This is a genomic window from Microbacterium binotii, from assembly GCF_021398715.1.
Lineage (GTDB): Bacteria > Actinomycetota > Actinomycetes > Actinomycetales > Microbacteriaceae > Microbacterium > Microbacterium binotii_A.
Map to the genome: position 1 here is coordinate 614,411 of NZ_CP090347.1, position 54,473 is coordinate 668,883.

At 70.3% G+C, this 54,473-nt stretch carries 58 protein-coding genes and 3 tRNA genes (1 of these 61 cut by a window edge); 37 read left to right on the top strand and 24 right to left on the bottom strand.

Features of this window, described 5'->3' with window-relative positions:
• The first annotated feature begins 63 nt into the window (after window positions 1-63).
• Window positions 64-495: a tRNA adenosine(34) deaminase TadA gene (tadA, locus tag LXM64_RS03165; RefSeq protein WP_234075524.1), complete on the top strand. Its 432-nt coding sequence runs from the start codon at window positions 64-66 to the stop codon at window positions 493-495.
• Between the two features lie 166 nt (window positions 496-661).
• Window positions 662-1,675 (top strand): alpha/beta hydrolase family esterase, encoded by a 1,014-nt coding sequence (locus LXM64_RS03170; RefSeq protein WP_234074587.1) that lies wholly within the window; start codon window positions 662-664, stop codon window positions 1,673-1,675.
• Between the two features lie 36 nt (window positions 1,676-1,711).
• Here LXM64_RS03170 and LXM64_RS03175 read toward each other — a convergent pair whose 3' ends face one another.
• Entirely contained in the window at window positions 1,712-2,641 is a 930-nt protein-coding gene (locus LXM64_RS03175) for an LLM class F420-dependent oxidoreductase (protein ID WP_234074588.1), read from the bottom strand.
• 26 nt (window positions 2,642-2,667) lie between these two features.
• Entirely contained in the window at window positions 2,668-3,798 is a 1,131-nt protein-coding gene (locus LXM64_RS03180; protein WP_234074589.1) for an alpha/beta hydrolase, read from the bottom strand.
• A gap of 90 nt (window positions 3,799-3,888) precedes the next feature.
• Between LXM64_RS03180 and proC the strand changes: the two genes are divergently transcribed.
• Window positions 3,889-4,716 (top strand): pyrroline-5-carboxylate reductase, encoded by an 828-nt coding sequence (gene proC, locus LXM64_RS03185; RefSeq protein ID WP_234074590.1) that lies wholly within the window; start codon window positions 3,889-3,891, stop codon window positions 4,714-4,716.
• Between the two features lie 3 nt (window positions 4,717-4,719).
• On the opposite strand, the gene LXM64_RS03190 is transcribed toward proC, so the two are convergent.
• Window positions 4,720-5,391: a potassium channel family protein gene (locus LXM64_RS03190; protein WP_234074591.1), complete on the bottom strand. Its 672-nt coding sequence runs from the start codon at window positions 5,389-5,391 to the stop codon at window positions 4,720-4,722.
• 64 nt (window positions 5,392-5,455) lie between these two features.
• Window positions 5,456-6,898: a TrkH family potassium uptake protein gene (locus tag LXM64_RS03195; RefSeq protein WP_234074592.1), complete on the bottom strand. Its 1,443-nt coding sequence runs from the start codon at window positions 6,896-6,898 to the stop codon at window positions 5,456-5,458.
• A gap of 87 nt (window positions 6,899-6,985) precedes the next feature.
• Here LXM64_RS03195 and LXM64_RS03200 point away from each other — a divergent pair, with 87 nt between their 5' ends.
• Window positions 6,986-7,390 carry an ArsR/SmtB family transcription factor gene (locus LXM64_RS03200; protein ID WP_137417933.1) on the top strand — a complete coding sequence of 135 codons (405 nt, stop codon included), beginning with the start codon at window positions 6,986-6,988 and terminating at the stop codon, window positions 7,388-7,390.
• A gap of 2 nt (window positions 7,391-7,392) precedes the next feature.
• On the opposite strand, the gene LXM64_RS03205 is transcribed toward LXM64_RS03200, so the two are convergent.
• On the bottom strand, window positions 7,393-7,824 hold the full coding sequence (locus tag LXM64_RS03205; protein ID WP_234074593.1) for a hypothetical protein: 432 nt from the start codon (window positions 7,822-7,824) through the stop codon (window positions 7,393-7,395).
• A gap of 138 nt (window positions 7,825-7,962) precedes the next feature.
• Here LXM64_RS03205 and LXM64_RS03210 point away from each other — a divergent pair, with 138 nt between their 5' ends.
• The 5 genes from LXM64_RS03210 to LXM64_RS03230 all read left to right on the top strand — a co-directional run bounded on the left by LXM64_RS03210 (window position 7,963) and on the right by LXM64_RS03230 (window position 9,300).
• The gene (locus LXM64_RS03210) at window positions 7,963-8,154 is read left to right on the top strand and encodes a helix-turn-helix domain-containing protein (protein ID WP_137417931.1); all 192 of its coding nucleotides are present in this window, start codon (window positions 7,963-7,965) and stop codon (window positions 8,152-8,154) included.
• An 82-nt stretch (window positions 8,155-8,236) separates the two neighbouring features.
• Entirely contained in the window at window positions 8,237-8,335 is a 99-nt protein-coding gene (locus LXM64_RS03215) for a 30S ribosomal protein bS22 (RefSeq protein WP_003792170.1), read from the top strand.
• A 65-nt stretch (window positions 8,336-8,400) separates the two neighbouring features.
• Window positions 8,401-8,694, top strand: coding sequence for a rhodanese-like domain-containing protein (locus LXM64_RS03220; protein ID WP_137417930.1), 294 nt, complete (start codon window positions 8,401-8,403; stop codon window positions 8,692-8,694).
• Between the two features lie 22 nt (window positions 8,695-8,716).
• Window positions 8,717-9,004: a glutaredoxin family protein gene (locus tag LXM64_RS03225; RefSeq protein WP_419144848.1), complete on the top strand. Its 288-nt coding sequence runs from the start codon at window positions 8,717-8,719 to the stop codon at window positions 9,002-9,004.
• Window positions 9,001-9,300 carry a Dabb family protein gene (locus LXM64_RS03230; protein ID WP_137417928.1) on the top strand — a complete coding sequence of 100 codons (300 nt, stop codon included), beginning with the start codon at window positions 9,001-9,003 and terminating at the stop codon, window positions 9,298-9,300. The genes LXM64_RS03225 and LXM64_RS03230 overlap by 4 nt, the downstream gene beginning before the upstream one ends.
• On the opposite strand, the gene LXM64_RS03235 is transcribed toward LXM64_RS03230, so the two are convergent.
• From LXM64_RS03235 to aspS, 6 genes are all read right to left on the bottom strand, one after another.
• Entirely contained in the window at window positions 9,249-10,463 is a 1,215-nt protein-coding gene (locus LXM64_RS03235; RefSeq protein WP_234074595.1) for a mechanosensitive ion channel family protein, read from the bottom strand. The two genes, LXM64_RS03230 and LXM64_RS03235, sit on opposite strands and share 52 nt — an antisense overlap.
• A 287-nt stretch (window positions 10,464-10,750) precedes the next feature.
• Window positions 10,751-11,857 carry an ABC transporter ATP-binding protein gene (locus LXM64_RS03240; protein WP_234074596.1) on the bottom strand — a complete coding sequence of 369 codons (1,107 nt, stop codon included), beginning with the start codon at window positions 11,855-11,857 and terminating at the stop codon, window positions 10,751-10,753.
• Window positions 11,854-12,657 (bottom strand): ABC transporter permease, encoded by an 804-nt coding sequence (locus LXM64_RS03245; RefSeq protein ID WP_234074597.1) that lies wholly within the window; start codon window positions 12,655-12,657, stop codon window positions 11,854-11,856. Before LXM64_RS03245 ends, LXM64_RS03240 begins: the two co-directional genes overlap by 4 nt.
• Complete coding sequence (locus tag LXM64_RS03250) at window positions 12,654-13,586, bottom strand: ABC transporter permease (RefSeq protein WP_419144849.1); 933 nt, start codon at window positions 13,584-13,586, stop codon at window positions 12,654-12,656. The genes LXM64_RS03245 and LXM64_RS03250 overlap by 4 nt, the downstream gene beginning before the upstream one ends.
• Complete coding sequence (locus LXM64_RS03255) at window positions 13,583-14,719, bottom strand: ABC transporter substrate-binding protein (RefSeq protein ID WP_234074598.1); 1,137 nt, start codon at window positions 14,717-14,719, stop codon at window positions 13,583-13,585. Before LXM64_RS03255 ends, LXM64_RS03250 begins: the two co-directional genes overlap by 4 nt.
• Before the next feature lie 347 nt (window positions 14,720-15,066).
• On the bottom strand, window positions 15,067-16,410 hold the full coding sequence (aspS, locus tag LXM64_RS03260) for an aspartate--tRNA(Asn) ligase (RefSeq protein WP_234074599.1): 1,344 nt from the start codon (window positions 16,408-16,410) through the stop codon (window positions 15,067-15,069).
• A 46-nt stretch (window positions 16,411-16,456) separates the two neighbouring features.
• Between aspS and LXM64_RS03265 the strand changes: the two genes are divergently transcribed.
• The 7 genes from LXM64_RS03265 (at window position 16,457) to ccsB (ending at window position 22,566) form a co-directional block, all read left to right on the top strand.
• Entirely contained in the window at window positions 16,457-16,954 is a 498-nt protein-coding gene (locus tag LXM64_RS03265; protein WP_234074600.1) for a DUF6264 family protein, read from the top strand.
• A 114-nt stretch (window positions 16,955-17,068) separates the two neighbouring features.
• Window positions 17,069-17,749 carry a DedA family protein gene (locus LXM64_RS03270; RefSeq protein ID WP_234074601.1) on the top strand — a complete coding sequence of 227 codons (681 nt, stop codon included), beginning with the start codon at window positions 17,069-17,071 and terminating at the stop codon, window positions 17,747-17,749.
• Window positions 17,750-17,805: 56 nt separating this feature from the next.
• Window positions 17,806-18,435: a histidine phosphatase family protein gene (locus LXM64_RS03275; protein ID WP_234074602.1), complete on the top strand. Its 630-nt coding sequence runs from the start codon at window positions 17,806-17,808 to the stop codon at window positions 18,433-18,435.
• Window positions 18,432-19,040 carry a TlpA family protein disulfide reductase gene (locus LXM64_RS03280; RefSeq protein WP_234074603.1) on the top strand — a complete coding sequence of 203 codons (609 nt, stop codon included), beginning with the start codon at window positions 18,432-18,434 and terminating at the stop codon, window positions 19,038-19,040. Before LXM64_RS03275 ends, LXM64_RS03280 begins: the two co-directional genes overlap by 4 nt.
• On the top strand, window positions 19,037-19,771 hold the full coding sequence (locus tag LXM64_RS03285) for a cytochrome c biogenesis CcdA family protein (RefSeq protein ID WP_234074604.1): 735 nt from the start codon (window positions 19,037-19,039) through the stop codon (window positions 19,769-19,771). The genes LXM64_RS03280 and LXM64_RS03285 overlap by 4 nt, the downstream gene beginning before the upstream one ends.
• The gene (gene resB / locus LXM64_RS03290; protein ID WP_234074605.1) at window positions 19,752-21,551 is read left to right on the top strand and encodes a cytochrome c biogenesis protein ResB; all 1,800 of its coding nucleotides are present in this window, start codon (window positions 19,752-19,754) and stop codon (window positions 21,549-21,551) included. The genes LXM64_RS03285 and resB overlap by 20 nt, the downstream gene beginning before the upstream one ends.
• A gap of 4 nt (window positions 21,552-21,555) precedes the next feature.
• Window positions 21,556-22,566 (top strand): c-type cytochrome biogenesis protein CcsB, encoded by a 1,011-nt coding sequence (gene ccsB, locus LXM64_RS03295; protein WP_234074606.1) that lies wholly within the window; start codon window positions 21,556-21,558, stop codon window positions 22,564-22,566.
• Window positions 22,567-22,823: 257 nt separating this feature from the next.
• Here ccsB and LXM64_RS03300 read toward each other — a convergent pair whose 3' ends face one another.
• Window positions 22,824-24,827: a YhgE/Pip domain-containing protein gene (locus LXM64_RS03300; RefSeq protein ID WP_234074607.1), complete on the bottom strand. Its 2,004-nt coding sequence runs from the start codon at window positions 24,825-24,827 to the stop codon at window positions 22,824-22,826.
• Window positions 24,824-27,592 (bottom strand): efflux RND transporter permease subunit, encoded by a 2,769-nt coding sequence (locus LXM64_RS03305; RefSeq protein WP_234074608.1) that lies wholly within the window; start codon window positions 27,590-27,592, stop codon window positions 24,824-24,826. Before LXM64_RS03305 ends, LXM64_RS03300 begins: the two co-directional genes overlap by 4 nt.
• 138 nt (window positions 27,593-27,730) lie before the next feature.
• Here LXM64_RS03305 and LXM64_RS03310 point away from each other — a divergent pair, with 138 nt between their 5' ends.
• Window positions 27,731-28,354 carry a TetR/AcrR family transcriptional regulator gene (locus LXM64_RS03310; RefSeq protein WP_234074609.1) on the top strand — a complete coding sequence of 208 codons (624 nt, stop codon included), beginning with the start codon at window positions 27,731-27,733 and terminating at the stop codon, window positions 28,352-28,354.
• On the opposite strand, the gene LXM64_RS03315 is transcribed toward LXM64_RS03310, so the two are convergent.
• Complete coding sequence (locus LXM64_RS03315) at window positions 28,338-29,339, bottom strand: o-succinylbenzoate synthase (RefSeq protein WP_234074610.1); 1,002 nt, start codon at window positions 29,337-29,339, stop codon at window positions 28,338-28,340. The genes LXM64_RS03310 and LXM64_RS03315 overlap by 17 nt on opposite strands.
• Before the next feature lie 34 nt (window positions 29,340-29,373).
• On the opposite strand from LXM64_RS03315, the gene LXM64_RS03320 reads away from it, so the two are divergent.
• The 5 genes from LXM64_RS03320 to LXM64_RS03340 are packed head-to-tail and all read left to right on the top strand — an operon-like array spanning window position 29,374 to window position 33,627.
• Complete coding sequence (locus LXM64_RS03320; RefSeq protein ID WP_234074611.1) at window positions 29,374-30,171, top strand: LLM class F420-dependent oxidoreductase; 798 nt, start codon at window positions 29,374-29,376, stop codon at window positions 30,169-30,171.
• 2 nt (window positions 30,172-30,173) lie between these two features.
• Window positions 30,174-31,076 carry a 1,4-dihydroxy-2-naphthoyl-CoA synthase gene (locus tag LXM64_RS03325; protein WP_234074612.1) on the top strand — a complete coding sequence of 301 codons (903 nt, stop codon included), beginning with the start codon at window positions 30,174-30,176 and terminating at the stop codon, window positions 31,074-31,076.
• Entirely contained in the window at window positions 31,073-32,203 is a 1,131-nt protein-coding gene (locus LXM64_RS03330; RefSeq protein WP_234075526.1) for an AMP-binding protein, read from the top strand. Before LXM64_RS03325 ends, LXM64_RS03330 begins: the two co-directional genes overlap by 4 nt.
• Before the next feature lie 25 nt (window positions 32,204-32,228).
• On the top strand, window positions 32,229-33,188 hold the full coding sequence (locus LXM64_RS03335) for a 1,4-dihydroxy-2-naphthoate polyprenyltransferase (protein ID WP_419144850.1): 960 nt from the start codon (window positions 32,229-32,231) through the stop codon (window positions 33,186-33,188).
• Window positions 33,189-33,201: 13 nt separating this feature from the next.
• On the top strand, window positions 33,202-33,627 hold the full coding sequence (locus tag LXM64_RS03340; protein WP_234075528.1) for a GNAT family N-acetyltransferase: 426 nt from the start codon (window positions 33,202-33,204) through the stop codon (window positions 33,625-33,627).
• A 4-nt stretch (window positions 33,628-33,631) separates the two neighbouring features.
• On the opposite strand, the gene LXM64_RS03345 is transcribed toward LXM64_RS03340, so the two are convergent.
• Window positions 33,632-33,898 carry a DUF4229 domain-containing protein gene (locus tag LXM64_RS03345; protein WP_234074613.1) on the bottom strand — a complete coding sequence of 89 codons (267 nt, stop codon included), beginning with the start codon at window positions 33,896-33,898 and terminating at the stop codon, window positions 33,632-33,634.
• A 70-nt stretch (window positions 33,899-33,968) separates the two neighbouring features.
• On the opposite strand from LXM64_RS03345, the gene LXM64_RS03350 reads away from it, so the two are divergent.
• Both LXM64_RS03350 and menD read left to right on the top strand, forming a co-directional pair.
• On the top strand, window positions 33,969-34,355 hold the full coding sequence (locus LXM64_RS03350) for a PLDc N-terminal domain-containing protein (protein ID WP_234074614.1): 387 nt from the start codon (window positions 33,969-33,971) through the stop codon (window positions 34,353-34,355).
• Window position 34,356: 1 nt separating this feature from the next.
• Window positions 34,357-36,135, top strand: coding sequence for a 2-succinyl-5-enolpyruvyl-6-hydroxy-3-cyclohexene-1-carboxylic-acid synthase (gene menD, locus LXM64_RS03355; protein WP_234074615.1), 1,779 nt, complete (start codon window positions 34,357-34,359; stop codon window positions 36,133-36,135).
• A gap of 4 nt (window positions 36,136-36,139) precedes the next feature.
• Here menD and LXM64_RS03360 read toward each other — a convergent pair whose 3' ends face one another.
• On the bottom strand, window positions 36,140-37,381 hold the full coding sequence (locus tag LXM64_RS03360) for an isochorismate synthase (RefSeq protein WP_234075529.1): 1,242 nt from the start codon (window positions 37,379-37,381) through the stop codon (window positions 36,140-36,142).
• A gap of 141 nt (window positions 37,382-37,522) precedes the next feature.
• Here LXM64_RS03360 and LXM64_RS03365 point away from each other — a divergent pair, with 141 nt between their 5' ends.
• From LXM64_RS03365 to LXM64_RS03385, 5 genes are all read left to right on the top strand, one after another.
• Entirely contained in the window at window positions 37,523-38,200 is a 678-nt protein-coding gene (locus tag LXM64_RS03365) for a class I SAM-dependent methyltransferase (protein WP_234075530.1), read from the top strand.
• A 48-nt stretch (window positions 38,201-38,248) separates the two neighbouring features.
• Window positions 38,249-39,310: a polyprenyl synthetase family protein gene (locus tag LXM64_RS03370; protein ID WP_234074616.1), complete on the top strand. Its 1,062-nt coding sequence runs from the start codon at window positions 38,249-38,251 to the stop codon at window positions 39,308-39,310.
• A 71-nt stretch (window positions 39,311-39,381) separates the two neighbouring features.
• Window positions 39,382-40,755, top strand: coding sequence for an FAD-dependent oxidoreductase (locus LXM64_RS03375; RefSeq protein ID WP_234074617.1), 1,374 nt, complete (start codon window positions 39,382-39,384; stop codon window positions 40,753-40,755).
• A gap of 50 nt (window positions 40,756-40,805) precedes the next feature.
• Entirely contained in the window at window positions 40,806-41,777 is a 972-nt protein-coding gene (locus tag LXM64_RS03380) for an alpha/beta hydrolase (protein WP_234074618.1), read from the top strand.
• A 120-nt stretch (window positions 41,778-41,897) separates the two neighbouring features.
• Window positions 41,898-42,464 carry a manganese efflux pump MntP family protein gene (locus LXM64_RS03385; protein ID WP_234074619.1) on the top strand — a complete coding sequence of 189 codons (567 nt, stop codon included), beginning with the start codon at window positions 41,898-41,900 and terminating at the stop codon, window positions 42,462-42,464.
• Between the two features lie 197 nt (window positions 42,465-42,661).
• On the opposite strand, the gene LXM64_RS03390 is transcribed toward LXM64_RS03385, so the two are convergent.
• The 3 genes from LXM64_RS03390 to LXM64_RS03400 all read right to left on the bottom strand — a co-directional run bounded on the left by LXM64_RS03390 (window position 42,662) and on the right by LXM64_RS03400 (window position 44,254).
• Window positions 42,662-43,198: a sigma-70 family RNA polymerase sigma factor gene (locus LXM64_RS03390; protein ID WP_234074620.1), complete on the bottom strand. Its 537-nt coding sequence runs from the start codon at window positions 43,196-43,198 to the stop codon at window positions 42,662-42,664.
• 96 nt (window positions 43,199-43,294) lie between these two features.
• The gene (locus LXM64_RS03395; RefSeq protein ID WP_234074621.1) at window positions 43,295-43,675 is read right to left on the bottom strand and encodes a YybH family protein; all 381 of its coding nucleotides are present in this window, start codon (window positions 43,673-43,675) and stop codon (window positions 43,295-43,297) included.
• Window positions 43,676-43,765: 90 nt separating this feature from the next.
• Window positions 43,766-44,254 (bottom strand): YajQ family cyclic di-GMP-binding protein, encoded by a 489-nt coding sequence (locus tag LXM64_RS03400; RefSeq protein WP_137417904.1) that lies wholly within the window; start codon window positions 44,252-44,254, stop codon window positions 43,766-43,768.
• A 67-nt stretch (window positions 44,255-44,321) separates the two neighbouring features.
• On the opposite strand from LXM64_RS03400, the gene LXM64_RS03405 reads away from it, so the two are divergent.
• The 4 genes from LXM64_RS03405 to LXM64_RS03420 all read left to right on the top strand — a co-directional run bounded on the left by LXM64_RS03405 (window position 44,322) and on the right by LXM64_RS03420 (window position 47,127).
• Entirely contained in the window at window positions 44,322-44,813 is a 492-nt protein-coding gene (locus LXM64_RS03405) for an FBP domain-containing protein (protein WP_234074622.1), read from the top strand.
• Window positions 44,810-45,724, top strand: a complete 915-nt coding sequence (locus LXM64_RS03410) for a PfkB family carbohydrate kinase (RefSeq protein ID WP_234074623.1) — start codon at window positions 44,810-44,812, stop codon at window positions 45,722-45,724. The genes LXM64_RS03405 and LXM64_RS03410 overlap by 4 nt, the downstream gene beginning before the upstream one ends.
• A gap of 105 nt (window positions 45,725-45,829) precedes the next feature.
• A tRNA-Tyr gene (locus tag LXM64_RS03415) sits at window positions 45,830-45,914 on the top strand.
• 241 nt (window positions 45,915-46,155) lie between these two features.
• Entirely contained in the window at window positions 46,156-47,127 is a 972-nt protein-coding gene (locus tag LXM64_RS03420; RefSeq protein WP_234074624.1) for a hypothetical protein, read from the top strand.
• A 36-nt stretch (window positions 47,128-47,163) separates the two neighbouring features.
• On the opposite strand, the gene LXM64_RS03425 is transcribed toward LXM64_RS03420, so the two are convergent.
• Window positions 47,164-48,750 carry a phytoene desaturase family protein gene (locus LXM64_RS03425; protein ID WP_234074625.1) on the bottom strand — a complete coding sequence of 529 codons (1,587 nt, stop codon included), beginning with the start codon at window positions 48,748-48,750 and terminating at the stop codon, window positions 47,164-47,166.
• Window positions 48,751-48,801: 51 nt separating this feature from the next.
• Here LXM64_RS03425 and LXM64_RS03430 point away from each other — a divergent pair, with 51 nt between their 5' ends.
• The 4 genes from LXM64_RS03430 to LXM64_RS03445 all read left to right on the top strand — a co-directional run bounded on the left by LXM64_RS03430 (window position 48,802) and on the right by LXM64_RS03445 (window position 51,416).
• The gene (locus LXM64_RS03430) at window positions 48,802-49,608 is read left to right on the top strand and encodes an inositol monophosphatase family protein (RefSeq protein WP_234074626.1); all 807 of its coding nucleotides are present in this window, start codon (window positions 48,802-48,804) and stop codon (window positions 49,606-49,608) included.
• 272 nt (window positions 49,609-49,880) lie between these two features.
• Window positions 49,881-51,164, top strand: a complete 1,284-nt coding sequence (locus LXM64_RS03435; RefSeq protein WP_234074627.1) for a M23 family metallopeptidase — start codon at window positions 49,881-49,883, stop codon at window positions 51,162-51,164.
• A gap of 69 nt (window positions 51,165-51,233) precedes the next feature.
• Window positions 51,234-51,305: transfer RNA gene (locus tag LXM64_RS03440), tRNA-Thr, on the top strand.
• A gap of 34 nt (window positions 51,306-51,339) precedes the next feature.
• Window positions 51,340-51,416: transfer RNA gene (locus tag LXM64_RS03445), tRNA-Met, on the top strand.
• On the opposite strand, the gene LXM64_RS16140 is transcribed toward LXM64_RS03445, so the two are convergent.
• The 4 genes from LXM64_RS16140 to LXM64_RS03465 form a co-directional block, all read right to left on the bottom strand.
• Window positions 51,373-53,178 (bottom strand): recombinase family protein, encoded by a 1,806-nt coding sequence (locus LXM64_RS16140; protein ID WP_419144873.1) that lies wholly within the window; start codon window positions 53,176-53,178, stop codon window positions 51,373-51,375. The two genes, LXM64_RS03445 and LXM64_RS16140, sit on opposite strands and share 44 nt — an antisense overlap.
• Entirely contained in the window at window positions 53,175-53,456 is a 282-nt protein-coding gene (locus tag LXM64_RS03455) for a hypothetical protein (RefSeq protein WP_234074629.1), read from the bottom strand. Before LXM64_RS03455 ends, LXM64_RS16140 begins: the two co-directional genes overlap by 4 nt.
• 161 nt (window positions 53,457-53,617) lie before the next feature.
• Entirely contained in the window at window positions 53,618-54,064 is a 447-nt protein-coding gene (locus tag LXM64_RS03460) for a hypothetical protein (RefSeq protein ID WP_234074630.1), read from the bottom strand.
• On the bottom strand, window positions 54,061-54,473 hold the final stretch of the coding sequence (locus LXM64_RS03465) for a replication-relaxation family protein (RefSeq protein ID WP_234074631.1). It continues 463 nt past the right edge of the window; the window shows 413 of its 876 coding nt (coding positions 464-876); the start codon falls outside the window, past its right edge; the stop codon is at window positions 54,061-54,063. The genes LXM64_RS03460 and LXM64_RS03465 overlap by 4 nt, the downstream gene beginning before the upstream one ends.

The following is a 54,473-nucleotide window of genomic DNA, read 5'->3' on the forward strand; positions in this document are numbered from 1 at the left end:
TGCGGGCCGCGGAGCTAGTCTGGCCGGGTGAATCTGCCCACCCGACCCGCGGACGACGCTGCCATGGCGCGTGCGTTGGAGTTGGCGCAGCACGCCTCGGCGGACGGTGACGTCCCCGTCGGTGCGGTCGTACTCGATGCCGGCGGTCGGACGATCGCGGAGGGGCGCAACGAGCGCGAGCTCACGGCGGATCCCACCGCTCACGCGGAGGTCGTGGCACTGAGGCGCGCGGCCGCATCCACCGGATCCTGGAACCTCAGCGGCTGTACCCTCGTGGTCACGCTCGAGCCGTGCGTCATGTGCGCGGGCGCGATCCTGCAGGCACGCATCGACCGCGTCGTGTTCGGCGCGTGGGACGACAAGGCCGGAGCTGCGGGATCGATGTACGACCTGCTGCGCGATCGCCGCCTGCCCTATCGCGTCGAGGTCATCGGCGGAGTGGCGGAGCAGGCCGCTTCCGCGCAGCTCCAGGAGTTCTTCACAGCCCGTCGCTGACGCGATCTCGCAGCGCGCTACGCTCGAGTGGCCTCGCCGCAGAGGCACGGGTACGGGGTTGTTACCGCAAGGGCAAGACCTGGAGACCGACGATATGCATCGTCGTGCTCCGGGTCTTTTTTGTTGTCGCCCCGGCCTCCGTCATCACTGAAGAGAGGGAGACTCCATGACCGAGTTCCGCACGACACGGCGCCGTGGTGCTGCACTGGCCGCCGTGGCGGTGGCCGCGCTCGCCGCCGCCGGCTGCGCGGCCGACGCCCCGTCCGAAGCCGCACCGACCCCGTCGACTGCCTGTTCGCCGGCGTGGGAGCCCGGCCGCACCGACGTGGACTACACGTTCGAGGGCGCCGAGCGCCACGTCTCGGTGTTCATGCCGGAGGGTGCGGACCCGACCGCCGCGGTGTTCGCGCTGCACGGCTCCAACAACAACGTCGATCTGATCCTGGGCGTCAGCGAGCTGGAACGGACCGCGGCCGAGGAGGACTTCGTCCTGGTCGTGCCTCAGGGGTCGGTGCCGGGCAACGCCGATGGCCTCTGGGCGTGGAACGTGCCGGGCGTGGTGACGACGGCCGAGGTCGGCGCGCCGACCGAGAGCGCCGACGACGTGAGCTTCCTCGCCGATCTGGTCGACCGAGTGAAGACGGAGGGATGCGTGGACACCGTGTTCGCGACGGGCTACTCGGGCGGCGGTCGCATGATCTCGGCGACCGCATGCGAACGGCCGGGCCTGTTCGACGCGATCGCTCCCGTCGATGGGCTGCGCGCAGGAGTGCCGCAGCAGCAGAGCGATGGCAGCTGGGCGCCGGATCCCGTGACGTGCGATCCCGCCGCGGGCACTCCGGTGCTGAGCTTCGCCGGTACTGCCGACCCCATCAACCCTTACGACGGCGGCGGTGCGGGCTATTGGCAGTACGGCGTGCAGACAGCTGTCGAACGGTGGGCGGCGATCGATGGATGCGGCGAGCCGAGCGTCGACTCACCGACCGCGGGCGTGAGAGTCACGACCTTCACCGAGTGCGTAGACGGGCCCGTGGTGGCCTACGTGGTGGACGGCATGGGACACACCTGGCCCGGTCGCGCGCTCGAGACGCAGGCCGGCTACGCGTCGGTGCTCGGCGCCACCACCGACCTCGTCGACGCGAACGCGGTCATGTGGGACTTCTTCTCACAACTGAGCTGAGCCGGTTGAGGGTGGCGACGCGCGCGGCCGCCACCCTCAGTGCGGCAGGTGGGGGAGCGCTTCGGCGCCGAGCAGGTCGAGGTGCTCGAGGTCGCGCATGTCCATGAGCTGGAAGTAGACGCGATCCGCGCCCAGTGCGCGCAGTCGCTCGACCCGATCGAGCACGGCGGCCGGATCGCCGATGATGTTCGCTCCGTTGTCGAAGCTCGCCGCATCCGTCCCGATCGAGGCCGCGCGTCCCTCGCGTTCGGCGGGGGTGCGCCCGACGATGGTCGGCAGCGCGACCGAGAGCTTCAGGCTTCCCGGGTCGCGTCCGATGCTCTCGCAGGCGGCGCGCACGGTGCGGAACTTCTCTGCGATCACCTCGTCGGTCGCGAAGCCGATGTTGAACTCGCTCGCGTAGCGCGCGGCGATGGCGGGCGTGCGCCGCGGTCCGCCGCCGCCCACGATGACCGGCACGCGTTCCTGCACCGGCTTCGGGAGTGCCGGGCTCTCGTCGAGCCGGTAGTGCTCGCCGTGGAAGGAGAACGTCTCGCCGACAGGGGTCCGCCACATCCCGGTGAGGATCTCGAGCTGCTCCTCGAGCAGCCCGAACCGCTTCTCGGGGAACGGGATGCCGTACGCGGCATGCTCCTCGGCGAACCAGCCGGTGCCGAGGCCGAGTTCCACCCGGCCGTCGCTCATGTCGTCGACCTGCGCCACCTGGACCGCGAGGATGCCCGGCACGCGGTAGGTGACGGAGGAGACGAGCGTGCCGAGGCGGATGCGGGAGGTCTCCCGCGCGAGACCCGCGAGGGTCGTCCAGGCGTCGGTCGGCCCGGGCAGCGGATCGCCGGGGGCCATCCGCATGTAGTGGTCGGAGCGGAAGAACCCGTCGAAGCCGAGCTCCTCCGCGCGCTGGGCGAAGGCCAGCTGGTCCCGGTAGCCGAACCCCTCTTGCGGTTCCGTGAAGACGCAGTACTCCATGTAGTCAGTCTGTCCCCTCGCGGCGCTCAGTCCGAGGACTTGAGCACGATCGTCTCGGTGGGAGGTGCCGGGTTCGGGGCGTGCCCGATGTAGCCGATGACCTCCAGCAGCGCCTGCCGTACGGCGGCGGGACGCTCGAGATGCACGAGGTGGCCGACCCCCTCGACGATGAGTTCGCGCACGTCTGCTCCGGTCGCGGCGTCCGCATCCAGCACGGCACGCGTCTGCGACACCATGGGCTGGCTCGGCGCCTCATCCGTGCCCGGCCAGTCCGGCAGGATGCCGAGCGAGCCGAGGTGGGCCGGGTCCAGGAAAGAGGCGTCCGAGACGATCGCATCGAGCTCGCCGTGGATCCACAGCACCGGCGTGCGCGCTCCGAGGTGTGCGAGCGCGGACTGGTCGAAGTGGGTGGGGGCGAGTGCGTTGAGCACTCCGAGATTCCCGGATGCCGCGCCCGGCCAGTTCGGGCTCGACACCGTGTCTCCCGGGTAGTTGCCGCCGGCGGTGGAGGTGGAGAGCATCGCGTCGACCCAGACGTCCTCGCGAGCCGTCCGGTACGACTCCGAGACGAACTCGGCGCGGAAGACGCTCCGGGGTGATGCGGGTGACTCGTCGCTCTTGTCGCGGGCGGTCAGCCGGCGCACGAACTCCGCGTTCGCCGTGGCGGCACCGGTTCCCGCGCCGTCGTCGCTGAGGGGGCTGCCGTCGAGGCGGGTGCCGCCCAGACCGTAAGGGGAGATGGGCGCCTGCAGCGTCAGCGACAGGGCGCCGTGGCCGTCGAGCGCGTACTGCGCCGCGACGGATGCGCCGAGATCGGTGCCGACGAGGTGCGCCGCGCGGATCTCGAGGGCGTCGAGCACGGCGTGCAGGTCGTCCGCGAAGTCGCGGACCCCGCGGGTGGCGTCGACCGGCAGCGACTCCGTGCCCCCGAACCCGCGCAGGTCGATCGCCACGACGCGCAGGTCGCTCGGGAGATCCTCCATGAACTCCTGCCAGATCAGCGACGACGACAGCAGGCCGTGCAGAAGCACCACCGTGCGCTCGGCGGGGGTGTCGCTGCGATCGCCGTCGCGCAGCAGAACGCGCGCGGAGATACGTGCGGTGTCCACCTGTCGGGCGGTGATGCCGTCGAACAGGGGGCTGGTGGGTTCGATCATGGACGCCTCCAGGAGGGGGCACATCGCGGCCCCGGCCGTTCCGATGATAGCCGGGGCACCTGGAGCGCCCCCGGGTCGTAGGGTGGAAAAATGAGCCAGCTCCCCCCTCTTGCGATCCTCGGCGCCGGCTCCATGGGCGGCGCCATCGCCCAGGGAGTCGCAGCCTCCGGGCTCGCCGGCCAGGTCGTCGTCACCAACCGCAGCCGTGCCAAGGCCGAGCTCCTGACCGACCCCGGTATCCGCTCTCTCGCGCTCGACGACGATGCGGCCGCGAATGCCGGAGCGGCCGCGTCCGCCGAGGTCGTGCTGATCGGTGTCAAGCCCGGAATGGTCCCGGATCTGCTCGCCGAGATCGGCCCGCACCTGCGTCCGGGAACGATCGTGGTGAGCCTCGCCGCGGGCGTGACGATCGCCACGTTCGAGCGGATCCTGGGTCCGGACGCGATCGTGGTCCGCTCCATGCCGAACACGCCGGCCGTGGTCGGCAAGGCCGTGACGGGGATCGCTGCGGGCTCGCGCGCCGACGAGCGCGCGATGGGCGTCGTGCGGGCGGTGTTCGAGACCGTGGGCGCCGTCGTCGAGGTGGCGGAGGAGCAGATCGACGCCCTGTCGACCATCTCGGGATCCGGCCCCGCCTACGTCTTCCTGCTCATCGAGAAGCTCACCGAGGCGGCGATCGGGAAGGGATTCGACTCCGCCACCGCACGGTTGATGGCGGAGCAGACCTTCATCGGGGCCGCGGCGCTGCTCGATGCCACGGGCGAGGACCCCGCCGAGCTGCGCCGACGCGTTACGAGCCCGAAGGGTACGACGGAGCGTGCTGTCGCCGTGCTGCAGGATGCGCACCTCGAGCGCGTGTTCGCCGAGGCGACGGACGCCGCCCTCGCCCGCGCGAAGGAGCTCGCCGCCGGCGGCTGAGCCTCAGCGGTCGAGGGAGGCGAAGCGCTCGATGTCGCTGTTCGTCCCGGAGACGATGATGAGGTCGTGGTTGGTGACGACCGTGTCGGCCTCGGCGTAGCGGAACGGCTTGCCGGGGCTCTTCACGCCGACGACCGTCACCTTGTACTTGGTGCGCACTCCGGACTCGTTGAGGCCGACGCCGCGGATGAAGCGCGGCGGGTACATCTTCGCGAGCACGAAGTCGTCGTCGAAGCGGATGAAGTCCAGCATCCGGCCGCTCACCAGGTGCGCGACGCGCTCGCCGGCCTCGCGCTCCGGGTAGATGACGTGGTTCGCGCCGACGCGGGCCAGGATCTTGCCGTGCGACTGCGAGACCGCCTTCGCCCAGATCTGCGGGACCTTCAGGTCGACGAGGTTCGCGGTGATGAGCACGGATGCCTCGATCGACGAACCCACGGCGACGACCGCCACCTGGAAGTCAGCGGCGCCCACCTGCGTGAGCGCCTCGATGTTGCGTGCATCCGCCTGCACCGTGTGGGTGACCCGCTCCGACCACTTCTGCACCAGATCGAGGTTGTCGTCGATCGCCAGCACCTCGCGATCCAGGCGGTCGAGCTCGCCCGCACAGGCGGCGCCGAAGCGACCGAGGCCGATCACGAGCACGGGGGCGTCGTTGCGGAGCTTCTCAACCATGGGCAACAGATTACGGCGATCGCTCAGTCCGCATCGACCGTGATGCCGATCCAGATCGCGCCGTTCAGCCGACGATGGGGCGCTCGACCGGGAGCGAGTACAGCTGGGAGCGGGAGGATGCGGCCACCGCCGCCGCCAGGGTCACGGTGCCCACGCGGCCCATGAACATCGTGGCGGCCAGCACGTACACCGCCGGATCCGGCAGGTCGCTGGTGAGTCCCGTCGACAGGCCGACCGTGGCGAAGCCCGACACGACGTCGAACAGCACCTTGTCGACATCCGCCTTGGTGATCTGGGCGATGGTGATCGTGGAGATCGCGACGATCGTCGCGCCCCAGGCCACGACCGACAGTGCGACGCGCTGTACGTCGCTCGGGATGCGGCGGCCGAACGCCTGCACCGAGGGACGGCCCTTGGCCTCCGACCACACGCTGAGGGCGAGCACCGCGAGGGTGGTGACCTTGATGCCGCCCGCCGTCGACGCCGACCCGCCGCCGACGAACATGAGCATGGAGCCCACCAGCAGCGAGGAGCCGTGCAGGTCGCCGATCTCGACGACGGAGAAGCCGCCCGAGCGTGTCATCGCCGACAGGAAGAACGACTGGAAGGTCGTGTCCCAGGCATCCATCCCGCCGAAGGTCAGCGGGTTGTCGTACTCCAGGCTCACAAACACGACGGCGCCGGCGAAGAACAGGATGACGGTCGTGATGAGGGTGAGCTTGGTGTGCAGCGACCAGTGGCGTACGTGCCACTGATGCCGCCACAGGGTGAAGATCACCGGGAAGCCGATGGACCCCAGGAACACGCCGATCATCAGGACCGTCATGAACAGGTAGTCGTGCGAGAACGGTGCGAGACCGTCGGCGTTGGGCGTGAAGCCGGTGTTCGTGAACGACATCGCGGCGAAGTACGGCGCCTCCCAGAGAGCGGTGATCGGATCCACTCCGCCGGCGAGCAGCGACGGATAGAGCAGGATGGCGAGCCCCGCCTCGATGACGAGTGTGGAGAGGGCGACGGTGCGAAGCAGCGCACCGACCTCGCCGAGGCGCACGGTCTGCCCCTCGTTCACGGGGCCGCCGTGCACGCGCATCGGATTGCTGTCGCCGGCGGCGATGAGCTTCGCGCGCAGCCCCAGCCTGCGGGAGATGATGAGGCCGAGGATCGAGGCGAGGGTCAGGACGCCGAGTGCGCCGACGTTGACGCCGATGTAGATCACGACCTGCCCGAGCGGCGACCAGTGCGAGCCCATGTTGACCGTCGACAGACCCGTGACGCAGATGGTGGACACAGCGGTGAACAGGGCGTCCGCGAGTGGGGTGACCCGGCCGTCCGCCGCCATCGCGGGCAGCGACAGGAGCGCCGTGAACAGCAGGATCAGGCCCGAGAAGATCAGGACCGCGAAGCGCGCCGGCGACGAGGTCGTGAAGGTCTTGGCGGCATCGCTGATGCGTTCCCACGCGGCGCTGAGCCGACGCCGCGTCGCCGAGCTCGCGGAGTCGGACGTCATCCGTGGGACCCTTCGGAGATGCGGAGCGGTCTGCGACCGGAACGCGTGTCATGGTACTCCGCTCGGAGCCCGACTAACCTAAGGCGCATGGCGGACATCTTCGGCGTGATCGCGGACGCGACCCGGCGCGACATCCTGCGCCTTCTGCTGGATCGTTCGGCATCCGGACAAGACGGCACGAGCGTCTCGCACATCGTGAGCGAGCTGGGCGTGAGCCAGCCGACGGTCTCGAAGCACCTCAAGGTGCTCCGCGAGAGCGACCTCGTGTCGGTGCGCGAAGAGGGGCAGCACCGCTACTACAGCCTCTCCCGCGAGCCGCTCGACGAGATCGATGCGTGGCTCATGCCCTTCCTCACAGAGGACGAGGATGCGGCTGCCGCGTTCGTCTCGACGCTGCCGGAACCGGCGGCGAATGCGGCTGCAGCCGTCGGTCGCGCGGCCGCATCCGTCAACCGCGCGGTGGCGGCGGCGTTCGGCAAGCGCGGGCGCTGAGCTCAGGACCCGCTGCCGGAATCCTCGTCCGGGGTCGTCGAATCCTCGTCCGGTCGGGTAGGCATCGTGCCGTCCTGCTGAGGACCACCCGGACCGCCTTGACCGAACTCCGGGCGCTCGCCGTCGCCCGCCGATCCGCCCGGACCGAACCCGCCGTCCTGGAACTGAGAGGTCGAAGCGGTTCCGGACAGCGCCCAACCGGTCGCGATCCCACCGCCGAAGCTGGCGCCGAGGGCGAGCACGGCGCCGGCGGCGATGGCGCCGATCACGAGACCGCGCGGCCGCCGGGACTGCGCCCGTGCGGGCGTTGCCTCCGGCGCCGTGGGGGGTGCGTAGGAGGCCGCGGCATCGGCGGCGGCCACCGTGGGAGGCGCGGGTGCGGGGGACGGTGCGGCCGGGGAAGGGGTCGTGGGGGTGGGGTCGTCCGTGGTCATGAGAAGAGGTTCGCTTGGACGATGAGGCGTTCCATCGGTGCCGACTATGTCGTCGCTATGCGCGTCACACGCGTCACTCCGGTTTACACGCGTCTATGCATCCCCCTAGAGTGTGCTGGACCCCGGGGAGGATGGGACATGGCCGAGTTGCCCGACGTGCGCTTTCTCACCGTCGCCGAAGTCGCGCAGATCATGCGCGTGTCGAAGATGACGGTGTACCGTCTCGTGCACGCGGGTGAACTGCCCGCCGTGCGCTTCGGGCGCAGCTATCGGGTGCCCGAATCCGCCGTCACAGAGGCCGTGCAGCGGCCGATCGCCGACGTCGGCTAGACTTATCCGAGGCATTTTTTCGGTGCCTCGTTCCCGGGAGCAGGTCATCCTGCGCCCAGACCGCCAACCAGTGAGGTTTTCCGTGGGTTCTGTCATCAAGAAGCGCCGCAAGCGCATGGCGAAGAAGAAGCACCGCAAGCTGCTTCGCAAGACTCGCCACCAGCGCCGCAACAAGAAGTAAGCGGCATCGACACAAGCGCCTGTCCCCTGGACGGGCGCTTCGTGTCTGCGGTCTAGCCTGGTGACATGAATTCGATCACGGTGCAGCAGCTGCGCGAGCGCGAGGGCGTTCCTCTCATCGACGTGCGAGAGGTGGAGGAGTTCGCCTCCGGCCACGTCCCCGGTGCGGTCAACGTTCCGATGTCGACGATCGGCGACAACCTCGACCGCCTGCCCGAGGGGCCTTTCGACGTCATCTGCCAGATGGGCGGCCGCTCGGCGCGCGTCGTGCAGGCGCTGGAAGCCCGTGGATACGAGGCCACGAACGTCGACGGGGGCACGGGCGAGTGGATCGCCGCGGGCTACCCGGTCGAGTCCTGAGGTCGTATACCCGATCTAGGATGTGAGCGTGAGAACCATCACGCTCATCGGCAAAGAAGGCTGCCACCTCTGCGACGTCGCGCGCGGGGTGATCGAGCATGTCCTGGCCGAACTCCCCGACGACGCGGCCGACCGCATCCAGCTCGAGGAGAGGTCCATCCTCGATGACGCGGCGTTGCACGAGCAGTGGGCTGAGAAGATCCCCGTCGTCATGATCGATGACGACCTGCACGCGTACTGGCGGGTGAACCCCGAGCGGCTGCGCGCCGCCGTCGAGGACGCCACCCGCCCCGAAGGAGCATCACTGTGACCATCCGCCACATCGTCGCCTGGAAGCTCGCCGCCACCGATGCCGATCAGCGCATCGAGCATGCCACGGGCATCACCACGCGCCTCCTCGCCCTGGACGGCGTCGTGCCCAGCATCCGCGCCATCTCCTCGGGTGCCGACGTCCTCGGCGGCGAGAACTGGGACGTGGCGATCGTCGCCGACTTCGACGACGTCGACGGCCTGCACGAGTACATCGAGCACCCCGCCCACCAAGAGGTCGTCACCTACGTGCGCTCGGTGGTCTCGTCGCGCGTCGCGGTGGACTTCGAGCTCTGAGCCTGTTCCTCCCCGCCTGAGACGACGGGGATCGCCTGCGTGAAGGTGTCGGCACGTGCCTCTGCCTCGGCGCTGCCGGTGAACAGTCCCGCATCCTGCGGCGTCGGCTCGTACGTCTGCGGAGCCGCACCGTCGGGCTCCGTCATGAGCACGCGCTGGACCGGCAGGGCGGCCGGCATGGCGGCCTGGGTCCAGGTGACCATCGCCTCCCGCACGAGGCAGCGGAGGTCGAACAGCGTCGGGGCGTCCCGTGCGGTGACCAGGATGCGCACGCGTACGTAGCCGCCGGTGGCCTCCGTCACCTGGAGGACGCTGGCGCGACCGTCCCAGAGGTCGGTGTGCGCGAGCACCTCGTCGAGGTGTTCCCGCATCCGCGCGGGGGAGACGCGCCAGTCCAGGTCGAGTTCGACGGCGCCGAGCAGCTCGGAGCCACGACGGGTCCAGTTCTGGAACGGCGTGGTCGTGAAGTACGTGCAGGGCAGCACCAGCCTGCGCTCGTCCCACAGATCCAGCACGACGTAGCTGAGGGTGATCTCGCCCACTCGGCCCCACTCGCCCTCGACGACGACCACGTCATCGACGCGCAGGGCGTCGCTGAAGACGATCTGCAGGCCGGCGAAGATGTTGGCCAGGACCGACTGCGCCGCGAGTCCGGCGACGATAGAGGCGATGCCCGCAGAGGCCAGCACACTCGCGCCCACCGCGCGGACGGCGGGGAAGGTGAGCAGCGCCGCGCCGATGGCGAGCACGACGATCAGCACGATCGCGAGGCGCTTCACGATGAGCGTCTGGGTGCGGATGCGGCGAGCGAGCCGGTTGTCGGGCACGTCGATGCGGTAGCGGCCCAGGGTGAGATCCGTGCCGAACGCGACGAGAGCACCCAACAGCCACGCCGTCGCGCCGATGACGAGGATCGTGAACGCCTGATCGAGCATCGGACGCCAGTCGCGGAGCGGGAAGGCCACCGTCACGGCGATCCACGTCGCGACGAGGAAGGCGAGCGTGCGAAACGGTGCACGCGCTCGGCGCACGAGTCCGTTCGGCCAGGACTTGCGTCGCCCGGTCAGTCGGGTGGAGACGGTCGCCGCGACCGTCACCAGGGCGGCGGCGACGAGGGCGATGGCCAGGATCAGGGCGAACTGCGCCCAGGGGTTGTCGAGCATGGTCCTCCTTCGGGTCCGACCACGCTACGTGCAGCGCCCGAACCGGCCGCTCGACTCGACAGCCGGTGCCGGCTCGGGTGATACTTCGTGCCCTCGGCGGGGTGCGTCAGGTGCCGGCATCCCCTCGGTGCGGCGGTCTCCCCATGCGGCCCGCCGCTGATGCCACACTTCTCCGCATCCGCCACAGAGGTTTCCTGTCGCGGATGCGGAGAAGTGTCGCGATTGCGCAACTGTGACGCAACTCGGGCAGGCGGGGGAGGCGGCCGAGCCAGGGGACGGCGGCGGGGTCAGTCGCGGGGACGCGTGGCGACCGGCACCGGATCGAGGGCGATCCGCACAGTATCGCCGTACTGCACGCGCTCACCGGCGTCGTGCTGCATGTTCAGCAGCGTGCCGTCCGCCGTGCGCACGACCGATCGTCGGAAGCTGCCCAGGAAGGTGCTCTCCTGCACGGTCGCGTCGATCCCCGGCGCATCGGATGCGGTGAAGCGCACGTTCTCGGGCCGCGCGAACACGTCGACCGGGCCCGCATCCACCGGCGACTGCAGCGGCAGGCGCTGACCCCAGACGTCGACGAACCCGCCGACGACGGTGCCCGGGACCAGGCTCGAGACGCCGACGAATGCCGCGACCTGGGCCGTGGCGGGCTTCAGATACAGATCCTCCGGCGTACCGATCTGCTCGATGCGGCCCGCGTTCATCACCGCGATGCGGTCGGATACCGCGAGAGCCTCCTCCTGGTCGTGCGTCACGAAAACGGTGGTGATTCCGAGGCGCAGCTGGATGCGGCGGATCTCGTCGCGCAGTTGCACGCGCACCTTCGCGTCGAGCGCCGAGAGCGGCTCATCGAGCAGCAGCACCCTGGGCTCGGTCACGAGCGCGCGCGCGAGCGCCACACGCTGCTGCTGGCCGCCCGACAGCTGGTGCGGGAACCGGTCGGCGAGGTGACCGAGGCCGACGAGGTCGAGCGCGTCTCCCGAGCGCCGAGCAGCCTCGGTCTTGCCGACGCCGCGACGCCGCAGGCCGAAGGCGGTGTTCTCGAGCACCCGCAGATGCGGGAAGAGCGAGTACGACTGGAACACCATGCCGATGTCGCGCTTGTTCGTGGGGACGCCCGAGACATCGTGCCCCGCGAGGAGGACGGCACCGTCGGTGGCACGTTCGAGGCCGGCGAGGACGCGCAGTGCGGTGGTCTTGCCGCATCCCGACGGGCCCAGCAGCGACACGAACTCGCCGGGGGCGATGTCGAGGTCGACGCCGTGCAGCACCCGCGTCGCGCCGTAGTCCTTCACGACGCCGCGGAACTGCACGCGGGTTCCCGAGCCGGCCTCCGCGAGCAGCATGTTGTCGGAGGTCGAGGGGAGCCCCCGCAGGGGGGTGTCTGCCGTGGTCATGAGTTCTTCCTTCCGGCGCCCAGGCGTCCGGCCCGGCCGATGATGAGCAGCAGCACGAACGCGAAGGCGAGTGCGAGCAGGGTGAAGATGGCGGCGGCCCACGCATCCTGTCGGTTGATGAGGACGAGCGCCGTCTGCAGCACCTGACGATTCAGCAGAGAGGCGATCGTGAACTCGCCGAGCACGACGGCGACCGAGATGAGCGATGCGGCGAGCAGCCCCTGTCGGAGATTGGGGACGATCACCCGCACGAGCACGCCGAACCAGCCCGCGCCGAGGGTGCGTGCGGCCTCCGACAGCGTCTTGATGTCGATCGCGTCGATCGAGGCCTGGATCGAGCGGTACGTGAACGGCAGCACGAGCACGCCGTACGCGAAGGCGAGCGTCCACGCACCGGTGCCGAGGCTCCGACCGATCTGCAGGTAGATCGGGGCGAGTCCGACGACGAGCACGATCGCGGGGATCGAGATCGGCAGCAGGGCCAGGAACTCGAAGCCGCGACGCAGCTGCGGGAACTTCAGGGCGACCAGCACCATCGTGGGCGTGAACAGGAAGAGCACGAGGGCGACCGTCACGGCCGCGAGGGAGAGCGAGTTGCCCAGCCCGGTCCAGATCGGGGCGTACTTCGCGGCGTTCGCGGGGTCGAAGACGGCCAGCCACCGCGCCGGGGTGAGAGCGTCGGTGCCGGGCAGCGGCGCGAGCGTGAAGAGGACCGTTGCGACGAACGGGACGGCGAAGACGGCGCCGACGACGATGCCGATGATCCAGCGGGTGAGGGGGGAGGGGGCGAAGGTCTTCACGCCTGCCACCTCGCTGCCCGACGCTGGATGAGCGCGTACACACCCATCACGACGGCGACGACCACGATCATGCCGAAGGCAAGGGCGCCGGCGAGGTTCTCGCGTCCGAGCAGCGTCTCGCTCGTGAGCGCCGTGCGGATCTGCAGCGGGACGATCTGCGAGCCCTGGCTCGCGAGCGCCGCCGCCGTCGCGTACGAGGAGAACGCGTTCGCGAACAGGAGCAGAAGGCTCGCGAGGAAGGACGGCGCGAGCACCGGGAAGCCGATGTGCAGCCAGAAGGTGCGCGGCGTGCCGCCGAGGGTCTGATGAGCCTCGGCCCACTGGGGCTTCAGAGCCGCGAGGGCCGGCATGAAGGTGATGATCATGAGCGGCACCTGGAACACGATGTATGCGGGGATGAGACCGGGAAGGGAGTAGATCCAGGCGCCGTCGGCGTACGGGTCGATGCCGAGAACGTTCTTCAGCAGCAGCGTGACGACCCCCTGCGTCCCGATGGCGGCCACCATGACGAAGGCGAGCATCACGCCGCCGAACTGCGCCAGGACGCCGGATGCTGCATCCACCGTGCTGCGGACGAAGCCGGTCTCGGGAAGCCCCAGCATCGCGTAGCAGACGACCGCACCCACGACCGCGCCCAGCAGCGCCGTGAGCAGCGACACCCAGGTCGAGTTCCAGAAGGTCATGAGGATGACCGGGTCGCCCAGCGCCGCGATGTTGTCGAGCGTGAACGCGCCGTGAGCGTCGAAGAGCCCGGACCCGACGGCGAGCACGGTCGGCAGGGCGAGGAAGAGGGCGATGTACGCCGCGAACGGAGCAAGGCCGAGCCAGGACAGGTCACGCCCAGCGCCCCGCCGCCGGGGAGCCTGGGGCTCCCTGGCGACGGGGCGCGCGTCCTGCGTGTCGCGGTCGGCCACGACGGATGCGGTCACGAGACGGCCGCGGCCCACTTCTCGCCGAGCAGGGTGCCGGCGTCGGTGCTCTGCTGCTCGGTCGGCACGACGGTCTTGTCGGGCGTCGCGGGCAGGGCTGCAGCCAGCTTCTCGTCGAGCGTTCCTGCGGCCTGCATGGCGTCCATGCGGGCCGGGCGGGCGCCGCCGGCGAGCCACAGGTTCTGCACCTCGTCGCTGTAGAGGAACTCCTGCCACAGGCGTGCCGCTGCCGGGTGCGGCGCGCTCTTGTTGATCGCCTGGTTGTAGTACCCGGCGTACCCGGTGCCGTCGAAGACGACGACCTTCCAGTTGGGGTTGCTCTGGGTGTGGGTCGCGTTGAGGTAGTCCCAGTCGAAGACCACCGGCGTCTCCCCGCTGGCCACGGTCGCGCTGGTCACGTCGAGCTTCAGCATGTTGCCGGCGTCGTTCAGCTTGCTGAAGAAGTCGATGCCGGGCTGGTAGTCGTCCAGCGTTCCGCCGGACTGCACCGTGGCCATGCCGACCGCGGCGAACGCCGCGCCCGCCTGCGTCGGGTCGCCGTTGATGGCGACCGCGCCGCGGTAGTCGTCGCCGAGCAGATCATCGAGGCTCTGGGGTGCGGGGAAGCGCGACGAGTCGTAGCCGACCGACATGTACCCGCCGTAGTCTCCGACGAACAGGCCGGTCGGCTCCTTGAGCGCGTCGGGGATGTCATCCCAGGTCTGCACCTTGTACGGAGCGAACGACGCCGTGTTCTGCAGGGCGACGGTGAGTCCCAGATCGAAGACGTCGGGGGCGGTGTCCAGGCCCTCGTTGGTCTTCGCGGCCTGGATCTCCTCGGCGCTGGAGATGTCGGGCGACTGCTCCTCGACGGAGATCTCCGGGTAGCGCTGGGTGAACAGGTCGATGATCTCGCCGTAGTTGGCCCAGTCTCGCGGCAGGGCGATGACGTTGAGCTTGCCCTCGGCCTTCGCCGCGGCCTCGAGGTCGGCGAAGGTGCCGAAGTCGGCGACGCTCGTGGCGGACTGGGCCTTCGAGGAGTCGTCGGAGGACGCCTCGGCGGTCCCCGCGCAGCCGGCGAGGGCGACGGCGGCGATCGCCGTCAGAGCGATCCCGGCGGCGGCGCGGCCGCGACGGGTGGAGCGGATGGTCATGCGGATTCCTCTCGGGTAGTTCGATGCGGCCGCGCGCGATGGGCGCGACACATCGGGACGAGAGGAAGTTATGAGGGGGCGGTGACGGGGGTCGGCAGCAGCGGTGAACGGGTCGTGTACGCAGCGTGGCGAGTGCGTTGGGCCCCTCCGGAGCGCCCGTCGTGTGGGCCCGCCGCATCCGCCGCATCCGCGTCCGGCCACCGCATCCGCGCCTGCCGCAACGCAAGAGCGCCACTTCTGCGCACCTGCCACAGGATCAACCTGTCGCGGCTGCGCAGAAGTGGCGCATCTGCTCACATGCGTCGCAACTCGGGCACCCGGGGAGGGGGCACGAGAGCGGCGACGGGTCAGGGGGCGAGGCGCGTGGGCCCGCGGAACAGGAAGGTCACCTCGCGGATCGAGTCCTGGCCGAGCATGAGCATCAGCACACGGGCGAGACCCATGCCGAAGCCGCCGTGGGGCGGGATGCCGTAGCGGAAGAAGTCGAGGTAGTGCTCGAGGCCCTCGAGCGACAGACCCTTCTCCAGCGCCTGCGCCTCGAGCACGTCGATGCGGTGCTCGCGCTGCGCGCCCGTCGTGATCTCGGTGCCGTTGAACAGCAGGTCGTAGCTGTTCGTGAGCCCGGTCTCGGCGTTGCGCATGTGGTAGAACGGCCGGATCTCGGGGTGGTAGTCCGTGATGAACACGAACTGGTGGTCGTACGTCTCACGCACATGCGCGGAGATCTGACGCTCGCCCTCGGGGTCGAGGTCGCCGTCGGTGCGAGGGATGTCGTAGCCGCGCGCCTTCACGATCTCGCGCGCTTCGGCGAGCGGGATGCGGGGGAACGGAAGCGTCGGCACGACGACGTCGATGTCGAAGAGCTCCTTGATCTCCTCGCCGTGCTTCTCCTTCACCGCGGTGAAGGCGGCCACGAGCAGCTCCTCCTGCATCGCGGCGACGTCCTCGTAGGAATCGATCCACGACAGCTCGGCGTCGACCGAGGTGAACTCGGTCGCGTGGCGGCTGGTGAAGCTGGGGTCGGCGCGGAAGACGTCGCCGATCTCGAACACCTTGCCGAAGCCGGCGGCCTGCGCCATCTGCTTGAAGTGCTGCGGGCTCTGCGCCAGGTACGCCGTCTGGTCGCCGAAGTACTCGAGGGCGAACAGCTCGGCGTTGCCCTCGGCGGGCGTCGACATGAGCTTGGGGGAGTGGATCTCGACGTAGTCGTGCTCGACCCAATAGGTGCGCATGGCGTGCTCGAGCGTCGTCTGAATGCGGAAGATCAGGTTGTTGCGGCGCTGGCGCAGGTCGATGAAGCGCCAGTCCATGCGCTTGTCGAGGCCGCTGTCGGAGGCGATGGGCGTCTCCGGCAGCGCGGCCGCCGCGATCTCCAGCGACGCGATCTTGATCTCGACGCCGCCGAGCTTGACGCGCTCGTCGTGCTTGAGCTCACCGGTCACCGTCAGGAACGTGCCGGTCGCGAGGTTCGAGATCGTCTCGGTCAGTGCGAGTGCCGCGGACTGCTCGGCCGTCGCGTCCTCGCCGAGCTCGCGAGTGGCGGGGTTCACGAGCTGCACCGCGCCGGTCTCATCGCGCAGGATGACGAACTGCACCTTCTTCTGATCGCGGACGGTCTCGACCCATCCGGACACCGAGACACCTCCCGCGGGAAGGGACTTCAGCTGCTTGACCAGAACGCGTTCACTCACGAGAGAGCAGTCTACGGGCCGTGCCCCGCGCCCGTACGATGGCCGCGTGAGCAGTGAGCGCCCCGGCGAGGAACCCGCGATCTTCCGGTTGCCGCCCGAGTCGTTCCGCGTCGGCTCCGACGAGGCACCGGCGGACGTCCGTCCGGAGCCGATCCCGCGCCGGGAACACCCCGCGCCACAGCCGCGGCGCGACACGGGGCGCACGACGCGGCGTCGGCGGCGGAAGGCGTGGGACATCGTCCTGACGATCGTGCTGCTGGCCGCGAACGCCGCCCTCTCGGCGGTCGCATCGGCGCTCGCTCTGCTGCTCGCCTCTTCCTCCGCCGGATGCGGCGCGGACGGCCGCGTGTGCCGCACGGAACTACTCCAGGGCGGGGTGTGGACCATGCTCACGGTGCCGTGGATCGTCTTCGTGCTGACCGCGTTCTTCGCCGTGTTGCTGCTCGTCGTGCGTCGCCGCGCCTTCTGGGTTCCGCTGGTGGGCACCGTCCTCGCCGCGCTGAGCTGGCTCGTGGGCGCCTTCCTGCTCTGGGCCGCCGTCTGACGCTTCGGTGATGAGGCCGCGGGCGGTTTCCCAGCCGCGGTTCACCGGGGATGGATACCGTGTGCGCGACGCACGACATCCTTCGCCCGATCACCGAGAGTCTCGAGGACCCCGATGACCCAGGTCGCTCTGCCTGTCCGCGCCTCGTCGAACGAGTCCTGGCTGAGCCAGCTGATGGACGCGCTGGTCGGACTGATGGAGTGGATCGGCCCCATCGGGGCCGGAATCGCGATCGCCCTGGAGAGCGTCTTCCCGCCGCTGCCGAGCGAGGCGATCCTGCCGATGGCGGGGGTCACCGCCAGCCGCGGCGGCTTCACGCTCGCCGAGGCGCTCCTGTGGACGACGGCGGGCTCCGTGGTGGGTGCGCTCGTGCTCTACGGCATCGGCGCCTGGCTCGGCATCGAGCGGTTGCGCCGGGTGGCGGCGAAGGTGCCGCTGGTGCATCCGGAAGACATCGACCGCACGGTCGCCTGGTTCCGCAAGCACGGCGGCAAGGCCGTGTTCTTCGGTCGGATGGTGCCGCTGTTCCGCAGCTTCATCTCGATCCCCGCGGGCGTGACCCGCATGCCGCTGTGGCGCTTCGTGCTGCTGACGGCCGCGGGAAGCCTGGTGTGGAACACGATCTTCGTGCTCGCCGGCTACTTCCTCGGCGAGTCGTGGCACATCGTCGAGCAGTATGCGGAGGTGTTCCAGGTGATCGTCATCGTCGGCGTCGCCGCGGGCATCGCGTGGTTCGTCGTCGCGCGGGTGCGGTCGCTGCTCGCCCACCGACGCCGCGTGGGTGCCCGCGACTGACCGCTACCAGCTGACGCTCAGTCTCTTCATATCCGGCATCCACGTAAAATCGGGGGGTGCCCGCCGAACGCCTCCACCTCGTGCGCCATGGCGAGGTCCACAATCCCGACCGTGTCCTCTACGGTCGCCTGCCCGAGTTCCGGCTGAGCGCGGCAGGCCGTCGGATGGCTCGCCAGGCCGCGGAGCACGTGCAGGCCGAGGAGCGTCCCGTCACCGCGCTGGTCTGCTCACCGTTGCAGCGCACGCGCGAGTCGGCCGAGCCGTTCACCGAGCTCTTCGGCTTCGAGCCGGTCGTCGAGCCCGACGTGATCGAGCCGTGGAACGTGTTCGAAGGCAAGCGGATGCGGCGCGCCCTGGCCAACCCCCTGAACTGGCGTCATGTGACGCGACCCTCCGTTCCGAGCTGGGGCGAGCCCTATGCCGAGGTCGTCGCGCGGATGCAGCGGGCCATGGCGAAGGCGTGGAACGCGGTTCCCGCGGGCGATGTCGTCATCGTCAGCCACCAGCTGCCGATCTGGGTGACCCACCTCGCGATCGCCGGACTCCCTCTGCGGCACGACCCGCGCGCCCGGCGCTGCGCGCTGTCGAGCGTGACGAGTTTCGAGGGCGGCCCGGGAGCCTGGCGCGAGATCGCCTACGCGGAGCCCGCATCCGCCGAGGGCGCCGTCGATGTAGGAGCAGTATGAGATTCCGTCCCCGCCGCCTCGCCGCAGCCCTGGTCGCCGGCGCGCTCGCGGTCACCCTCGCCGCCTGCTCGGCGAACGACTCCCTCGCCGACCAGTACCGGGAGGGCTCGAACAAGGGCTACATCGGTGCCGACGGTGTGCCGATCGTCGAGACCCCGCCGGCGGAGCGTTCGGATCCCATCGTGTTCACGGGGGTGAGTGACAGCGGTGAGACGGTGACGAACGAGGACTACGCCGGCCAGGTGCTCGTCGTGAACTTCTGGTACGCCGCGTGCGGTCCGTGCATCGTCGAGGCGCCGCGCCTGGAGAAGTCGTACGAGGACCTCCGGGGCGAGAACGTGTCGTTCCTCGGCATCAACACCTACGACCAGGCGCCCACCGCCGCATCCTTCGCCAAGGACAACGGCATCAGCTACCCCAGCCTGCTGGCGGTCGACGACAGCAAGCTCAAGCTGTCGTTCGCCTCCGCCACGCCACTCACGGCCACGCCGACGACCCTCGTGCTCGACAAGCAGGGCCGGGTCGCCGCGCGTATCGTCGGCGAGCTCGGCGACGCCTCGATCCTCACGACGCTCGTGCGCGACGCCCTCAAGGAGGGTTCGTGACCGGCATCGTCGCCGAAGGAGCGCTCTGGGTTGCGATCCCGGTGGCGCTCGCCGCGGGACTCGTGTCGTTCCTCTCTCCCTGCGTGCTCCCGCTCGTGCCCGGCTACCTCGGCTTCCTCGGCGGGGCGGCGGGCACCGCATCCGGTCGCAGAGGGCGCGTGCGCCTGCTGCTGAGCGTCCTGCTCTTCATCGCCGGCTTCACGGTGGTCTTCATGGCGATGACGGTGCTGGGCGGCTCGCTCGGTCGGTTCTTCCTGGAGTACTCCGACATCATCACGCGCGTGCTCGGTGCGGTCGTGATCATCATGGGGCTCATCTTCATCGGCCTGTTCGGCTTCGCGCAGCGCACCTTCAAACCCAACGTCCGCGGCAACCTGGGGCTCGTGGGCGCGCCGCTGCTCGGCCTCGCGCTCGGCATCGGATGGGCGCCGTGCATCGGCCCCACACTCGCGACGATCCTCGCGCTGTCGTGGAACATGGGCGACCCCGGCCGCGCCGCCGTGCTCGGACTCGCGTACTCGCTCGGGCTCGGCATCCCCTTCCTCCTGCTGGCGGCCGGCTTCGGCTGGGCGAGCAAGTCGGTGTCGTTCCTGCGCCGCCACATCCGTTCCATCAATATCTTCGGCGGCGTCCTGCTCATCGTTCTCGGTGTGCTGATGGTCACCGGCGTCTGGAGCTCACTCATGTCGCAGTTGCAGGGGGTGCTGGTCAATGTCCCGCTCCCCATCTGATCGAGCCGACGTCTCGGAGCCGCTCCGGCCCTCTGACCACGTCGACGGCCGCCCCGCTCCGTCGCGCGACGACGATGTGACCTCCCCGCGCCTCGGACCGATCGAGTGGCTGCGGTGGGGATGGCGGCAGCTGACGAGCATGCGCACCGCCCTCGTGCTGCTGCTGCTGCTGGCGATCGCGGCGGTGCCCGGCTCGATCTTCCCGCAGCGCTCGGCCGACCCGAACGGTGTCACGCAGTTCCGCGCCGACAACCCGGATCTCTTCCCGGTGCTCGACTGGTTCAAGCTGTTCGACGTCTACAGCTCGCCGTGGTTCTCGGCGATCTACATCCTGTTGTTCATCTCGCTCATCGGATGCGTCATCCCGCGCACGAGGCACCACTGGAAGGCGCTGCGCGCGCGTCCGCCGCGCACGCCCGCGCGCCTGTCTCGCCTCGACGACCATCGCGAGATCGTGGTGCGCCTGCCCGAGGGCACGGATGCCGCGGCCGCGGCGGAGGACGCCGTCGGCTCGGCCGCAGCCCAGCTGCGCACCGCCCGCTACCGCGTCGAGCGCTACGACGGCCGCGGTTCGCTGTCGGTGTCGGCCGAGCGCGGATACCTCCGCGAGACGGGCAACCTGCTCTTCCACATCGCCCTCGTGGGTGTGCTCATCGCGGTGGGCGTGGGCGGAGCGCTGACCTACACCGGTCAGCGGGCCATGGTGCAGGGCACGAGCTTCGTGAACGCCCTGACGGATTACTCGTCCTTCAACCCCGGACGCTTCGTCGACGCCGACCAGCTCTCGCCGTACTCGATCACCCTCAACAAGTTCGACGTGACCTACCAGCCCTCCGGCACCGCGGCGGCGGGACAGGCAGGCGACTTCGCGGCGCACGTGACCACGCAGTTGCCGGGCCAGGATCCGCAGGACGGCGAGGTGCGCGTCAACCACCCGCTCGACATCGCGGGGGACCGCGTGTACCTGATGGGCAACGGCTACGCGCCGATCGTCACGGTGCGCGACGCCGACGGCGACGTCGTGTTCCGCGACGCCGTGCCCTTCCTGCCCCAGAACAACAACATGACCTCGCTCGGCGTGGTCAAGATCGCCGACGGCATGCCGCAGCAGCTCGGTCTCGTCGGGTTCTTCTATCCGACGGCGCAGCCGCTGGACACCGGTGCCTACACCTCTGTCTACCCCGATCTGATCTATCCCGTGCTGAGTCTCGACGTCTACGAGGGCGACCTCGGCATCGACGACGGCACGCCCCGCTCGGTCTACACCCTGGATCCGACCGGGATGACGAAGCTCACCGGCATCGACACGGACAAGTCCTCGATCCAGCTGCTTCCGGGCCAGACGACCGATCTGCCGAACGGCCTCGGCACGATCACGTTCGAGAACGCCGCCGACCCGAGTCAGAACGAGGTGACCGACGGCACCCTGGACTCGGGCTCGCCGGGCGCCGACTACTCGCAGGCCGTGCCGAGGTTCGTGTCGCTCTCCATCCACCACGACGTCGGCGCACCCTGGGTGCTGCTGTTCGCGGTGATCGCGCTCGCCGCGCTGCTGCTGGCGCTGTTCGTGCCTCGCCGGCGGATGTGGGTGAAGGTCACGCCGCGCGATGGCGCGCTGCTCATCGAGTACGCGGGCCTCGCGCGCGGGGAGGATCCGCAGATCGCCGTCGCGGTCGACCAGCTCGCCGATCGGCACGGACGTGCCTTCGCCGAGGCCGCGGAGGGCGAGATCATCGACGCGAATCGGCCGACCGCCCACGCAGACCCGAAAGTAGACTGACCCCATGCCCGAACAGCTCTCGCTCGACGCGGTCTCGCTGCTCACCGTCTGGACGGCGGTCGCGATCTATGCGCTCGCGTTCATCGCGTACACGATCGACCTCGCCCGCCGCTCCGCCGACGCCGTCGACCGGCAGGACGCCCGCGTGCGCGAGCGCGAGCTCGTCGGCGCCGGCGGCGAGACGATCTCGCAGGTGCGCGCGAGCGAAGAGCGCGCCGCCGCATCCCTCGCGGCACGCGGACGCGACCGCTCGCGTCCGGTGTGGGCGCGCATCGGCACGTCGCTGACGTGGCTCGCGTTCCTCTTCCACGTGACCGGAGCGGTGCTGCGCGGCATCGCCGCCGAGCGGGTGCCGTGGTCGAACATGTACGAGTTCGCCCTGACGGGCACGGTGCTCATCGTCGCCGTGTACCTGGGCGTGCTGTTCCGCTACGACCTGCGCTTCCTGGGCGCGTTCATCACGGGACTCGTCGCCGTGCTGATGGGCTGGGCGACGCTGCTCCACGTCGACGTCGTTCCGCTCGCCGACCCGCTGAAGAGCGTCTGGCTCGTGGTGCATGTGTTCGTCGCCTCCCTGGCGACAGCTTTCTTCGCGCTCGCCTTCGCGCTCTCGGTGACCCAGCTGCTGCAGGCGCGACGTGAGCGCAAGGCGGCCGCCGCCGACGCGAAGACCGGCCCGCGGTTCCTGCGCATCCTCCCCGGTGCGGACGCGCTCGAGTCTCTCGCCTACCGGTTCGCGATCGTCGGTTTCATCTTCTGGACCTTCACCCTCATCGCCGGCTCCATCTGGGCCAACGACGCGTGGGGTCGCTACTGGGGCTTCGACACCAAAGAGGTGTGGACCTTCGTGATCTGGGTGCTCTACGCCGGCTACATCCACGCCCGCGCCACGCGCGGCTGGCGTGGCACGCGGTCGGCGTGGCTCTCGATCATCGGATTCAGCGCCGTGATGTTCAACTTCACGATCGTGAACCTCTTCTTCAAGGGTCTGCACGTCTACAGCGGCCTCAGCTGACCCGCATCCCGCACCAGCGTGCCCCGGCGCCTTCAGGCTGCCGGGGCACGCTGGTGTCTGCGCGCGGTCGGGCGGCCGCATCCGGTTCCGGCGTCCGGCCCATCCGTGCGTCGGAGAATCGGCCGAATGTCGGAGGATGCGGCGTCGATCCTCCGAGGGAGTGCGTTTCTCCGACCGGGGGCGCCGGCTGGTCCGGGCCACCGCGGCGCCGCCTGCGGGCCCGGCGACCCTGCCCCGACGCCCGCGCGCCCCGCGGGTCAGGCGAGGGCGGCGCGGGCCGAGACGGTGCGGCGACGGGAGACGACGATCGTGGTGGCCACGAGCGACAGCAGCAGCCACACGACGAGGGCGGTGACGCCGGCCGTCACCCCGCCGGCGCTCGTGAGCGCGCCGAGCATGGCGGCGTAGGCGGGCTGCACCGGCAGCACGGAGGCGATCGAGGTCAGCACGCCGGGGACCGTGGAGACGACTCCCGTGGCCACGACGAACGCGCCGATGATCGCTCCGATCCATCGGCCTGCACCGCCGAAGACGGCCACAAGAGCCTGGTTCACGCCGGCGAAGGCGACCCCGGCGACCACGCAGATCGCCGCGAAGATCGACCAGTCCGCCCAGTCGTAGCTCGCCGCCAACTGCACGACCCCGGCGACGAGCAGACCCTGCACGGCGCCGAGGACGGCTCCGGGGGCGAAGGCGCGCAGCGCGAGCGTCACCGAGGACCGGCGGCTCGTCAGCGCCCGTGCGGACACCGCCTGGAACGCCACGTACGATCCGAGACCGCCGAACCAGAGCACCAGGGCGGTGAGCAGCGGGATGGCCGCCGCGCCGAAGAGGTTCGAGCCGATGCCCTGCGCCGAGACGGGCTCGGCGACGACGGATGCGGTCTGCTGCGCCTGCTCGTCGGTGTACGTCGGGACCTGGTCCACGGCCGTGTCCAGCCCGGTCGCGAGCGAACCCGCGCCGCTCGAGAGCTGGGTCACGCCGTCGGCGAGCGACGTGGCGCCGGTGGATGCCTGGTCCGCTCCGCTCGCCAGGGCGCTCGCGCCGCCGGCGAGCTGTGAGACCCCGCTCGAGAGCTGGGCCGCGCCGGCCGCGAGCTGGTCGGCGCCGGTGGCGAGGCCGCCCGCGCCCGACTGCAGGTCGCGCGCGCCGGCGGCGGCTTGCGCGATGCCCGCGCTCGTGTCCGTCATCAGCTTGTCGATGCCGTCGGCCGTGCCCTGGCCGTAGCCGGCGGCGGTTCCCGCCGCCGTGCCGACGCCCGCGACGGTGCCGGGGGTCGGGTTCTCGGGGTCGCCGATCGTGGCGGCGAGCTCGGCGCACAGGGTCGCCGTGGGGCCGTACGTCACGAAGCACTCCTGGACCAGGCCGCCGAGCGTCGTGCCGAGCTTCTTCGTCTGCGTCAGCGCGCTGTTCGCGGCCGTCGTCGTGGCGGCGGCCGCGTTCTTGAGGTCCTGGTTCACCACGGCGCCGGATGCGGCGTCGAGACCGGCCTCGAGAGCGCCGGCACCGTCGGAGAGCTGGCGCGCACCGGATGCGAGCTGCTGCGCGCCGCCGGGCAGCGCGGCGGCTCCCGTGGCGGCCTGCGAGGCGCCGGAGGCGAGCTGGTCGGCGCCCGTGGCGAGCTGACCGACGCCGCTGGACAGCTCGGTCGCGCCCTGGGCGGCGCTCGCCGAACCGTCGGCCAGCTGTTGTGCACCGTTCGCCGCGTCGCCCAGCTGGTCGTGCAGCGTCGTGAAGCCCAGCAGCACGTTCGTCAGGTACTGCTTCGAGACGGCGCTGCCGAACACGGATGCGGCCGTCTGCGTGATCTGCGCGGTGATCGCCTGGTCGACCACGCGTCCGTCCGGCGCGCTCTCGACCGAGATCGTCGCCTGCTCCGGGGTCGAGCCGGGGGCGGTGGAGGTTGCGGCGGCTGAGAAGTTCTCGGGGATCGTGATGACCGCGCTGTAGGTGCCGTCGGCGAGGCCCGCCGCCGCATCCTCATCGTTGGAGATCGTCCAGTCGATGTTGCTCGGCACGTCCGACGAGCCCTCGACGAGTCCCGCGGTGAGCTGGCGTCCGAGCGGTGCGAGCTGCCCGTCGATCTCCACCGGCTTGTCGTCGTTCACGATCGCCGCCGACATGTTCTCGAGTCGTTCGACCGGGTTGTAGAGGGCGGCCACGAGGAGCCCGCCGATGACGACGGGCAGCAGCACGATCCCGAGGACCGTCAGCCAGGTGACGGGACGTCGGGCGTGGGAGCGTTCGATGGGGAAGGTCATGCGAGCACCTCCGCGGGAGCCGTGGGAAGGGTGACGGGTTCGCCGGTGCGGTACCCGGCGTCGGTGAGCAGCGTGCGTGCGGCGGCGATGTCGGATGCGGACCCCACGGCGGTGGCGATGAGCGTGAGCTGTCGCGCCGCGGCGTCGCGCAGCAGCGCCAGAGCCGTGTCGCGTTCGGTGTGGGGCAGTCGCTCGAGGCGGTCGATGCCGTCGACCACGACGACCGCGGGAGAGCCCGACAGTGCGTGTCGGAGGTCGTCGACGGGGTCGGATGCGGTGGCCAGCAGCGCCATCCCGGCGCGCGCCCGCACCCAAGCGCCGCGCTCGGGCAGCAGGTGGCCCGCGACCCGGAGACGTCCCTCGCTCGGGCTCAGCCGGCCCGCCAGGACGAGGGTCAGTGCGTGCGTCGCGGCGGGATCCTCCGCCGCGACCACGAGCGCCTCGCCGGGGTCGACGGTCGCGTCCACGGGACCGAACACGGGCCTCGCGTCGGTGCGCAGGGCGAGCCTGTCGGCGACGACGACGGCCGAGCCGGTGCTCGCCCAATCGCGCAGCGACAGCTCCCGTTCGACGGCCTCGCCCTCGATGTCGAAGTGCGGCAGGACGCGCTCCAGCCATTTCGGCATCCACCAGGCCTTGTCTCCGAGCAGCGCCATGACGGCGGGGACGAGCGTCATGCGCACGAGGAACGCGTCGATGGCGATTCCCGTCGCGAGCCCGAGGGCGATCGGTTTGAGGTTCGAATCGCCCTCGGGGACGAACGCCGCGAACACGGCGAACATGATGATGGCGGCGGCCGTCACCACGCGGGCGGACGCGGTGTAGCCGCTGCGCACGGCCTCCAGCGCGATCTCGCGCGCCGGGCGATGCGGGTTGTCGCGGCGGGCGTGCACGAAGTCCTCCCGCATCCGGGACACGAGGAACACCTCGTAGTCCATCGCGAGCCCGAACAGCACGCCCATCAGCACGATCGGCATGAAGCTGATGACGGGCCCGACACGCGCCACGTGCAGGAGGTCGGCGAACCAGCCCCACTCGAACACGGCCGCGACGACGCCGAACGACGCGGCGACCGAGAGCAGGTAGCCGAGCGCCGCCTTGACCGGCACCCAGATGGAGCGGAAGACGATCATCAGCAGGATGAGGGAGAGCCCGACGACGAAGATGCCGAAGGGCAGCAGCGCCGCCGACAGGCGGTCGGAGATGTCGATGGCCACGGCCGTGAAACCGGTGACCTGGAGATCGACGCCGTACTCGTCGAGCAGGCGGTCGTGCTGGGCGCGGAGCTCGCGCACGAGCTCGGCCGTGGCCGGGTCGTCGGGGGCGGTCTCCGGCACGATCTGCACGATGCCGGTGTCGGCCGCCTGGTTCGGGGTCGCGAGCGCGACCTCCTTCACGCCCGGGATGCGGGAGATCTCGTCGCCGAGGTCTTTCATGAGGGTGAGCGGGTCGGTCGAGGTCACGATCGTCCCGGTCATGATGAGCGGTCCGTTGGCGCCGGGACCGAAGTGCTCGCTCGTCAGGTCGTAGGCGACGCGGGCCGGGTCGCCCTTCGGCAGCTGACCGGCGTTGGGGAGGGCCAGCGCGAGGCTCGTCGCCGGGATCGCCGCCACGCCGAGCACCGCCACGACCGCGACGCTCGTCACGACGGGGTGGCGCGTCACCATGGCCACCCATCGCGCCGCGAAGCCGCGCCGGGCGGGAGCTGCCGCATCCGCAGCCTGGCGCCGGTCGCGCCTGCGCCAGCCGCGCACGCGCCCCTTCACGAAGCCGAGCATCGCGGGGGTCAGCGTGACCGCGACGAGCACGGCGATCGCGACGGCGACCGCCGCCGCGACACCCATCGTCGTCAGGAACGGGATGCCGGCGAAGCCGAGGCCGATGAGTGCGATGAGCACCGTCATCCCGGCGAAGAGCACGGCGGAGCCGGCCGTGCCGGTCGCGCGAGCCGCGGACTCCTCGGGGTCCGCGCCCTCACGGACCTGATCCTGATGTCGGGAGATGATGAACAGCGCGTAGTCGATGCCCACCGCGAGGCCGAGCATGAGTGCGAGCAGCGGCGTCGTCGAGGACACCGAGGCGAAAGCGGTGGCCACGAAGATGAGCGCCATCGACAGCCCGACCCCGAGGATCGCGGTCATGAGCGGGAGCCCCGCCACGACGAACGACCGGAACGTCACGATCAGCACGACGAGCGCGATCAGCAGGCCGACGAGTTCGGTCACGGTGACGCCGGGCAGCGAGACGGCGAACAGATCGCCGCCGAGCGCGACCTGTGATCCCGCGGGGAGCTCGGGCTCCAATGCGTCGACCGTGGACTGCAGATCGGTGCGCGTGGACTCCGGCACGTCGGTCACCTGACCGTCGAACTGCATGCGCACGATCGCCGCGGTGTCGTCGTCGGAGAGGCTGCCGGTGATCGACGCGTCGTAGGGATCGGTGACCGCGAGAACGCCGTCGAGCTTCTCGATCGTTGCGATCGTGTCCTCGATGCGCGTGCGGTAGTCGTCGTCCGTGATCTTCGTGCCGTCGGCGGCGACCACGACGAACTGCGCGTTCGTGCCACTGACCTGGGGGAAGGTGCGCGAGAGCTGTTCCAGACCCGCCTGCGACTCGGTGCCGGGGATGGAGAACTTGTTGTCCGTGCCCTGCGAGAACAGTGCGGCGCCGGCGCCGGCGAGGGCGAGCAGCAGCAGCCAGGCGATCAGGACGCGCCACGGTCGGCGGTACGACCAGCGGCCGAGCGAGTACAGGAGCGTGGACACCGGCGCCTCCGTGGGTCGAGGTGATCGGGCGGGTTCGATACGGGAGTGTATCCGATACAACTGTGTATCCTAGAGTCGCCTCCGTGGTGAACCTGGGCGATCGATGAAAGCCACATGGACGTGGTGGAAGGAGAGATCGTGACGCAACCTGCCGTGCCCCGAAGCCGGGAGAACACCCGCGCGCGGCTGCTCGCCGCCGCATCCGAGGTGTTCGCCGAGCTGGGCCTGGAAGGCGCATCCGTCGAAGCGATCTGCGAGCGCGCCGGCTTCACGCGCGGCGCTTTCTACTCCAACTTCGCCTCGAAGGAGGAGCTGCTGCTCGGGCTGATGCAGCAGGTCGCCGACCAGAAGTTGGAGCAGGTGACAGAGCGGGTGCGAGAGCTCGGCGAGGACACCTCGGTCGACCGCAGCGTCGCCGAGCTCGTCACGAGCGTCCTCGATGTCGGAACCGACGTGCCATCGGGTGTCGTGCTGATGAGCGAGATCCGCACGAACGCGATGCGCGACGAGCGGCTCGCCGGGGCCTACCTCGCCTGGGAGTCGGCCATGGCGGAGCGGGTCGCGGAGATCATCGGCGATATCGCGGGTGCCTACCGGCTGCGCCTGCGGATCCCCGCGATCGAGTTCGCACGCCTCATCCTCGACGTGTGGGACGCCACCTGCGCCTTCGCGGTGATCTCGGGCCTTGCGCCCCTGGCCGCCAAAGACCTGCTGACCCAGCGCACGGCGACGCTGGCGGCGGCGGTCACGGACGCGGAGTGAGCTCCGCGCCGCTGACGAGCCCGTAGCAGCGCTCGAGGCGCTCCTCCCACCAGACGCGGCGGGCGGACGGGGCGGCATAGCTGTCCAACAGGTCGGCGTCCGGCACCGCGCGCCGCACCTCGATCGCGCCGTCGGCGGCGCGCAGCGGCTCGGCGGTCACGTCGGCCGCCAGCAGCGACGCGGTGCCCAATCCGCAGTCGTAGTCCAGCGCGGGCAGCGCTGCCGCGAGGGCGAGCCCCATGCCGAGCCCCACCGAGGTGTCCAGGGCGCTCGAGACGACGGCGGGCAGCCCCGCATCCGCGACGATCCGCAGCGCCCGGCGCACACCGCCGAGCGGCGCCGCCTTGACGACCAGCAGATCGGCCGCCTGCTCCCGGGCGACGCGCAGCGGATCCACGGCCTTGCGCACGCTCTCGTCGGCGGCGATGTCGATGCCGGAACGGTGCACGCGCCAGCGGAGCTCGGCGAGCTCCGCCACGCTCGCGCACGGCTGTTCGGCGTACTCGAGGTCGTACTCGGCGAGTGCGCGCAGGGCGTGCTCCGCCTCGTCGACGTTCCACCCGCCGTTCGCGTCGATGCGGATGCGGCCGGCAGGGCCCATAGCGTCGCGCACCGCGGCGACGCGCGCGACGTCGTCGGCCAGGGTCTGCCCGGCCTCGGCGACCTTCACCTTCGCGGTGCGGCAGCCGTCGAAGTGACTGAGCACCTCCGCCACCGCGGATGCGGGAACGGCGGGGACGGTGGCGTTGACCGGGATGCGGGTGCGTACCGCATCCGGCTGCGGGTTCCAGGCGAAGTCGATCGCCGCGGCCAGCCACGTCGCCGCCTCGTCATCGTCGTACTCGGTGAAGGGGGAGAACTCCGCCCACCCGGCGGGTCCCTCGAACAGGAGCGCCTCGCGTACGTCGATGCCGCGGAAGCGCGTGCGCAGCGGAAGCGCGACGACATGGAGGTTCGAGCGGATGTCGGCCAGTGCGGGAGTCACCGCTCCATTGTGCGGGCGGTCGTAGGCTGACGGCATGCCTCTTCTCGATACTCCCGTCCGCCTCGGGCTCCAGCTCCAGCCGCAGCACGCCGCCTACTCCGACATCCGCGACGCCGTCGTGCGGTTCGAGGACATGGGCGTGGACATCCTGTTCAACTGGGACCACTTCTACCCGCTGCACGGCGACCCGGACGGCGCGCACTTCGAGTCCTGGACCATGCTCGCCGCGTGGGCGGAGCAGACCGAGCGCGTCGAGTTCGGCGCCCTCGTGAACTGCAACAGCTACCGCAACCCGGATCTGCAGGCGGACATGGCCCGCACGATCGACCACATCAGCGCCAAGGGCGGCGAGGGGCGATTCATCTTCGGCACGGGCTCGGGCTGGTTCCAGCGCGACTACGACGAGTACGGCTACGAGTTCGGCACCGCCGGCTCGCGGCTGAACGACCTCGCCGACGGCCTCGCGCGCGTGACGACGCGGTGGGGCAAGCTGAACCCGGCGCCGACCCGCCGCATCCCGATCCTCATCGGCGGCGCGGGCGAGCAGAAGACGCTACGTCTCGTCGCGCGTCACGCCGACATCTGGCACAGCTTCGTCGCGCCGGAGGACATCGCGCACAAGATCGGCGTGATCGAGAAGTGGGCCGAGACCGAGGGCCGCGACGTCTCGAACCTCATCATCTCGAACGAGCTCAAGGATCGCGACGAGGAGTACGCCGACGCGCTGTTCGCGGCGGGCGTGCGCACCTTCACGCTCGGGCTCAACGGCCCCGACTACGACCCGGAGATCGCTCGCCGCTGGCTGCGCTGGCGCGACGCGAAGAACGGCTGAGCATGACCGTCTCCGAACTGTTCGACCCGGCGGAGTGGGAACTCGCCCCGGGGGCGGATTCCTACACCGACATCACGGCGCACGTCTCGCGCGACGGCCGCATCGCGCGCGTCGCGTTCGACCGCCCCGAGGTGCGGAACGCCTTCCGCCCGCACACGGTGGACGAGCTGTACCGCGCGTTGGATGCGGCTCGCCAGAACCCTCGCATCGGGGTCGTGCTGCTCACGGGCAACGGCCCGAGCCCGAAGGACGGCGGCTGGGCCTTCTGCTCCGGCGGCGACCAGCGCATCCGCGGGCGCGACGGCTACAAGTACTCCGAGGACGAGACCACGGTCGCCGATCCGGCACGGGCCGGGCGCCTGCACATCCTCGAGGTCCAGCGCCTGATCCGGTTCATGCCGAAGGTCGTCATCGCCGTGATCCCCGGCTGGGCGGCCGGCGGCGGGCACTCGCTGCACATCGTCGCCGACCTGTCGATCGCCTCGGCCGAGCACGGCCGGTTCAAGCAGACGGATGCGGATGTGGGCTCCTTCGACGCGGGCTACGGCTCGGCGTACATGGCTCGTCAGGTCGGTCAGAAGATCGCGCGCGAGGTGTTCTTCCTGGCGGAGGAGTACTCGGCGCAGCGCGCCTACGAGATGGGCGCGGTCAACCGGGTGGTGCCGCACGCCGACCTCGAGCGCGAGGCCATCGCGATGGCACGCACGATCCTCACCAAGTCTCCGACGGCGATCCGGATGCTGAAGTTCGCCTTCAACGCGGTCGACGACGGGCTCGTGGGGCAGCAGGTCTTCGCCGGCGAGGCGACCCGCCTGGCCTACGGCACCGACGAGGCGGTCGAGGGGCGCGACGCGTTCCTGGAGAAGCGCGAGCCGGACTGGTCGCCCTACCCGTGGCACTACTGACCGCCCGGCCCCCGTCGGCGCCGGGCGCCCGCGGGGTGCTGGGGGCGGTGCGCGCGGCGCTCGACGGCGCCGGTCCCGCCGTCCACCTCGGCGGCGCAGCGCCGGTGCCGGTGCCGGCGGGGGTCGCGGCGGTCGTCACGACCTCGGGGTCGACCGGCTACCCCAAGGACGTGCTGCTCAGCCGCAGCGCCCTCATCGCGAGCGCGAGCTCCACCGCCGCGCGGATCGGGGAGGGCACGTGGTTGCTGGCGCTGCCCGCGACCTACGTGGCGGGGCTGCAGGTGCTCGTGCGCTCGCTGCTGGCGGGGCATGAACCGGCGATCCTCGAGGGTCGCTTCTCGGTGGAGGGCTTCGTCGCCGCCGCGCGGGGCATGGCCTCCGCCGCGCACGGCGCACGCACGCCGACCTACACCTCGCTCGTTCCGGCGCAGGTGAACCAGCTGGTCGCCGCGGCCGACGCGCCTGAGGTGCGTGCGGCCCTCGCCTCGTTCGAGGCGATCCTCGTCGGCGGACAGGCGCTTCCGGACGCCGTGCGCGAGCGCGCCGCATCCCTCGGGGCGCGCATCGTGCGCACCTACGGGGCGAGTGAGACCAGCGGCGGATGCGTGTACGACGGCGTTCCGCTGGACGGTGTGCGCGTGCGGATCGCGGACGGCGAGGTGCAGCTGTCGGGACCGATGCTCGCCGACGGGTACCGCGACGATCCCGAGCGCACGGCCGCAGCCTTCGTGCGCGACGACGCGGGGCAGCGCTGGTACCGCACGGGTGACGCCGGTTCGTTCGAGGACAGACGCCTGCGGGTCGCCGGCCGTCTCGACAACGTGATCGTCTCCGGCGGGGTCAACGTGTCGCTCGACCGGGTCGAGCGCGTCGTGCGGGGACTCCCCGGATTCGCGGACGCGGTCGTGGTGGGCGCGGCGCACGAGCGGTGGGGTGAGACACCCGTCGTCGTCGTGCCGGGAGCGGATGCAGCCGCATCCGCGCGTCTGGACGAGGTGCGCGTGGCGGTCGGCGCCGACCTCGGAGCGCCGGCGCGACCCGATCGCATCGAGGTGGTTGCGAGCATCCCGCTGCTGGCCAGCGGCAAGCCGGACCGCCGGGCGCTGCGTGCGCTCATCGAGCGCTGAGGTCGCCGCAATAGGATTGTTGCTCGTGGCCAGTAAGACCAGGAAGAAGCGACCCGGCGTCTCGGGCAACCCCCAGAAGGCACGCGCGCAGGTCGGTCCGCGTCCGGTGCGGCGCGCAGGCGCGGGGGATTGGATCGAGGGCGCGAGGCTCCGCACACTCCCGCTCGCCGTCTCCCCGGTGCTGCTGGGCACGGGTGCGGCGCTCGTGATCGACAACGCCCTGCACTGGCTGCTCGCGCTCGGCTGCCTGGCTGTCGCCGTCCTCCTGCAGATCGGCGTGAACTTCGCCAACGACTACAGTGACGGCGTCCGCGGCACGGACGACTTCCGCGTCGGACCCGCGCGTCTGACGGGCGCCGGCAAGGCGAAGCCGCGCACGGTGCTGATCGTGGCGCTGACCTTCTTCGCCCTGGCCGCGCTGGCAGGCCTCGCGCTCACCATCCGCACGCAGCAGTGGTGGTTCCTGGCCGTGGGTGCCGTCTGCATCATCGGGGCGTGGTTCTACACCGGCGGCAAGCGGCCCTACGGCTACGCGGGGCTCGGCGAGGTCGTCGTCTTCGTGTTCTTCGGGCTCGTCGCGACCCTCGGCACGACCTGGGTGCAGGTGCAGGCGCTGCCGCAGGAGGCCTGGTTCGGCGCGGTCGCCGCGGGTCTGTTCGCCTGCGCCGTGCTGCTGGCCAACAACCTGCGCGACATCGAGCCCGACAAGAAGGCGGGCAAGAAGACACTGAGCGTGCGGATCGGCAAGCGGGCGACGCAGGTGCTGTTCACCGTGATCGTGCTCGTGCCCTTCGCGATCTCGATCTTCCTGGCGCTGTTCTACCCGCCGGCATGGCTCACGCTGCTCGTGCTGCTGCTGGTGCTTCCCGCGGTGCTGATCGTGTGGACGTATCGCGAGCCGAAGGAGCTGGTGGTCGCGCTGAGTCTCACCTCGCTCGGCTCGCTGGCCTACGCGGCGCTGGTCTTCTGGGCTCTCCACGGCTGAGCGGCGGACGGTGATGGTCCTCGTCGCGGACACCGACCCGGCTCGGCTCGACCGCGCCTGGATCTGGCGGATGCTCTCGAGCGAGGTGTACTGGCATCGGTGGCGCTCACGGGAGCAGATCGAGCAGCAGATCGACGGAGCCTGGCGTGTGGTGGGCGTGTACGACGACGTCACCGGCTCGCAGGTGGGCTTCGCGCGCGCGGTGTCGGACGGCGTCAACGACGCCTATCTCGCCGACGTCGTGGTGGACCCCTCCGTGCGCGGGGCCGGCGCCGGCAAGCTCCTCGTGCGCACCATGATCGACGAAGGTCCCGGTGCCGAGTTCCGCTGGACGCTGTTCACCGGCGACGCGCACGGCCTGTACCGGCAGTTCGGTTTCGACACCCCCGACGCGACGGCGATGGTCCGCCCCGGCTCGCGGCGGGTGCGCGAGGGCTGAGGACTCAGTCCCCGGATGCGGCGTCTTCCGCCTCGGCGTCGTCGGCACCGAGCGGGCGGCGCGGCTCGCGGGGCTTGCCGAGATCGGCCGTCGCCTCCGCCAAGGGGCGGCGCAGGAAGAGGATGGACAGGCTCAGCCCGATCAGCGCGGCGAAGATGGCCGCGAGCCAGTACAGCTCCCGGAACACGGGCAAGAGCATGAGGATCGCGAACGGCACGAGGAACGCGAGAACGCGCAGCACCGAGTAGACGATCGCGGGACGGGCCTTCACCCCCTCATCCTACGCGTCGAGCGCCTGCGCTCTCGGGGCCCGTGCAGGCCGCGCGGCCTAGGATGGGGGAATGGTCCGGCTCCTGCTCATTCTGGCGCTGGTTGCCGTCGTCTTCTGGGTCTACACGGTCGTGGACTGCGCGGTGCAACCGGCCTCGCGTCACCGCGGCGTCAGCAAGGGCACCTGGCTGGTCATCGTGATCCTGCTGCCCGTCGTTGGCGGCATCCTGTGGTTCGTGACGGGGCGCGCGCGCAAGAACGCGGCGCCGGTGCGGCGGGCACCCGACGACGATCCGGACTTCCTCCGCACGATCGGCTCGATCAGCGACCAGGACGAGCGCATCCGTCGCTTGGAGGAGGAGCTGGCACAGCTCGACTCCGACGACGAGACCCCCCGCTCGCCGGAGGCACCGGGACATCCCGCGCCGCGTCGGCCCGACGAGGACGAGCCGCGCTGAGATGACGACGCCCGAAGACGCCGGCCGCGCGCCGGCGACGGATGCGGCTGCGGCGCTGCTCGCGCAGCTCTTGGAGCGCGGCGTCGAGCACATCGTGGTGAGCCCCGGTTCGCGGTCGCAGGCGCTCGCGCTGATCGCCGCCGCCGCCGAGACGTCGGGGCGCGCGCGGGTGCACGTCCGCATCGACGAGCGGGTCGCGGGTTTCACCGCCCTCGGGATCGGGCGCGAATCCGGTGTTCCGGCGGTCGTGGTGTGCACGTCCGGAACCGCCGTCGCGAACCTCATGCCTGCAGCCCTCGAGGCGCATCACGCGGGCGTTCCGCTGCTGCTGCTCACCGCAGACCGCCCGCCGGAGCTGCGCGGTGTCGGCGCGAACCAGACCACGCGGCAACCGGGGCTCTTCCAGCCGGCGACCCGTCTCGACATCGATGCTCCGGTGCCCGACGCGATCGACGCTGACGGTTCGTCCGAGCAGAGCCGTATGTTCCGCCGGCTCGCCGATGACGCGTTCGACGCCGCTCTCGGCGCCGGCACCCGCCCCGCCGGTCCCGTGCACGTCAACCTGCCCTTCCGCGAGCCGCTGGCCGGCGCCCTTCCCGCGTGGTTCGCCGTCTCCGGCGCTGACGAAACCCCCGACGCGCAGGAGGAGGAGCCCGCATCCGGAGCGCTCTACCAGGGCGGCGGCGGGATCGGCGAGTCCGACGTCCCCGAGGAGCCCGGAGCGGCTCCGCTGCTGCTGACGCAGGGCCCGCGCACGGTCGTGATCGCCGGGGCGGATGCGGGAGTCGACGCCGAACGCGTCTCGCACGAGGGAGGCTGGCCGCTCATCGCCGAGATCGTCAGCGGGGCCCGGTTCGGGCGCCTGCTCGTGCACGGCTACCGGCAGGCGCTGTCGGATCCCGAGCTCGGGGGACGCGTCGAGCGGGCCGTCGTGTGGGGCCATCCGACGCTGAGCCGCGAGGTCACCGCTCTGCTGCGTCGCGACGACGTCGAGGTCGTCGCGATACGGGGCCCCGGTGAGCCGTTGAACCTCAACGGTCGCACGACCGCCGTCGATGCGGTCGCCGTCGCGCCCGGTGACGCCGATCGTGCGTGGCTGGGGGAGTGGATGCGCGCCTCCCGTGCCGCATCGGTCGATCTCTCGCCGCCCGCGCCCGACGCGGACGGCCTCGCCTCCGCCGTCCCGCGCGAGCGGCTGTCGGCGGTCTCCGCGGAACTCGGCGTGCTGCGAGCCCCGCTCGATCGAGCGGCGCTCGTCGATGCCGTGTGGCGCGCGAGCTGGCCCCACGACCGGCTGGTCTTCGGGTCCTCCCGCCTCGTCCGCGTCGCCGATCAGGTGCTGGGCGGCAAGAAGGTTCCGGTGCACGCGAATCGCGGGCTCGCCGGCATCGACGGCACGGTCGCGACCGCGACGGGCGTGGCGATCGCGAGTCAGGACGAGGGGCGCCCCGGCGTGACCAGAGTGCTGCTGGGAGATCTCGCCCTGCTGCACGATGTCGGCGCCCTGCTGCTGCCGGCGGCGGAGGCGGAGCCGCGCATCCAGGTGATCGTGGGCAACGACGGCGGCGGCACGATCTTCGACGGGCTCGAAGTCGCCCGCGTCGCGGAGGCGGCCGCCATCGACCGCGTGCAGTACACGCCGCAGTCGGTGCGGCTGGAGCATCTCGCTCTCGCCTACGGGTGGGAGTATCGCCGGATCACGACGCGGGCCGCGCTCGACCAGGCGCTCACCTCTCCCGCCGGCGGCCGTCAGCTCATCGAGGTGCCGCTGGAGCGCTGAGCGCTCAGGCCAGAGCCTCGACGATCGGGCGGAACTTCACCCGCGTCTCGAGCAGCTCGGACTCGGGATCGCTCGCGGCGACGATACCCGCACCGGCATACGCGGTGAGGGAGACATCGCCGCCCGCGTCCGGGGTGTCGAACTGGGCGCAGCGCAGGGCGATGGCCCACTCTCCGTCGCCGTCCTGGTCGATCCATCCCACAGGGCCCGCGTACCGACCGCGGTCGAAGGGCTCCAGGCGGCGGATGACATCGAGCGCGGCGGACGTGGGGGTTCCGGCGACGGCCGCCGTCGGGTGCAGCGCCGCGACGAGATCCAGCGACGACGCCGTGTCGGAGAGCGCACCCTCGACGTCGGTCGCCAGGTGCCAGACGTTCGGCAGCTTGAGGGTGAACGGCTGCTCGCTCGAGCGCAGCGCGCGGGTGTGCGGTTCGAGCGCGGCCAGAACGCTGCGCACCGCGAACTGATGCTCGTCCTGATCCTTGGTGCTCGTGGCGAGCGCGAGGGCGGCGGCGGCATCCGCATCCGGATCCGCGCCGCGTGCCGCCGTGCCCGCGAGCACGCGGGCGGTGACGGTGCCCTGCTCGACGGTCACGAGGGTCTCGGGGCTGGCGCCGATCAGCCCGTCGACCGCGAAGGCCCACGTGTCGGGGTAGCCGGATGCGAGGGCGCGCACAAGCCGGCGCAGGTCGGAGCCGGCGGGCACGGTGCCCGCGAGGTCTCGCGCGAGGACGACCTTGCTGACCTCGCCCGCGGCGATCGCCGCGACGGCCTCGCGTACCGAGGCGATGTAGCCGGCCGGATGCTGACGGCCGGGTCCCAGGGTCGCGGACCAGTGCGCACCGTAGGGCGTCGCCGCGGGGGCGAGGGCGGCCTCGTCGCTCCAGCGGATGCGGGTGAGCCAGGAGCGCCCGTCGCGGCGTCCGATGACGACGCGGGGAACGAGCAGGGCGCCGGGCCGGGCGGAGCGGCGGTCGAAGGGCAGGGCGCCGAAGGCGACGAGGCCCGTGCCGGGGATCTCGAGCGGGTCGTTGACGACGGCGGCGGCGGCGACCTCGCGCCACCGATCGGCGCGCGCGTCGGCGTCGGAGGCGAAGGGCAGGGCGAGCGGCTCGCCGAGACCCACCATTCCCTCGCCCCGGCGCTGCCACACGAGCGGGCGGGCGGGGTCGGTGAAGGCGAGCAGGTCGTCGATCGGGTCGATCTCGCGGGTCTCGACGAGCAGCCGAGGACGCGAGGCACGAATCACCCTCCCAGCCTAGACTCGCCCCGCTCGAGGAAGGCCCAGCGAGAGGGGGGCGCACGCACGCCTTAGGCTGGTGATGTGACCGAGAGCCCTGACCAGCACCGCGCCGACCTCGGCAAGGATCCGGGCCGTGTCAGCGGCATGTTCGACGAGGTCGCCGCCGGCTACGACCGCACCAACACGGTGCTCAGCCTCGGCAACGACCGGCTGTGGCGCGTCGCGGCGACGCGCGCGATCGCGCCGCGCGCCGGCCAGCGCATCCTCGACCTCGCCGCCGGCACCGGCGCGAGCGCCGTGGCGCTGGCCCGCAGCGGCGCGGAGGTGGTCGCCGCCGACTTCTCGCCCGGGATGATCGCCGAGGGCGTCCGGCGCCACGGGCACATCATGAACCTCACCTTCCAGGAGGCGGATGCCACCGCCCTCCCGTTCGAAGACGCGTCGTTCGACACCGTCACGATCTCGTTCGGCCTGCGCAACGTCAACGACCCGCACGCGGCGCTCGCCGAGATGCGCCGCGTGACCAAGCCCGGTGGCCGACTCGTGGTGTGCGAGTTCTCGCACCCGCCGCACCCGCTGTTCGCCGGCCTCTACCGCTTCTACAACGACCGTGTCCTACCCGTCGTGGCGCGTGGCGTCAGTTCGAACGCGGACGCCTACGACTATCTCAACGAGTCGATCAAGGACTGGCCCGACCAGCGCACTCTCAGCGGCTGGATCCGGGATGCGGGCTGGGTCGACGTCGCGCACCGCGACCTCACCTTCGGCATCGTGGCGCTGCACCGCGCGCGTGCGCCGTTCGCCGAGCCCGCACAGAACTGAGGGCCCGCAGCGGGGCGAGCCTCTCCGGCCCGCGGGTAGGCTAGAGGAGTGACACGGAGCCCCTCTGCGCCTGGCGCGCACCTCGCGAGCAGACTCGGCCTCGCCGACCGTGTCTTCGCCGGTCCCGTTTCCCGCCGACTTCAGAAGACCGTCGAAGACGGCCTGGCCAAGGTCGAGGCCCACCTCGCCGATGAGCTGCACGTGGCCGATGCCCTCGCCGACGCCACGAGCCGTTACCTCTACGAGGCCGGCGGCAAGCGCGTGCGTCCGATGCTGACGGTGCTCACCGCGCAGCTGGGTGACGGCGTCAACGAGCAGGTCATCGATGCCGCATCCGCTCTCGAGCTGACCCACCTCGGATCGCTGTACCACGACGACGTCATGGACGGTGCGGACGTGCGCCGGGGTGTGCCCGCCGCGCACTCCGTCTGGGGCAACAGCGTCGCCATCCTCACCGGAGACCTGCTGTTCTCCCGCGCGAGCCAGATCATGTCCCGCCTGGGCGACAAGGCCATGAAGCTGCAGGCCGACACCTTCGAGCGGCTCGTTCTCGGGCAGATGCACGAGACCGTCGGTCTTCAGGCGGGCGACGACCCCGTCGACTTCTACCTGCAGGTGCTGAGCGACAAGACGGGCTCGCTCATCGCAGCCTCCGCGCAGGCCGGTGTCCTCTTCTCGCACGCCCCCCTCGCCTACGAAGAGCCGCTGCTGACCTTCGGAGAGAAGGTCGGTGTGGCCTTCCAACTGCTCGACGACGTCATCGACCTTTCGGCGGATGCGGCCGAGACCGGCAAGGTGCCCGGCACCGACCTGCGCGCGGGCGTGCCGACCATGCCGTATCTGTTGCTCGGACGCCTCGACGATCCGGCATCCGTCGACCTGCTCGTGCGCATCGACGCGGGCGTTGCGCAGATCGCCGACGGGGCCGACCCGGCGCTGCTGGACGATCCGCTGGCCGAGCTGCGCGAGCACGCGGCCACCGAGCAGACCCTGGCGCTCGCGCACGAATGGTCGGACGCGGCGGTCGCCGCCCTGGAGCCGCTCCCGCGCGGTGCGGTCCGCGAGGCGCTCACGCGGTTCGCCGACGCCGTCGCCGACCGCAGCAGCTGATCTCCGCGCCTGCGAACCAGAGCGCTCGAGGCGTCGCCACCGACGCCGCCGTATCCCTCGAAAGGACTCCCATGACCAAGCTCCGGCTGGCCATCGTCGGCGCAGGACCCGCGGGTATCTACGCGGCCGACATCCTCCTGAAGGCAGAGCGCGCGTTCGACGTCTCGATCGATCTGTTCGAGCACCTCCCCGCGCCCTACGGCCTCGTGCGCTACGGCGTCGCCCCCGACCACCCTCGTATCAAGGGCGTGATCACGGCCCTCCGCGACGTGCTCGACCGTGGCGACATCCGCCTGTTCGGCAACGTGCGCTTCGGTGAGGACATCACCCTCGACGACCTCAAGAAGCACTACAACGCGGTGATCTTCGCCACCGGCGCCATCCGCGACGCCGACCTGGACATCCCCGGCATCGACGCGGAGGGCTCCTACGGCGCGGCGGACTTCGTGAGCTGGTTCGACGGGCACCCCGACGTGCCGCGCACCTGGCCGCTGGATGCCACCTCGGTCGCCGTCATCGGTAACGGCAACGTCGCCCTCGACATCACGCGCATGCTCGCCAAGCACGCCGTCGATCTGCTGCCGACCGAGATCCCGGAGAACGTGCACGCCGGGCTCGAGGCCTCGACCATCACCGATGTCCACGTGTTCGGACGCCGCGGCCCCGCCCAGGTGAAGTTCACGCCGCTCGAACTGCGCGAGCTCGGCGAGCTGCGCGACGTCGACATGGTCGTCTACGACGAGGACTTCGACTACGACGAGGCGTCGCTCGCCGCGATCGCGAGCAACAAGCAGGTCAAGGTCATCGACCGCGTGCTGCAGGAGTGGCGCACCCGTCCGGGTGCGAACGGCGCCGGCGGCGAGGCCTCTCGGCGCCTGCACCTGCACTTCTGGGCCAAGCCCGTCGAGGTCAAGAAGGATGCGGCGGGCCGCGTCGCGGCGCTGGTCTACGAGCGCACGCGTCCCGACGGCGAGGGCGGCGTCGCCGGTACGGGCGAGCTGCGCGAGGTTCCGATCCAGCAGCTGTACCGCGCGGTCGGCTACTTCGGCTCGCCGCTTCCCGGCGTCCCGTTCGACGAGCGCCATGGGGTGATCCCGAACCTCGAGGGTCAGGTGCTCCACCCCGATTCGAACGAGGTCGTCCCCGGCGTCTACGCGACCGGCTGGATCAAGCGCGGACCCGTCGGCCTGATCGGTCACACCAAGTCCGACGCGATGGAGACCGTGCGCCACCTCATCAACGGCCAGGCTTCGTGGTGGCAGCCCGAGGATGCCTCCCCGGAGGCGGTCCCCGCCCTGCTCGCCGAGCGCGGCGTGCGCTGGACCGACCTCGAGGGGTGGCACCGGCTCGACGAGCACGAGATCGCCCTCGGCGCTCCCGCCGAGCGTGCGCGCATCAAGGTCGTGCCGCGCGACGAGATGGTGGCGATCTCGCGCGGCGAGTGAGCTCGCGACCGATCGGTCGCTTCCCGGACGCGCGTCGCTAGGCTGACGGCATGAGCGCCTGGGCCCCCGACATCCTCGGGCCCGGCTTCGCGCAGCAGACCCTGCCGCTGGATCTTCCCGCGGACGACGGTCCGCTGGTGGCGACCCTCGTGCGGCACCTGCCGCATCCGTTCGGCCGGCTGGTCGCGCCGCTTCGCGACGTCGACGTGCTGTACGTCCACGGGTGGTCGGACTACTTCTTCCAGACGGAGCTGGCGCGTTTCTGGGCCCGGCTCGGAGCGCGCTTCTACGCCCTCGATCTGCACCGGTACGGTCGGAGCCTGCGTGAGGGACAGGTTCCCGGCTATGCCGACAGCCTCGACGAGTACGACGCCGACATCGCGGCGGCGCTCGCCGCGATGGGGCCGCGCCGCAACAGGCGTCTCGTGCTCCTCGGGCATTCCACGGGCGGGTTGACGCTGTCGCTGTGGTCGGCACGCCATCCGGGAACGGCGTCCGCGGTCGTGCTCAACAGTCCCTGGCTGGAGTTCCAGATCGGGTCGTTCGGGCGCCAGGCGATCGCGCCCCTCATCCAGGCGCGGGCCCGCGTTCAGCCCCGGGGGTCGCAGCCCGTCGTCGACCTCGGGTTCTACACGCGGGCGCAGACCGAGCTCGGTGTGCTGCCGATCCCGGGCTACCGCGAGCAGTGGCGGCCGGCGCAGGGCTTCGCGACGCATCCCGGCTGGCTGCATGCCGTGCTGGAGGGGCACGCGCGCATCGCCGCCGGCGTGGATGTGGGAGCGCCCGCGTTCGTCCTGCTCTCCGCGCGCTCGTCGTCGCCGATCCGCTGGAGCGAGCAGATGACCTCCACCGATTCCGTGCTCGTCGTGGACGACATCGCTCGTGCCGCGCTCAAGCTCGGTCCGCTCGTGACGGTCGCCCGCATCCAGGGAGCGGTGCACGACGTTTTCCTGTCGGCGGCGGAACCGCGACGCGTCGCGTACGCGGAGCTCGAGCAGTGGGCGCGCGCACGCTTCCACTGATGTTGGGGAAGCCGAAAAGCTGACAATCGCGCGGCGGAGTTGAGTTCGGTTTTCCGAAATCGGCAGGCTGGAGGATGCAGGCCATCGCCCGCGTCCTCCCACCACCCCACCAGGAGCGTCATGTCGTTCTGGGCATTGCCTCTGCTCGCCGTCGGCGTCTCCGCCGACGCCTTCGCGGTCGCCCTCGGCAAGGGCCTGCAGCTGCGCGCGCAGATCGTCCGCAACGCCCTCGTGCTCGCGCTCGCCTTCGGCCTCGCGCAGGCGCTCATGCCGCTGCTCGGATACCTGCTCGGCAGCGCATTCGCCGCGTTCATCGAGCCGTTCGACCACTGGGTCGCCTTCGCACTGCTCGCCGCCGTGGGCGTCAAGATGCTGTGGGAGGCGCTGACCCCCGACAAGGAGGGCGCAGAGGCCGGGAGTGCCCGCCTCTCGACGCGGGAGACGATCGTGCTCGCCGTCGCGACCTCCATCGACGCTCTCGCCGTCGGCTTGAGCTTCGCGTTCCTGAACTTCCCGGTGTGGATCGCCGTCATCGCGATCGGTCTGGTGACCTTCGTGCTGTCGTTCGCGGCGGTGCTCATCGGGCACCGCATCGGCACCCGCTTCCGTCGTCCTGCCGAGATCGTGGGCGGCCTCGTGCTCATCGGCATCGGTACGCAGATCCTGATCTCGCACCTCACCGCCTGACGCCGCCGCCGCACGAGAAAGCCCCTCCCGCGAAGGGGAGGGGCTACACGACACGACATCGCGCTTCACACGACGACGATGACCCGAACATCCCCGGCGCGCGGTGTTGCTTCGCCCCAGGCTTTCACCCCGGAGCGTGCGGCGGCGGAATGTGAAACGACTCTCATGCCGTTCTCACGCGGGATGTGCATCGTTGCCTAGCCGGCTTCCTCCATACCGGCCTTGCGGCAGGCGCCGAGCGCCTTGCGGGCGCGGGCTACGCGCTGACGCGCCGCAGCGGCGGTCAGGCCCAGCTGCTCGGCGATCTGAGTGCTGGACAGGCCGTCGACGACACTCAGCAGGAGGGGACGGCGAAGTGCGTCCGGGAGGTCGTTGATGGCGGCCAGCGCGCCGGCGAGCAGGAGTCGTGTCTCGACGTCGAGGGCGGTGTCGGCGTCGTCGCTGCGGTCGTCGGCGATCGGCGCGACGGGATGCCTGCGCCGCTGTCGAGCGAGGTCGTAGGCGGCGTTCCGGGCGATCGCGTCGAGCCACGAGCACATCTGCCCCGGCTCGGGCGAGTGGATGCGCTCCACCGCGCGCCAGGCGCGCATGATCGCATCCTGCGCGACATCGTCCGCATCGGACGGATCGACGCCCAGCGAGATCGATCGCCGACGCAGTCGCTGCGGGTCGGAGCGGATCATCGCCTCGAGGGCGGCGTGCGTGCCGGACGAGGCGGGGGATGCTGACGACATGAGGGAGTTCATCCGTTCGGGAGGACGTCGCAGAATCCTACCGACGCCGCCGGTGGGCGGGGACGGCGACCCGGCGCCGCCCCCGCCCGCTCGCGCTCAGACGGTACCGAACGGGTTGTCGATCGCGTACCGCCAGCCGTGCTCCTCGTCGAAGACGGCGACGTCGGCCGTGCTGCCGCCGAGCGACACCTGGCTGCCGTCGGCGGCGGTTCCTTCGAGCGTCCAGTCGGCGATCGCGAGGCCGACGGAGCCGTTGACGAACACGTTGCGCACGGTCATCGAGATCGGCAGGCCGATGGCGAGGAACTGCTCCAGCGCGCCCGCGACCGCCTCGTCGCCTGTGACCGGCTGACCCGGGGCGGGCACGAAGACGGCGCCGGGGGCGTTGAGGGCGGTGAGGGCGGCGAGGTCTCGCGCGTTGAAGCGGCGGGCGAACTCGGCGGGCAGCTGGTCGAGCGAGGTGACGGGGGAGGTCATGGTCTTCCTTTCGATGTGACCGCGATGTGCGGTCACCGAGGAAGACGTCGCAGCCGCCGAGCTGTGAGGAGAAAGTCCTTCAGCCCTGGCTCACCGGTAGTTGGTGAACTGCAGATCGACGTCGAGGTCGGCGGCCTTGAGAAGACGCTGGACTTCCTGCAGGTCGTCGCGGGACTTCGACTGCACGCGCAGCTCGTCGCCCTGGATCTGCGACTTGACGCTCTTAGGCCCCTCGTCGCGGATGATCTTGCCGATCTTCTTGGCGATCTCCTGCGAGATGCCTTCCTTCAGCGTCGAGACGATCCGATACTCCTTGCCGCTCGCGGTGGGCTCGCCCGACTCCAGGCTCTTGAGCGAGATGCCGCGCTTGATGAGCTTGGTCTGGAAGACATCCAGGACAGCGTTCGCCCGGTCCTCGCTGTTGGCCTTGATGAGGATCGACTCGCCGCTCCACTCGATGGACGCGTCGGTGCCCTTGAAGTCGTAGCGCTGCTCCACTTCCTTGCGGGCCTGGTTCAGAGCGTTGTCGGCCTCCTGCCGATCGATCTTGGAAACGATGTCGAACGAGGAATCTGCCATGCCGCGATTCTTCCATGGGCCGATGCGGCCCGCATCCGGCGTCCGCGTCGATTCGTAGACTTGAGTCATGCGGGCTCTGACGGAGGAACAGGTGCGCGAGTCGTTCGTGAACGCCGCGCCGGAGGAAGTCCGGGTGGCCGCCATGCCGCACGACTTCCTGCTCACCGATTGGGACCACCTCGACTTCCTGGCGTGGCGCGACCCGCGCTCGCGCGGCCGCGGGTACCTGGTGACCGAGTCCGAGGGGCGGCCGGCGGGTGTGGTGCTCCGCGCCGCGGAGGGCAACGGCCGTGCGCGATCGGCGATGTGCAACCTGTGCCACACGATGCAGCCCGGCGACCAGGTCGCGCTGTTCACCGCGCGCCGGGCGGGCGAGGCGGGAGAGAGCGGTGACAGTGTGGGGACGTACATGTGCGCCGACCTGTCGTGCCACGAGACGGTGCGGTTGGCGGCCCCTCTCGCACCGAGCGAGATCCGGGCGAGCGTCGATCGCCGCATCGACGGCACGCGTGCACGGGCTGAAGCGTTCGTCGGGCGCGTGAAAGGGGAACAGGGATGACCGCAGCAGGACGGGTCGTCGTCATCGGAGACGCGCTGATCGACGAATTGCGCGACGACATCGGAGTGCGCGAGTTCGTCGGGGGAGCGGCCCTGAACGTGGCCGTCGGGTTGGCTCGGCTGGGCCTTCCGACCACGCTGATCGCGATGGTCAGCGACGACGAGCCCGGCGACCGCATCCGCGCCTATCTCGACGACTTCGGCGTCGAGCTGGTGGCGACCCCGTCGCCGCACGGCTCGTCGCGCGCGGTGAGCACCCGCAACGCCGGCGGGGAGCCGGTGTACGTGTTCAACGAGGCGGCGTGGAACCGCCGCATCCGCTTCGGCGACGAGGAGCGTCGCGTCATTGCGGATGCGGCGATCACGGTCGTCAGCTGCTTCCCGTTCGACGACGCGGCGCAGGCCGCCGAGCTCGCGGATGCGGTGCGTGCCGCCGACGGGCTGCTCGCGGTCGACCCGAACCCGCGCGAGGGCATGATGCACGACCGCGCCGCATTCGTCGCGGGCTTCGAGCAGCTCGCCGCGCTCGCCGACCTCGTCAAGGTCGGCGACGACGACGCGGAGCTGTTGTACGCGGCACCACTGGACACCGTGCGTGACCGGATGCGGGAGCTCGGTGCGGTGGCCGTGCTGACGACGCGCGGTGCGCAGGGGGCGGGCATCGTCACGGATGCGGTCGCGATCGAACGTCCGATCGCCTCCGTCCCCGGCGCCATCGTCGACACGATGGGAGCGGGCGACGCCGTGCTCTCTTCCGCCGTCGCGTCGCTGCTGTCCGAGCATCCGAGTGACGAAGCCGCCTGGGTGACGCTGGTCGACACGGCGATGGGGGTCGCGGCCGCGACCTGCCGTTTCGAGGGCGCGCTGCTGCGCTTGCCCTCCGCGCTGTCGGGACTCGATCAGGGCTCCTGAGCCGCCGCGCGCGGGCCCGCCGCGGATTTCTGAGTACGTCGGCGAGGGGGTAGTATCGGGGATCGCGCCTCTGGTCGACTGTACAAGCTGGGCAGGTGCGCACTTGGCGAGTTACCCAAGCGGCCAAAGGGATCTGACTGTAAATCAGCCGGCGTAGCCTTCGGGGGTTCGAATCCCTCACTCGCCACCATCGAAGCCGAAAGCCCCCGCATGGGGGCTTTCGGCTTTTCCGTGTTCTGCCCGTGTGCGCGCCCTGTTCCCCTGTCACAGATCGACGCGATGAGCGCGATCTGTGACAGGGGAACAGGGCTTCTCTGCGCACCGACGTGTCGCCGGTCGGTTCTGCACGCCGCCCACAACCCTCCTCGGTGGATCGGCGCGGCGTGCCAGGATGAGAGGGCGGGCGAGGGGCGCCCGCGAAGGGAGCCGTGATGTCCGCGCCGCAACCGCCCGTCGCACCGTCCGCTGCGCCGACCACGGAGTCGTCGAGCCCGAACCGTCTCGTGCGGGCCGGCATCTGGGTCGCCATCGGCGCCCTGATCGCCGCGGCGCTCGTCAGCGTCGTCTGGGTGCTCATCGGCTCTCAGAACGGCATCGTCGGGCGTGCGTTCCTCACGATCTTCCTGCTCGCCGCCTTCGCCGGCGTCTCGATCCTCGACGCGCATCTGGCCCCTCGGCGTCCCGGATGGTTCGTGCTGACGAGCATGATCGCGTGGGTGCTGATCCTCATCGTCGGCGCCTTCCTCATCTGGATGCCGGAGCGGCCCTCCTTCGACGATTTCCGCTACGGCGCCGAGGGCCTCACGGCCTTCACCCGGTTCTTCTCGTTCCTGATGATCGTGCTGATCGTCCAGCTCGCCGTCCTCCACGTGCGTCTGTACACCAAGGCCATCGTGCGCGTTCCCACCCTGTTCAACCGCATCGTCGGATACGTGACCGTCGGCCTCGTCGCAGCCCTCGTCGTGCTGCTCGTGCTGCCGCTGACGATCCAGGAGTGGGTGGACTTCTACGACGTGTACTGGCGCATCGTCGTGGCCGTGACGATCCTGGCGGCCGTCGGCACCGCCCTGGTCCCGCTCGTGAACCTGCTGTTCGGTCCCAAGACGCCCCGCGCCCAGACGGCGCCGCCGACCTGGCCGGTCGCTGCGCCGCAGGCGTGGCCGACGTACGCCGACCGCGTCACCCCGCTGCCGGTCCTCCCCGACGGCTCGCCCGACTGGCAGGCCTACTACACCGGATACCCGACGGGTTGGCACCAGACGCCCCCGACGGTCTCGCCCACGGCGGAGGCGGCGTACGGCGCCCAGCCGCCCGCATCCGCCGCGCCGGTGACGCCGTCGGAGCCGCCCGCGGCCCCCGGCTACGAGGGCTTCCCGCCCCCGCCGCCGCTGCCCCCGCGCTGATCAGTCACCTGCGCACGCTCGGGTGACGCCCCCGCGTCAGCCGGGCAGCAGCGCGATGGCGGCCATCGCGGCGTTGTGACCGCCCAGCCCGCTGACAGCGCCGCCCCGTGCGGCGCTGGATCCGCAGCGGAGGATGCGGGAGTGTGCCGTGTCGACGCCCCACGCCGCGGCGGGGGAGGTCGCATCCGTCTCGTCCTCGCGCCACGGCCACGACAGCGGGCCGTGGAAGATGTCGCCGCCGGTCATGCCCAGCGACTCCTCGAGGTCCGCGGTGGTGCGCGCTTCGATGCAGGGCGCCCCGGTCGGGGTCTCCCAGATGCAGTCGGCGAGAGGCTCGGCGAGCACGGACTCAAGTGAGCGTTCTGCTGCCGCCAGCAGCGTGGCGCGCATCGCGTCGGGGTCCGCGCCGTTCATGAGCCGGTGCGGTACCTGAAGGCCGAACAGAGTGAGAGTCTGCGCGCCCGTCTCCTGCAGCTCCGGTCCCAGGATCGAGGGATCGGTGAGCGAGTGGCAGTAGATCTCCGCCGGGAGCGGGTCGGGGATGCGGCCGGCGACCGCCTCCGTGTACGCGGTGTCGAGCTGGGTCATCGTCTCGTTCACGTGGAACGTTCCCGCGAACGCCGCCGCCGGTGCGACGTGGCGATCGTGCAACCGGGGGAGCCGGTGCAGAAGCATGTTGACCTTGACCTGCGCGCCCTCCGGCTCCGGCCGCTGCGGGACGTCGGCTCCCGCCGCGGCGAGCAGGTGATCGAGGACGGCCGGTCCGACGGCGGAGAGCACCAGTCGGCCGGTGACGACCCCCGCATCCCTCCCGCCGTAGCGCACCTCGCCGTCGGGGCTCACGCTCGTGACCGGGGCGCCGGTGCGGATCTCGGCGCCCGCGCTCCGTGCGGCGCGCTCCAGCTCCGCGCTGACGTGTCCCATCCCGCCGACCGGGACGTCCCAGTCCCCGGTTCCGCCGCCGATCACGTGGTACAGGTAGCAGCGGTTCTGCCGCAGGGAGGGATCGTCGGCGTGCGAGAACGTGCCGATGAGTCCGTCGGTGAGCGCGATGCCGCGCGCGAGATCGCTCTCCAGGCTCTCCCGCAGCAGCGTTCCCAGTGGCCGCGCGGTGACCGCATCCCACAGCGCGTCGTCGCCGAGCGCCGTGCGCAGAGCGGATGCGGTGGGCAGCGGTTCGGTCATGGACGGGAAGACCGTGCGCGCGAGGGGCGCGACCCGCGCGTTCAGCTTCCGGTACCGATCCGTCTCCGTGCTGCTGCCGGTCGCGCGGCGGAAGCTCGCATCCGTCGCCTGCGCGTCACCGGTGTCGACGAGCACGCCGCGCGCCGGGTCGGCCGGGTTGGGGGTGTACGAGGAGTAGCGTCGGCGCCGCAGAGTCAGGCGCAGCCCGAGGTCGTCGACGATGCGGGCGGGCAGGAGGCTCACCAGGTAGGAGTATCGCGACAGTCGCGCAGAGACGCCGGCCCACGGCGACTCGGAGACGGCCGCTCCTCCGGTGTGGTCGAGCCGCTCCAGCACGACGACCGAGCGGCCCGCGCGGGCGAGGTAGGCGGCGGCGACGAGGGCGTTGTGGCCCCCGCCGACGATCACGACGTCATGGGTCGGTGCGATGACGGTCATGCCGCCACGCTAACGGCGGACCCTCGCCCCGCGCGACGGTAGCGTGGGAACATGCCCTCCGCTCTGGATCTGCAATCGCTCGCCATCGAGGTCGCGAAGGAGGCGGGGGCGCTCGCCGCCCGGCGGCGCCGCGAAGGCGTGCAGATCGCCGCGACGAAGTCCGCGCTGGCGGACATCGTGACCGACGCCGATCGCGAGGTCGAGCAGCTGGTGCGCGAGCGTCTCGCGGCGGCGCGTCCCGACGACGGCTTCCTCGGGGAGGAGGGCGGCGTGGCCGCATCCGCCTCCGGCATCACGTGGGTCGTGGACCCGATCGACGGCACCGTCAACTACGCCTACGGCATCCCGGCGTACGCCGTGAGCATCGCGGCCGTTTCGGGGGAGCCCGACCCGCAGAAGTGGGACGCACTGGCTGGTGCCGTCTACAACCCCGCCGTCGACGAGCTCTTCACCGCGGCGCGGGACGAAGGAGCGCGTCTCGTCTCGTCGATCGAGGGCGAGCGGGCCCTGCGCGTCGCCGAGCCGTCGGATGCGGGAGCGCTGCTGGCCACGGGGTTCGGATACGACCCCGCGACTCACGCGCCGGCGCTCGAGCGCCTCGCCCGGGTGATGCCGCTCGCGCGCGACCTGCGCAGAATCGGTGCGGCCTCGCTGGATCTGACGGGCGTCGCGGCCGGTCGCATCGACGGCTACTACGAGAAGGGCCTGTGGCCGTGGGACCATGCGGCGGGGGCCCTCATCGTCACCGAGGCCGGCGGCGTCGTGGCGGGACGGGGCGGCAAGCGTGCCGATCGCGAGATGACGATCGCGGCGGCACCGGGTCTCTTCGCCGCTCTGCTCGCCCGACTCGAAGACTGATGCGCGCGCATGGCATTCTCAGGCTCCGGGTTGTAGTGTTTACCTATTCGTTATCTTCGTTGCCCGAACGAGGATGAGCATCTCCTTCCGTTTTCCCTGTCGCTTCCCGTGCGACCGAGACCGAGGCTGACCACGTTTTGACCCCCCTAGATCCCCAGGCGGAGACCGCTCCCACGCGACGCTCCGGCCGGAACCGCGCTGCTGAGGCGGCTTCTTCGGGGACCTCGGATGCGGTCGCTCCACTCACCCGGGCACAGCTCCGCGCGCAGCAGGTGGCCGCGCGTCCCACGCCGGTCTGGCCGTCGCAGCGCGCCGAGACGCCCGTCGCCGAGCCTGAGCTGGTGCTCGAGGTCGTGCCGGAGCCGCTCGCGGCCGCCGACGTCACGCTGTCGGTATCGGAGCCCGAGGCGCCCGTCGCCGAGGCGCCACTGACCCGCCGCCGTGCGCGTTCGCTCGCCCAGGCCTCCGTCGCTTCGGCGACGCCCATCGACGTCGCTCTGGATGCCATCGACGACGAACCGGTCGCTCTGCCGGTCGTCGACACCGTCTCGGTCGCTTCGGAGACGGAGGCGAGCCCTGCCGAGTTGCCTGTCGCGGATGTCGCGACGGAACTCGACGACGAGGCCCGTGTGTTCGCCGAGGCGGTTCTCGCCGACGAAGCTGAAGCGCACGCGATCGCCGACGAGTTCGAGGCCGCTGCCCGGCTCTTCTCGTTCACCGGTGAGACCCCCATCCAGGTCGCCGCGGCCGCGATCGCCGATGAGCCCGTCGCGGCGCACGATGCCGCTGAGGCCGCTCCTGCGAAGCGTCGCCGCTTCAGCGGTGCGGCGTTCAAGCGCGCGACGGCCGCATCCGCCACCGTCGGTGCCATGGGAATCGTCGGGCTGCTGGCGATCGGTATGACGACGCCCGCCGAGGCCGTCTCTGGCGCAGGCAGCTCCGCCGCCGCATCCGTCTCGATCGCGACCGGCTCGAAAGCCGGCACCTCGAGCGCGCTGTCGAGCGACGAGATCCAGGCGTACGTGGCTCCGGCCGATGCGCAGGTCACCGCCCTGAACCGCAGCGACTACTCCACGGCGTCGACCGCTGAGCTCGCCGCCGAGTCGGGCATCACGCACTACTCGAACTTCTTCACCAACAACGCGAACAGCCCGATCCAGTGGCCGTTCAAGGTGGGCGTCTCGATCAGCTACGGCTTCGGGATGCGTGACGGCACGATGCACGAGGGCCTGGACTTCACGCCTGGCGAGGGTGCCGAGATCCAGGCCGTCGCCGACGGCGTCGTGCGCACCGCGACGGAGAGCGGCGGCGGGTACGGCGTGATGATCATCATCGATCACATCATCGACGGCAAGCTCGTCTCGACCCGCTACGGCCACATGCAGTACGGCTCGCTGCAGGTGAAGACCGGCGACACCGTGAAGGTGGGTCAGTTCATCGGGCGTGTGGGCGACACCGGCCACTCGTTCGGTGCGCACCTGCACTTCGAGGTTCTCGACAACGGCACGACGGCGATCGACCCGCTGCCGTGGCTGCGTCAGCACGCCGGCGGCTGACCGGCCGTGTTTCGTCGGGGCCCTCGGCTCTGATATTCTTTTCTGGTTGCCCGGATTGCTCCGGGCAGCGCCCCGATAGCTCAGTGGCAGAGCACTTCCATGGTAAGGAAGGGGTCGTCAGTTCAATCCTGACTCGGGGCTCGCAGCATCCGGTGGTCCGCCGCCGGAACGTCGCGGCAGGGTAGCTCAGTTGGTGAGAGCGCACGACTCATAATCGTGAGGTCGCGGGTTCAAGCCCCGCTCCTGCTACCAAAGTACTCATACTCGAACAAATGACCTTGAGATAATGGTCTAGGCGTTCGGAATCAGAAGCGCCGGAGTTTTCTCCGGCGCTTCTTGTATTGGCGGACGTGCTGCGCGTGTTGAGCATAGCGTCGCGGAGATCAGCAACCAGGGGCTGGAACTCGCGGGCAACAGTGGACTGGTGGCCATCGTCGTCCACCCAGATGCGTGAGAAGAACGCGGCGAGGAGCTTGCGCTTGACGGCGCCGGTTGCTGCAGTGAAGAGGGCATCGGGTCGGGCCATCAGGTCGAGGTAGCTGAGCACCATCTCGGTGCGCTGCTGGAGCGACTCGGTGGTGGTGTCCAGGCTGGTGCGGATCTCGTGCTTCTTGACCTGCAAATTTCGGAGCCGCGTGCGGAGCTTGTCGGTGGCGAGTGCTCCGTCGGCAGCGAGATCGACGAGGCGTTCTTCTTGGACGTCGAGCTTCTTGAGTTCCTTCTGCAAGCGTGCACGCTGTTCGGCGTGACGGGAGAGGACGTGGCTCAGTGCGGCTTGCACTTCCCCTTTCGCTTCGTCGATGGCGTCGGGGGAGAGGCGGAGGCTGGCGAACTCCCGGGTGAGTGCGCGCTCGAGTTCGTTCGTCGGGAGATACGGCAGGTCGCAGAGACCGTCTTGGCGACCTCGGCAGAGGAAGTACTCGTAGACCTGGTTGGCGTGGTTCTTGGCCTCGGCGAAGATGAGGCGGTGTTCGCGTCCGACGTCGTGGCAGCGGCCGCAGTGCAGCATGCCTCGGGCGAAGTGGTTGTGGACGCGGTCACGCTGTCCCCTCTTCACACGGGCGTCGATGACCTGTTGGACACGGTCGAAGAGGTCTGGGGTGATGAGTGCCTCGTGTCTCCCCGGGTACACGTGTCCTTTGAAGGTGACCATCCCGAGGTAGTACGGGTCGCGGAGGATCTGGCCGAGTTGGCTGCGTGAGAGCGGACGCTCAGGCCACTTGCTGGACTTGCGTGTCGTGAGTCCCTGTTCGGCGAGCATGGCGGCCAGCTTTGAGGTGCTGTACTCGCCGGTCGCGTACTGCTCGAAGGCCCAGCGGATGAGTGGCGCGCGCTGTTCGTCGATGCTGATCGTGTTGACGAGCCGCCCGTCGAAGTCCTTGCGGTCATTGATGTAGCCGAGCTTGGCGCGACCGACGGTGCCGCCATTCTTAGCCTTGTTGAGCAGCTTCTGCTTGATGTCTTCACCGCTCTGGCGGACCTGAACTTCGTTCATGATGTCCGTGACGGCTTCCATGGCCTCTGCCATGTAGCCGTCGCCGAAGTCTTCCTTCGCGGAAATGAGCTTGACGCCCATGCCGGCGAGGATGCGCTTCGTGATCGCCGCGTCACCGGCGTTCCTAAAGGCGCGCGAGCGCATGTAAATCACGACGAAGGAGACCTCAGGGTGCTCTTCGACGTACTGGAGGAGCTCGCGGAAGACCGGCCGCTTGGCGATGGTTTGCGCAGAGTTCCCAGGCTCGACGAACTCCTTGACGACTGGTGCCTTCACCCGCTTGGCGCGAACGAGACAGGCCTCACGCTGGGTGGCGATGGAGTTCCCGTCGGCGTCGATGTCGATCGCGGTAAACATCTGGCGCTGCGTCGATACGCGGAGGTACAGGACCGCTTGACCTTGGATGCCGAGATCGAACTCTGGCGGAGCAGATCCGTCGAGGCCGAGGAGGTGCTCCCACCCAGCGAACGAGGTGCGGCGACGTCCAGGGGCAGCGTGCGGTTCGAGGTCGCTGCTCATGGACGTGATGTGCTTTCTCTGGCGGCGGTGCCGCTGTCTCGCTGCGCGGCAAGGCGCTTTGCCTTGGCGCGAGCCTTGCCTTCGCGGATCAAGCGTCCGTGTTCTTCCGATTCAGCCACCAGGAGCACCAGTGTCACCGCTTCCACGACCTGGGCGAAGTAGCTGTTGAAAGGGCTGGGCCGATTCACTCCGATGAGTGAGGGGGACTTGGTTGCCGCCCCGATGCCTCCGTGGAGGGTGCGCTCCCGGCTGTCGGGATTCTGTTCTTGTTGTGTCATGTTGTTCTCCTTTCCTGCCCGCATTCAGGCGGACTTAGCTCATTGATTTACGCTCACTTCACCTCTTATGTCGAGATGTATGGTGACGTTGTTTTTGCATCACTGACCTGGGGAAAACTCTCGTCGTCCGCTGGTGGTCTGAGCGATGCGGGGGTGTGGGGTTACTTGTAGAACGCGTGCCACCAGCCGTCGAGGCGCACGACGTCGTAGATGTCGAGGATCTGCTTGTCGATCGCCGCGTAGTTCCAGATGAGGTGGTCTTCGGGGATGCCTTGGGTGCTCATGACCTCCTTTACGGCGTCCAGCCAGCCGAGCCCCTCGAGGACATCGCGGCGGAAGTGGCTGAACTGCTCCCAGGCGTCGACGTACGCGCGGTAGAAGGCTTCCTCAAGGTTCTCGCTCGCGACGTTGGTGTCGTGAAGGAGGAGGTATGCGGCGAACCCTGCTCCCGCTTCTTTGGTGAGCCGCAGCACCCGCAGGGCCTGGTCCGGGTCGTCGATGGTGGTGAGCGTTCCGTCGATAACGGCGGCTGCCTCGGGCCCGAACCGGCCGTCTTTCCAGGAGTGGTCTTCCGGACGTCGGTCTGGCGGCGGTACTTCGGGGCTCATCGGTTACTCCTTTCCTGGGCCTGGGCCTGGGCCTGGGCCTGGGTCGTTGTCGCGGCGTAGGAGTCAGGGTCATCGAGCACCGCCGTGAGCCGGTCGGTCGTGGCGCAGACGAACAGTCGGTCGTCCAGCCCTGCGGCGGCCTGGATGGCGGCGCGGAGGCGGGCTACGCGCGCCGCTGTGGGCAGCAGCCAGAGCACCCGGGGGAAGACCCCATGTTCGGCCTGGGCCTGGCCGGTGGCCTTGTAGGCGGCGTAGGTGCGGCACTTGGCGAGCAGGACCGGCAGGCTCTCGGTGCCGAGGTCGACCTCGACGTACCAGTGATCGTCGTAGTCAGGGGTGGTGAGGTGGGCGTAGAGGTCGGGCTTGAGGATCGTGGCCGTGCCGCTTCGGGTGAGGAACGGACGCCAGG

Excerpts from the sequence above, each read along its gene's own strand:
- tadA (WP_234075524.1), top strand. The coding sequence starts at position 64 with ATGGCGCGTGCGTTGGAGTTGGCGCAGCACGCCTCGGCGGACGGTGAC.
- LXM64_RS03170 (WP_234074587.1), top strand. The coding sequence starts at position 662 with ATGACCGAGTTCCGCACGACACGGCGCCGTGGTGCTGCACTGGCCGCC.
- LXM64_RS03175 (WP_234074588.1), bottom strand. The coding sequence starts at position 2,641 with ATGGAGTACTGCGTCTTCACGGAACCGCAAGAGGGGTTCGGCTACCGG.
- LXM64_RS03180 (WP_234074589.1), bottom strand. The coding sequence starts at position 3,798 with ATGATCGAACCCACCAGCCCCCTGTTCGACGGCATCACCGCCCGACAG.
- proC (WP_234074590.1), top strand. The coding sequence starts at position 3,889 with ATGAGCCAGCTCCCCCCTCTTGCGATCCTCGGCGCCGGCTCCATGGGC.
- LXM64_RS03190 (WP_234074591.1), bottom strand. The coding sequence starts at position 5,391 with ATGGTTGAGAAGCTCCGCAACGACGCCCCCGTGCTCGTGATCGGCCTC.
- LXM64_RS03195 (WP_234074592.1), bottom strand. The coding sequence starts at position 6,898 with ATGACGTCCGACTCCGCGAGCTCGGCGACGCGGCGTCGGCTCAGCGCC.
- LXM64_RS03200 (WP_137417933.1), top strand. The coding sequence starts at position 6,986 with ATGGCGGACATCTTCGGCGTGATCGCGGACGCGACCCGGCGCGACATC.
- LXM64_RS03205 (WP_234074593.1), bottom strand. The coding sequence starts at position 7,824 with ATGACCACGGACGACCCCACCCCCACGACCCCTTCCCCGGCCGCACCG.
- LXM64_RS03210 (WP_137417931.1), top strand. The coding sequence starts at position 7,963 with ATGGCCGAGTTGCCCGACGTGCGCTTTCTCACCGTCGCCGAAGTCGCG.
- LXM64_RS03220 (WP_137417930.1), top strand. The coding sequence starts at position 8,401 with ATGAATTCGATCACGGTGCAGCAGCTGCGCGAGCGCGAGGGCGTTCCT.
- LXM64_RS03235 (WP_234074595.1), bottom strand. The coding sequence starts at position 10,463 with ATGCTCGACAACCCCTGGGCGCAGTTCGCCCTGATCCTGGCCATCGCC.
- LXM64_RS03240 (WP_234074596.1), bottom strand. The coding sequence starts at position 11,857 with ATGACCACGGCAGACACCCCCCTGCGGGGGCTCCCCTCGACCTCCGAC.
- LXM64_RS03255 (WP_234074598.1), bottom strand. The coding sequence starts at position 14,719 with ATGACCATCCGCTCCACCCGTCGCGGCCGCGCCGCCGCCGGGATCGCT.
- LXM64_RS03270 (WP_234074601.1), top strand. The coding sequence starts at position 17,069 with ATGACCCAGGTCGCTCTGCCTGTCCGCGCCTCGTCGAACGAGTCCTGG.
- LXM64_RS03280 (WP_234074603.1), top strand. The coding sequence starts at position 18,432 with ATGAGATTCCGTCCCCGCCGCCTCGCCGCAGCCCTGGTCGCCGGCGCG.
- resB (WP_234074605.1), top strand. The coding sequence starts at position 19,752 with ATGTCCCGCTCCCCATCTGATCGAGCCGACGTCTCGGAGCCGCTCCGG.
- ccsB (WP_234074606.1), top strand. The coding sequence starts at position 21,556 with ATGCCCGAACAGCTCTCGCTCGACGCGGTCTCGCTGCTCACCGTCTGG.
- LXM64_RS03300 (WP_234074607.1), bottom strand. The coding sequence starts at position 24,827 with ATGACCTTCCCCATCGAACGCTCCCACGCCCGACGTCCCGTCACCTGG.
- LXM64_RS03320 (WP_234074611.1), top strand. The coding sequence starts at position 29,374 with ATGCCTCTTCTCGATACTCCCGTCCGCCTCGGGCTCCAGCTCCAGCCG.
- LXM64_RS03325 (WP_234074612.1), top strand. The coding sequence starts at position 30,174 with ATGACCGTCTCCGAACTGTTCGACCCGGCGGAGTGGGAACTCGCCCCG.
- LXM64_RS03340 (WP_234075528.1), top strand. The coding sequence starts at position 33,202 with ATGGTCCTCGTCGCGGACACCGACCCGGCTCGGCTCGACCGCGCCTGG.
- LXM64_RS03350 (WP_234074614.1), top strand. The coding sequence starts at position 33,969 with ATGGTCCGGCTCCTGCTCATTCTGGCGCTGGTTGCCGTCGTCTTCTGG.
- menD (WP_234074615.1), top strand. The coding sequence starts at position 34,357 with ATGACGACGCCCGAAGACGCCGGCCGCGCGCCGGCGACGGATGCGGCT.
- LXM64_RS03365 (WP_234075530.1), top strand. The coding sequence starts at position 37,523 with ATGTTCGACGAGGTCGCCGCCGGCTACGACCGCACCAACACGGTGCTC.
- LXM64_RS03375 (WP_234074617.1), top strand. The coding sequence starts at position 39,382 with ATGACCAAGCTCCGGCTGGCCATCGTCGGCGCAGGACCCGCGGGTATC.
- LXM64_RS03380 (WP_234074618.1), top strand. The coding sequence starts at position 40,806 with ATGAGCGCCTGGGCCCCCGACATCCTCGGGCCCGGCTTCGCGCAGCAG.
- LXM64_RS03385 (WP_234074619.1), top strand. The coding sequence starts at position 41,898 with ATGTCGTTCTGGGCATTGCCTCTGCTCGCCGTCGGCGTCTCCGCCGAC.
- LXM64_RS03390 (WP_234074620.1), bottom strand. The coding sequence starts at position 43,198 with ATGTCGTCAGCATCCCCCGCCTCGTCCGGCACGCACGCCGCCCTCGAG.
- LXM64_RS03395 (WP_234074621.1), bottom strand. The coding sequence starts at position 43,675 with ATGACCTCCCCCGTCACCTCGCTCGACCAGCTGCCCGCCGAGTTCGCC.
- LXM64_RS03400 (WP_137417904.1), bottom strand. The coding sequence starts at position 44,254 with ATGGCAGATTCCTCGTTCGACATCGTTTCCAAGATCGATCGGCAGGAG.
- LXM64_RS03405 (WP_234074622.1), top strand. The coding sequence starts at position 44,322 with ATGCGGGCTCTGACGGAGGAACAGGTGCGCGAGTCGTTCGTGAACGCC.
- LXM64_RS03410 (WP_234074623.1), top strand. The coding sequence starts at position 44,810 with ATGACCGCAGCAGGACGGGTCGTCGTCATCGGAGACGCGCTGATCGAC.
- LXM64_RS03420 (WP_234074624.1), top strand. The coding sequence starts at position 46,156 with ATGTCCGCGCCGCAACCGCCCGTCGCACCGTCCGCTGCGCCGACCACG.
- LXM64_RS03425 (WP_234074625.1), bottom strand. The coding sequence starts at position 48,750 with ATGACCGTCATCGCACCGACCCATGACGTCGTGATCGTCGGCGGGGGC.
- LXM64_RS03430 (WP_234074626.1), top strand. The coding sequence starts at position 48,802 with ATGCCCTCCGCTCTGGATCTGCAATCGCTCGCCATCGAGGTCGCGAAG.
- LXM64_RS16140 (WP_419144873.1), bottom strand. The coding sequence starts at position 53,178 with ATGAGCAGCGACCTCGAACCGCACGCTGCCCCTGGACGTCGCCGCACC.
- LXM64_RS03455 (WP_234074629.1), bottom strand. The coding sequence starts at position 53,456 with ATGACACAACAAGAACAGAATCCCGACAGCCGGGAGCGCACCCTCCAC.
- LXM64_RS03460 (WP_234074630.1), bottom strand. The coding sequence starts at position 54,064 with ATGAGCCCCGAAGTACCGCCGCCAGACCGACGTCCGGAAGACCACTCC.